Origin of the sequence: Candidatus Enterococcus wittei, from assembly GCF_002140175.1 — a bacterium.
In the GTDB taxonomy this organism is placed as follows: Bacteria; Bacillota; Bacilli; order Lactobacillales; family Enterococcaceae; genus Enterococcus_B; species Enterococcus_B wittei.
In genome coordinates this window covers 197,249-238,918 of sequence record NZ_NGMO01000002.1, presented here as the reverse complement: position 1 = coordinate 238,918, position 41,670 = coordinate 197,249, and the positions used below count along the sequence as shown (strand labels likewise).

34 protein-coding genes and 1 riboswitch are annotated in these 41,670 nt (G+C 37.6%); of the genes, 11 read left to right on the top strand and 23 right to left on the bottom strand.

What is annotated here, in order from left to right; genetic code table 11:
- The 4 genes from A5844_RS14200 to A5844_RS05485 all read right to left on the bottom strand — a co-directional run.
- A partial coding sequence (locus A5844_RS14200; protein WP_218776168.1) for a hypothetical protein occupies window positions 1-343 on the bottom strand: 343 nt, incomplete at its 3' end.
- Between the two features lie 96 nt (window positions 344-439).
- Window positions 440-967, bottom strand: coding sequence for a transcription repressor NadR (locus A5844_RS05495; protein WP_086284264.1), 528 nt, complete (start codon window positions 965-967; stop codon window positions 440-442).
- On the bottom strand, window positions 960-1,811 hold the full coding sequence (locus A5844_RS05490) for a chorismate mutase (RefSeq protein ID WP_086284263.1): 852 nt from the start codon (window positions 1,809-1,811) through the stop codon (window positions 960-962). The genes A5844_RS05495 and A5844_RS05490 overlap by 8 nt, the downstream gene beginning before the upstream one ends.
- Window positions 1,801-2,529 (bottom strand): NAD-dependent protein deacylase, encoded by a 729-nt coding sequence (locus A5844_RS05485; protein WP_086284262.1) that lies wholly within the window; start codon window positions 2,527-2,529, stop codon window positions 1,801-1,803. The genes A5844_RS05490 and A5844_RS05485 overlap by 11 nt, the downstream gene beginning before the upstream one ends.
- Before the next feature lie 185 nt (window positions 2,530-2,714).
- Between A5844_RS05485 and A5844_RS05480 the strand changes: the two genes are divergently transcribed.
- The 5 genes from A5844_RS05480 to brnQ all read left to right on the top strand — a co-directional run bounded on the left by A5844_RS05480 (window position 2,715) and on the right by brnQ (window position 9,560).
- Window positions 2,715-3,011, top strand: coding sequence for a hypothetical protein (locus A5844_RS05480; protein ID WP_086284261.1), 297 nt, complete (start codon window positions 2,715-2,717; stop codon window positions 3,009-3,011).
- 326 nt (window positions 3,012-3,337) lie between these two features.
- Window positions 3,338-3,512: riboswitch (Lysine riboswitch) on the top strand.
- 224 nt (window positions 3,513-3,736) lie between these two features.
- Window positions 3,737-5,332, top strand: coding sequence for an ABC transporter permease subunit (locus tag A5844_RS05475; RefSeq protein WP_086284260.1), 1,596 nt, complete (start codon window positions 3,737-3,739; stop codon window positions 5,330-5,332).
- 12 nt (window positions 5,333-5,344) lie between these two features.
- On the top strand, window positions 5,345-6,085 hold the full coding sequence (locus tag A5844_RS05470) for an amino acid ABC transporter ATP-binding protein (protein ID WP_086284259.1): 741 nt from the start codon (window positions 5,345-5,347) through the stop codon (window positions 6,083-6,085).
- A gap of 689 nt (window positions 6,086-6,774) precedes the next feature.
- Window positions 6,775-8,121, top strand: a complete 1,347-nt coding sequence (locus A5844_RS05465) for an amino acid permease (protein ID WP_086284258.1) — start codon at window positions 6,775-6,777, stop codon at window positions 8,119-8,121.
- An 86-nt stretch (window positions 8,122-8,207) separates the two neighbouring features.
- Window positions 8,208-9,560, top strand: a complete 1,353-nt coding sequence (gene brnQ, locus A5844_RS05460; RefSeq protein ID WP_086284257.1) for a branched-chain amino acid transport system II carrier protein — start codon at window positions 8,208-8,210, stop codon at window positions 9,558-9,560.
- Between the two features lie 269 nt (window positions 9,561-9,829).
- Here brnQ and A5844_RS05455 read toward each other — a convergent pair whose 3' ends face one another.
- The 6 genes from A5844_RS05455 to treP all read right to left on the bottom strand — a co-directional run bounded on the left by A5844_RS05455 (window position 9,830) and on the right by treP (window position 15,245).
- The gene (locus tag A5844_RS05455; RefSeq protein ID WP_086284256.1) at window positions 9,830-10,204 is read right to left on the bottom strand and encodes a hypothetical protein; all 375 of its coding nucleotides are present in this window, start codon (window positions 10,202-10,204) and stop codon (window positions 9,830-9,832) included.
- Window positions 10,205-10,339: 135 nt separating this feature from the next.
- Complete coding sequence (locus A5844_RS05450; RefSeq protein WP_086284255.1) at window positions 10,340-10,804, bottom strand: low molecular weight protein-tyrosine-phosphatase; 465 nt, start codon at window positions 10,802-10,804, stop codon at window positions 10,340-10,342.
- A gap of 51 nt (window positions 10,805-10,855) precedes the next feature.
- Window positions 10,856-11,437, bottom strand: a complete 582-nt coding sequence (locus tag A5844_RS05445; RefSeq protein ID WP_086284254.1) for a TetR/AcrR family transcriptional regulator — start codon at window positions 11,435-11,437, stop codon at window positions 10,856-10,858.
- A gap of 76 nt (window positions 11,438-11,513) precedes the next feature.
- Window positions 11,514-12,512: a Holliday junction branch migration DNA helicase RuvB gene (gene ruvB, locus A5844_RS05440; protein WP_086284253.1), complete on the bottom strand. Its 999-nt coding sequence runs from the start codon at window positions 12,510-12,512 to the stop codon at window positions 11,514-11,516.
- A 12-nt stretch (window positions 12,513-12,524) separates the two neighbouring features.
- Window positions 12,525-13,127 carry a Holliday junction branch migration protein RuvA gene (ruvA, locus tag A5844_RS05435; protein ID WP_086284252.1) on the bottom strand — a complete coding sequence of 201 codons (603 nt, stop codon included), beginning with the start codon at window positions 13,125-13,127 and terminating at the stop codon, window positions 12,525-12,527.
- Window positions 13,128-13,271: 144 nt separating this feature from the next.
- Window positions 13,272-15,245, bottom strand: a complete 1,974-nt coding sequence (gene treP / locus A5844_RS05430; RefSeq protein WP_086284251.1) for a PTS system trehalose-specific EIIBC component — start codon at window positions 15,243-15,245, stop codon at window positions 13,272-13,274.
- Between the two features lie 280 nt (window positions 15,246-15,525).
- Between treP and treR the strand changes: the two genes are divergently transcribed.
- Together treR and msrB are read left to right on the top strand one after the other, a co-directional pair.
- Window positions 15,526-16,239 (top strand): trehalose operon repressor, encoded by a 714-nt coding sequence (treR, locus tag A5844_RS05425; protein WP_086284250.1) that lies wholly within the window; start codon window positions 15,526-15,528, stop codon window positions 16,237-16,239.
- Between the two features lie 77 nt (window positions 16,240-16,316).
- Window positions 16,317-16,763, top strand: a complete 447-nt coding sequence (gene msrB, locus A5844_RS05420) for a peptide-methionine (R)-S-oxide reductase MsrB (protein ID WP_086284249.1) — start codon at window positions 16,317-16,319, stop codon at window positions 16,761-16,763.
- A 939-nt stretch (window positions 16,764-17,702) separates the two neighbouring features.
- Here the strand turns inward: msrB and A5844_RS05410 are convergent.
- The 4 genes from A5844_RS05410 to A5844_RS05400 all read right to left on the bottom strand — a co-directional run bounded on the left by A5844_RS05410 (window position 17,703) and on the right by A5844_RS05400 (window position 26,121).
- On the bottom strand, window positions 17,703-18,497 hold the full coding sequence (locus A5844_RS05410) for a MerR family transcriptional regulator (protein ID WP_086284247.1): 795 nt from the start codon (window positions 18,495-18,497) through the stop codon (window positions 17,703-17,705).
- Between the two features lie 428 nt (window positions 18,498-18,925).
- Window positions 18,926-25,024: a ZmpA/ZmpB/ZmpC family metallo-endopeptidase gene (locus A5844_RS05405; RefSeq protein WP_086284246.1), complete on the bottom strand. Its 6,099-nt coding sequence runs from the start codon at window positions 25,022-25,024 to the stop codon at window positions 18,926-18,928.
- Window positions 25,025-25,648: 624 nt separating this feature from the next.
- Complete coding sequence (locus A5844_RS14195; RefSeq protein ID WP_154670115.1) at window positions 25,649-25,813, bottom strand: hypothetical protein; 165 nt, start codon at window positions 25,811-25,813, stop codon at window positions 25,649-25,651.
- A 50-nt stretch (window positions 25,814-25,863) separates the two neighbouring features.
- Window positions 25,864-26,121: a hypothetical protein gene (locus tag A5844_RS05400; protein ID WP_086284245.1), complete on the bottom strand. Its 258-nt coding sequence runs from the start codon at window positions 26,119-26,121 to the stop codon at window positions 25,864-25,866.
- A 387-nt stretch (window positions 26,122-26,508) separates the two neighbouring features.
- Between A5844_RS05400 and A5844_RS05395 the strand changes: the two genes are divergently transcribed.
- Both A5844_RS05395 and A5844_RS05390 read left to right on the top strand, forming a co-directional pair.
- Window positions 26,509-28,050, top strand: coding sequence for an AcpB/EbpR/MafR family transcriptional regulator (locus tag A5844_RS05395; protein WP_161972790.1), 1,542 nt, complete (start codon window positions 26,509-26,511; stop codon window positions 28,048-28,050).
- Window positions 28,051-28,327: 277 nt separating this feature from the next.
- The gene (locus tag A5844_RS05390) at window positions 28,328-29,545 is read left to right on the top strand and encodes an IS110 family RNA-guided transposase (RefSeq protein ID WP_086284243.1); all 1,218 of its coding nucleotides are present in this window, start codon (window positions 28,328-28,330) and stop codon (window positions 29,543-29,545) included.
- Between the two features lie 577 nt (window positions 29,546-30,122).
- On the opposite strand, the gene mutL is transcribed toward A5844_RS05390, so the two are convergent.
- The 7 genes from mutL to A5844_RS05355 form a co-directional block, all read right to left on the bottom strand.
- Window positions 30,123-32,222, bottom strand: coding sequence for a DNA mismatch repair endonuclease MutL (mutL, locus tag A5844_RS05385; RefSeq protein ID WP_086284242.1), 2,100 nt, complete (start codon window positions 32,220-32,222; stop codon window positions 30,123-30,125).
- 16 nt (window positions 32,223-32,238) lie between these two features.
- The gene (gene mutS / locus A5844_RS05380; protein WP_086284241.1) at window positions 32,239-34,863 is read right to left on the bottom strand and encodes a DNA mismatch repair protein MutS; all 2,625 of its coding nucleotides are present in this window, start codon (window positions 34,861-34,863) and stop codon (window positions 32,239-32,241) included.
- Entirely contained in the window at window positions 34,847-35,221 is a 375-nt protein-coding gene (locus tag A5844_RS05375; RefSeq protein ID WP_086284240.1) for a YlbF family regulator, read from the bottom strand. Before A5844_RS05375 ends, mutS begins: the two co-directional genes overlap by 17 nt.
- Before the next feature lie 9 nt (window positions 35,222-35,230).
- Window positions 35,231-36,028, bottom strand: coding sequence for a TIGR00282 family metallophosphoesterase (locus A5844_RS05370; RefSeq protein WP_086284239.1), 798 nt, complete (start codon window positions 36,026-36,028; stop codon window positions 35,231-35,233).
- Window positions 36,029-36,473: 445 nt separating this feature from the next.
- Window positions 36,474-37,247: a Cof-type HAD-IIB family hydrolase gene (locus tag A5844_RS05365; protein ID WP_086284238.1), complete on the bottom strand. Its 774-nt coding sequence runs from the start codon at window positions 37,245-37,247 to the stop codon at window positions 36,474-36,476.
- Window positions 37,248-37,265: 18 nt separating this feature from the next.
- Window positions 37,266-37,898, bottom strand: coding sequence for a DNA alkylation repair protein (locus A5844_RS05360; RefSeq protein ID WP_086284237.1), 633 nt, complete (start codon window positions 37,896-37,898; stop codon window positions 37,266-37,268).
- A gap of 29 nt (window positions 37,899-37,927) precedes the next feature.
- Entirely contained in the window at window positions 37,928-38,725 is a 798-nt protein-coding gene (locus A5844_RS05355) for a formate/nitrite transporter family protein (RefSeq protein ID WP_086284236.1), read from the bottom strand.
- Window positions 38,726-39,050: 325 nt separating this feature from the next.
- Here A5844_RS05355 and rpsD point away from each other — a divergent pair, with 325 nt between their 5' ends.
- Complete coding sequence (rpsD, locus tag A5844_RS05350; RefSeq protein ID WP_086284235.1) at window positions 39,051-39,662, top strand: 30S ribosomal protein S4; 612 nt, start codon at window positions 39,051-39,053, stop codon at window positions 39,660-39,662.
- 245 nt (window positions 39,663-39,907) lie between these two features.
- Window positions 39,908-40,465 carry a biotin transporter BioY gene (locus A5844_RS05345; protein WP_086284234.1) on the top strand — a complete coding sequence of 186 codons (558 nt, stop codon included), beginning with the start codon at window positions 39,908-39,910 and terminating at the stop codon, window positions 40,463-40,465.
- 276 nt (window positions 40,466-40,741) lie between these two features.
- Here A5844_RS05345 and A5844_RS05340 read toward each other — a convergent pair whose 3' ends face one another.
- Window positions 40,742-41,503: a 3-oxoacyl-ACP reductase gene (locus tag A5844_RS05340; protein WP_086284233.1), complete on the bottom strand. Its 762-nt coding sequence runs from the start codon at window positions 41,501-41,503 to the stop codon at window positions 40,742-40,744.
- The coding region (locus A5844_RS05335; RefSeq protein WP_086284232.1) for a DUF2829 domain-containing protein at window positions 41,500-41,670 on the bottom strand (171 nt) is incomplete at its 5' end. The genes A5844_RS05340 and A5844_RS05335, both read right to left, overlap by 4 nt.

The window sequence follows — 41,670 nt, the reverse complement described above, 5'->3', positions numbered from 1 at the left end:
TGAAAAAATCAGCGTTACCCACTGCATGATCACTAAAATCGAGACTCGTTAAAGCGTTGAAAATGGTTTCCACATATACTTTAGGATCATAAGGGAGAAATTCCTCTCTATACACTAGATTATCTAGCTTTTCTGCTAACTGTTCTTTTGCTTCCCCTTCTCCAAAAATTAAAATTTGTTTTAATTTCTGATTCATTGGTCGTTGGGGTGATCCTTCAAATCCTGGATTCATATTTGATTCTTTCCTTTCTATATTACGTAGCCATTTACTTTTATTTTCTATAAATATATCGAATTCTTGGAAAGAAAATAAAACACTTATTTTTAAATAAATAAAAAACACCCATCCATAACAATGTAGGTGGGTGTAGTGCATAATAAAACGGAAATAAAAATCTAAATCATTGTAAGATTAGTTTGTGTATCTTCCAACATCACTTTATTTTATTCCTTCATATAAAATCCCTGCTCCTGCTAAGCTTTTTTTTATTTGCTTTAACGTGTAATTGTCCGGATAGCGGATCGTATGCAAATGGATGCCTGAAGTCAGCTCAGATAATAACGTAGCTTTACTTTTTTTATAACGTTTGATAAAAGAGTGGATATCTTGTTCTGTCTTGATATGGAGCATCCCAGTTAGCTCTCCATATAGCGGATGCTCGACAATGACATCTAAAACTTCGCCCCCATGTTCAACGATTAATCGCAGTTCTTCTTCAGTCTGCTCTTTTGTGTGTTGGACAGCAATTTTGCTCACTAGACCTTTTTGAGATTCACTTGTTTCCAAAAGATATCCTCTTGCAGTAGCGACAATATTTTCGCCCGCTGCCCGTAGTAATGCAATATCACCAACAATGATTTGACGACTTACCCCAAAATGAGCAGCAAATTTGCTCGCACTGACTGGCTTTTCTTCGTTCACCAACGTTTGCATGATTTCTTTTCTACGTGTTTCTCCTTCAATCATCGTATTGCTCCTTCATCCTATTTTTCTGATATGCTCGAGAATGCTTCATGATATCCAGATAAGTTGATTGAATTGCCTCAGTATAAGCGGGTTGCTTGATCCAATGACCGACTTTTTCTAATATTTGTTCTTCTCTTTTCTCATCATAAACTTCTTGCTCTGTTGTTTCTTTAAGGTGACCGATTTTCGACACTACGGTCATTCTTTTCTCAAGTAATCCTACGATCTGTTGATCCAGTATGTCAATCGTTCCCCTTAATGTTTCTAATGATTCTGTAGCAGAAGGTTCATCAATTGTTTTGATGATGCGGGCTGGATTTCCAGCAATGACTACATTGTCCGGAAAAGACTTCGTGACAACTGAACCAGCACCAACGACGACATTATCTCCTAAGACTACGCCTGGTGTAATGATTACACCACCACCCAGCCAGACATTGTTTCCGATTTTAATCGGCTTGGCATACTCTAACCCACTGTTTCGTTTAACAGGATGTAAAGGGTGGGTAGCTGTATACAATTGGACATTCGGTGCAAACATACAATTATCACCGATTTCAATCGTACTAACATCTAAGAAAGTACAATTAAAATTCGCATAAAAATTCTCCCCAACAAAAATGTTATAACCGTAGTCAAAGTTGATCATCGGTTCCATGTAAATCTTTTCGCCAGTCCGTCCAAATATTTCTTTGATGCATTGCGAGCGCAACTCACTTGTTTCAGCCTGATTGATCATCTTGCTTTGATTGCGTGCAAATTTTCGATCCGCCACTAATTCAGGATCACCAGCAAAATATAATTCCCCAGCAATCATTTTCTCTTTTTCTGATTTAATTGTCATAGTCTGCTCCTAATTCATATATTTTTTTGAATACTTCTGCACCATCTGCTTGAACAAACGTATGCTCATCTGAAAGATAGACGGGTGTTTGATTGATAACTAAAAGTTTAGCATTAGGAGATTTATATTGGATCAAATCGCAAAATGGATGAACCTGAAAACTCGTCCCAATGACGACAATCAATTCTGCTTGACTAACAGCAAATGCTGCTTCATTGATCACTTCTTCCTGAAAACCTTCTCCATACAATACAACATTGGGTCGGATTTGTCCGCCGCACTCTAGATGTTTATCGCTTTTCAAGTAGTCTTTCCAGTCCACTTGCTTATAGCATTTCCGACAATAACAATGATACAAATTCCCATGAAAATTCACCAGTTGTCGGCTTCCAGCTTTTTCATGTAATCCATCAATGTTTTGAGAAACCACCCACACCTCTTTTTTCTTTGCCATTTTCGCCATTTCCAAGTGAATAATGTTAGGTTCGGCTGTGGGATGATAGAGATTTTTGATAAAAGAATAAAATTTTTCTGGCTCATGCACTAATGCTTGCTCACTTAATAAATATTCAGGGCGTTCGATCCCTTGATATACACCCGATAGTGAACGATAATCTGGAATACCAGACGGGGTTGACACCCCAGCTCCTGTTAAAAAAGTGAGTTTTGAACATTGAATGATTTCATTTGCAGCTTCTTCTATTGGGTCTGTATTCATTCAAATCACCTCTCTTCTTTTATCTCTAATTATAATCGAAAATAAGTAAAACGCATATATAATCGAACGTCAAACGATTTTAATTTTTTTGAGAAAATCCTCACAAACATCACTGACAAACGAATGAAAACGTGTTACAATACGAATGATCTGTTGAATCAAAGGGAAAAGTGAGGTGAATCAATATGGTAGCATTCTTGATTTATTGGGGCGTTATTTTAGCATGTATTGCTTGGTTAGCATTAAGTATATATTTTTCAATCTTTTATTTGGCTCGTAAAGAAAATGGGAATCTATGGGCATTTGCATTTTTCAATGTACTTGCAGCAATTGTTTTAGCAATTACTCTAGTCGTTTATCGCACTTGGGGCTGGGGAGTCACTCAGTACTCTAGCTTGATTTACTTGATTTTAGCGATTTATGGAGTCTCGATCATCCTACAAGCCATTTTAGGTCGTGAACCTAAAAAATCGGTAGCATAAATAAATGCTTTCTTACCAAGAAAAATAGATGCAGTGCCCTCAGAAATGTTTTTGAAGGCGCTGTATTCTTTTTTAAGAGAAAAGTAGGAAGAATCGACTTCTCTTTTCATGTTATTTTTCTTTTAAAAACCCCTCGAAAAAATGAATAATTATTCTTTTTTAGGAGAAATAGTTTATTTGATTTTTCTTGTAATAAAAAGGAGATTATCAAAACATTTCTTTATTTGTTCCTATTTCTAATAATAACAATCGTTTCTAATTGACAAAGCAAATTGCTTGACGTATACTACTTTTTGTATAAATAACTGAATACGAGATGCCTCAATCAATGAGGTAGAGGTCGCGAGAATCATTAACCCTGTGGAGTGAAGCAAACATGTCGAAACAGGACTAGGGAGGATCGCCGAAATATGCTCTTTTTTGCTTGAAGAGTATGTTGGGACGCAAGTTAAGAGCTTGCGGACTGTCTTAGCAGTGATGCTAAGTTGCGCTATGTTTTGTGAGAGGTTTATCACTCTATGAAATTTTAGCGGCCCTTTTGTACCCACAAAGCGGTCGTTTTTTATTTCCTCCTGATAAGCAGCTGCAACGCATTATATTCGACCACTCGTGTAAAAACTCTTTGAATGCCTTCAAAGTAGTTGAGCGGACATTAGTTCTGTCAGTCATTTTTCAGCAATTTATAGAACTATCTCGTGCGTGATAAAAAAAAAGGAGAAAGACAGATGAAAAAAAATTCAGTTACACTCACTCTAATCTTAGCATTTATTTTATCAATCTTCAGTGTCGGTAATCTTGTAAATGCAGACGATAAAACACCGAATGATCAATTTCGGGTAGGAATGGAGGCTGGGTATGCTCCCTTCAACTGGTCCCAACAAACAGATGCAAATAATGCATTACCCATTCAAGGACAAAACAGCTATGCTGGTGGGTATGATGTACAAATAGCAAAGAAAGTAGCCGATGGCTTGGGTAAAGATTTAGTCATCGTTCAAACAAAATGGGATGGACTAGCTCCAGCGCTTCAATCTGGAAAGATCGATGCGATTATCGCTGGGATGAGTCCTACGGCTGAGCGAAAAAAAGAAATCGACTTTACCGATCCATACTATGAGTCGCAATTAGTCGTTATTGTCCAAAAAGACGGCAAATTCGCGAATGCTAAAAGTTTGGAAGATCTTTCAGGTGCAAAGATTACTGCTCAATTGAACACCTTCCATTACAATGTGATTGACCAAATCCCTGGTGTCAACAAACAACAAGCAATGGATAATTTTTCTGCGATGCGTACCGCACTTGCTTCTGGCATGATCGACGGCTATGTCAGTGAACGCCCAGAAGGTGTAACTGCAACAAGTGTCAACAAAGACTTGAAAATGCTCGAATTAGATGAAGCAAACGGCTTCCAAACAAATCCTGAAGATGTTCAAATCGCTGTTGGTATGCGTAAAGGCGATCCTGACATTCAAAAAGTAAATCAAATACTAAGTGGTATTTCCGAAGACGAACGTACCGCAATCATGGATCAAGCAATTGAAGATCAACCTGCCTCTACTGGTGGCAGTGAAGAAGATACAGGATTACTTCACGATTTTACAACGATTTGGAAACAATACGGAAATATGTTCTTGCGTGGTGCTGGACTGACTCTATTTATCGCTCTGATTGGTACCGTTGTAGGGACAACTCTAGGATTATTGATTGGTGTCTTCCGTTCCATTCCTGAGTCTGAGAATCCTGTTACCCGTTTCTTCCAAAAACTAGCGAATTTCTTACTTTCCGTTTATATCGAAGTCTTTCGTGGAACACCAATGATGGTTCAAGCCATGGTTGTCTTCTACGGATTAGCATTAGCCTTTGGTATCTCACTTGACCGTACGATTGCTGCTTTATTTATCGTTTCGATCAATACAGGTGCTTACATGACTGAGATCGTTCGTGGTGGGATCTTTGCGGTCGATGAAGGTCAGTTTGAAGCCGCACAAGCCATCGGTATGACTCATGGTCAGACCATGCGTAAAGTCGTTATTCCACAAGTTTTACGTAATATCTTACCAGCGACTGGTAATGAATTTGTCATCAATATCAAAGACACTGCAGTACTGAGTGTTATCGGAGTAGCTGACTTATTCTTCCAAGGGAACTCAGCATCTGGTGCAAACTTCCAGTTCTTCCAAACATTTACGATCGTCGGTCTGATCTACTTAGTCATGACTTTCACGATCACCAGAATCCTACGTATTGTTGAGAAGAAAATCGATGGACCATCCGCTTATACAAAAATCGAAGAAGTCGACAATGCGAACTTACAGGAATAAGGAGGAAGAACGATGAGTGAGAATATCATTGAAATCAAACATTTAAGTAAAAAATTTGGCGAAAACGAAGTCTTAAAAGATATTAGCATGTCAATCAAAAAAGGCGAAGTAGTAACTGTTATCGGTTCTTCTGGTTCCGGCAAATCAACCTTTTTACGTTGTATCAATTTATTAGAGAAACCTTCAGGCGGCGAAATCATCTATAATGACGAAAACGTCCTAGCCCCAAAATACAACTTACCAAAATATCGGACAAACGTAGGAATGGTTTTCCAATCATTTAACCTTTTTAGTAATATGAATGTCTTAGAAAATTGTATGTCTGGACAAACGACAGTTCTAAAACGAAACAAAGAAGAAGCCCGTCGTGTCGCAATCGAAAATTTAGAAAAAGTCGGTATGGAACGTTATATCGAAGCAAAACCTTCTCAATTATCTGGTGGACAAAAACAACGGGTAGCCATTGCTCGCGCTCTATCAATGAATCCTGACGTCATGCTCTTCGATGAACCAACCTCTGCCCTTGACCCTGAAATGGTCGGTGAAGTGTTGAATACGATCAAAGATTTAGCCCACACAGGATTGACGATGATTATCGTCACGCATGAAATGGAATTTGCTAAAGAAGTATCCAATCGCGTAATCTTTATGGACAAAGGCGTAGTAGCCGAAGAAGGAACACCAGAAGACATCTTCGTTCACCCTAAAGAAACACGAACAAAAGAATTCCTATCAAGAATTTTAAATAATTAATCAAGGTTGTGATAACAGCGTCCTGATCCAAGCAGTAAGATTAGAAAATCACAAAATAGCTCTTCATATTTTGTGATTTTCTAGCTTAGTGCCGAGGATCAGCTGGGAGAACACCGTTAATCAAGGTTGTGAAAAAGACGTTCAACTCCAAGTATTAAGACCAACCTCGAGAAAATAGTTTTTCATATTTTTTCGAGGTTTGACTTAATATCGAAGGAGTTGTCTTTTGAACACCGTTTATCCAGGTCGTGACAACAGCGTTCTGATCCGAGTAGTAAGATTAGAAAATCACGAAATAGCTTCTCATATTTTGTGATTTTTTAGCTTAGTGCCGAGGAACAGCTGGGGGAACACCGTTTATCAAGGTTGTGAAAAAGACGTTTAACTCCAAGTATTAAGACCAACCTCGAGAAAATAGTTTTTCATATTTTTTCGAGGTTTGACTTAATATCGAAGGAGTTGTCTTTTGAACACCGTTTATCAAGGTCATGGAAAAAACTTCAAGTAGTATTAACATAACAACCACTTGCTACTTCGAGATAGCCATTTTATTTCGATCAGCAGTGGTTTTTTTATGTTTCTTATTTTTCAGCAATTTAATTGAATATTTTCTGTATCTAAGTTGTATTTTTGCAAAAACTCTCTTAAGATAAGAGATAATTCAAATTTTTTTAGTTAGGATGATTCAAATGAATGAAACGCAAGAATTACAGCGGGGCCTCAAAAATCGCCATGTCCAGCTGATTTCCATTGGCGGAGCAATAGGTACAGGGTTGTTCTTAGGCTCAGGTAAATCGATCCAACTAGCAGGGCCTTCTATTTTATTGGCTTACCTTCTTACTGGTTGTATTTGTTTTTTTATCATGCGTGCACTAGGTGAACTCTTATTATCAAATACAGATAACCATTCGTTTTTAGATTTCATCGCTGAGTATTTAGGAAAAAAGGCAGCATTTGTTACCGGCTGGACTTACTGGTTTTGTTGGATTGCTATTGCAATGGCGGATTTGACAGCTATAGGGATGTATGTCCGTTATTGGGCGCCTGGTGTGCCTCAATGGCTACCCGAGCTGATTGCCTTAGTTTTACTCTTAGGATTGAATATGGTGGCCGTATCGCTGTTTGGTGAATTAGAATTTTGGTTTGCTCTGATCAAAGTGGTAGCTATCCTCGCTTTTATTATTGTTGGTGCTTATATGATTATTACCCATTACAAAACCAGTGCCGGAGTAGCTAGCGTTGCCAATCTATGGTCTCATGGAGGGATTTTCCCAACAGGTGCCAAAGGCTTCATTCTCTCCTTTCAAATGGTGACCTTTGCTTTTGCAGGAATTGAATTAGTAGGTCTAGTAGCAGGGGAAACGAAAAATCCAGAAAAAGTACTCCCAGAAGCTATCAATAATATCCCTATTCGAATCATTCTTTTTTATCTTGGTTCTCTTTTTGTCATTATGGCTATCTACCCATGGAATAGTTTGAACGCGGATCAAAGCCCTTTTGTAGAAGTATTCTCAGAAATCGGTATCACCATCGCAGCTTCATTGATCAATGTAGTGGTCTTAAGTGCCGCTGCTTCGGCTTGTAATAGCGCCATTTACAGTACAGGACGGATGCTACGTTCACTCTCTCAAGAAGGTAGTGCGCCTAAAAAATTTAAAAAATTGACGAAACACCGAGTCCCAGGAAATGCATTGATTTTTTCTACAATCATCATTTTCTTGTCAGTTGTTTTAAATTACTTCATGCCTAGTCAAGTATTTACACTAATCAGTAGCATCGCTACCACTTGTTTCTTATTTATCTGGAGTATGCTAGTTTATACTCACTTGAAGTATCGGAAAAGTATTCTTGGTAAAAAAGCCCATGGATTCAAAATGCCTTTTTATCCTTTTAGTAACTACCTTGTCTTTCTTTATATGGCATTTGTCTGTATCGTTTTATTCTTAGGGAAAGATACTAGAATTGCTTTATTAATGACCCCTTTATGGTTTATTGGTCTTTTGATAATCTATCGTTGGAAGTATGAGAAGAAATAAGTCAGAAATCTATAATTTTCAGAAAATTGTTGCAATTAATAGTATTTTTTGATACTTTTAACAAATAAAAAACAAAGGAGTTTTCTATGTCAAAAAAGCTATCATTTAAAGAAAATATGTTTATTGGTTCCATGTTATTCGGACTATTCTTCGGTGCTGGAAATCTTATTTTCCCAGTACACATGGGACAGGAAGCTGGTTCAGAGGTATTTTGGGCTAATCTTGGATTTTTAGTCACAGGAATCGGCCTACCTTTTCTTGGAGTTATTGCCATTGGGGTTTCTAAAACATCTGGTGTCTATGAATTAGCTCAACGAATAAATAAAAAATATGCATTGATTTTTACCGTTCTGCTCTACTTAGTCATTGGTCCATTTTTTGCTTTACCTCGTTTAGCAACCACTTCTTTTGAGATTGGCTTGGCGCCATTTATTTCAGCTGAGCACCAGACTTTGTTTCTAGCTATTTTTAGTTTTCTATTCTTTTTTACAGCATGGTGGTTATCGAAACGTCCTACTAAAATTCTTGATTATGTAGGAAAATTTTTAAATCCTGTTTTCTTATTATTATTGGGCGCATTACTGTTACTTGCCTTTATAAAACCACTTGGCTCAGTTGCTCAAGCACCTGTACAACCTCATTATCAGGATCAAGCCTTTTTTACAGGATTTACCCAAGGATATAATACGCTAGATGCATTAGCTGCGTTGGCTTTTGGTATCATCATCGTCACTACGATCCGTAATATGGGTGTGACAAAACCTGCTGAGATTGCAAGAGACACCATCAAATCTGGTGCAATCAGTGTCATCTTGATGGGGATCATCTATACGTTACTATCTTATTTAGGAACGATGAGTCTAGGCCGTTTCCCTATGAGTGAGAACGGGGGGATCGCACTTGCACAAATTGCTGATCATTATTTAGGAACTTATGGCAGTATCTTACTCGCATTGATTGTGATTCTTGCTTGTTTAAAAACAGGAATTGGTTTGATCACTGCTTTTGCAGAAACATTTACTGAATTGTTTCCAAAAGGTAGCTATCTCTTCTTCGTAACCGCCACAAGTCTCTTAGCTTGCTTGGTAGCGAATGTTGGACTGACAAACATTATTCAAATTTCCTTGCCTGTATTGATGTTTATTTATCCTCTAGCTATGACTTTGATCTTACTTGTACTTATCGGACCATTGTTTAAGCAAAGAACTTGTGTCTATCGCATGACGACCTACTTCACTTTGTTGGCCTCGATTGTAGATGGATTGAATGCTTGTCCAGATAGCATCAAACAAACAACCTTAGTCCAACACATACTGGATTTTGCCAATGCCTATCTCCCATTCTTTTCTTTAGGTATGGGGTGGATTACTCCAGCTGTGATTGGTTTTGTCATCGGACTTATCTGGAGTTTTGTGAAAAAGGAAAAAGTGACACTTTAATTTTTCACAAAAAAAAATTAACAACTTTCGTAAACTTTCGTCACAAAATATTCACAAGTTCCCTTTAGTATATAAGCATACCAACAAACAACCCTAACAACACTTTTTCATTTTTAACTCCTTTCCTGCTAGCTCCCCGGCTAGCAGGACCTTTTTTTGTCTAAAAAAATTTTTTCGGTTTCTCACATTTTTGAACAGATCAAAAAAGAGAGGGACTTGATGCCCCTCTCTTTTCCTTATAACCGACTGTGACGGTTTGTATTACTTCTTTATCTTGATAATCTTTCTTGTTCTCCTGCAGGTGAAAGACTCGTGATTTTCTCGATCTGTTCAAATGGCACAATTCGAATTTGTTGTTCTTTGTTTTGTAATCGGATCATTACTCGATCTTTTTCGATTGTTTTAGTCGCGATCCAACCAGCAATCGTTTCATGTTTATTACTTTTACGGTTTTCTCGTAATTGTAGAATCACTAAACTATTCTGTGCCGCTGCTTTTTGAAGTTCGAGCAGAAACTCTCCTTGCAAACGTACATTCTCGGCCTTTTCTTCAGTGTCATTTACAAAAGAATCAAAAAGTTGAAACGAGGTGTTAGTCACTAACTTAGTCAGTTTCTTCATCGGTGATACTGTCTCTTCGTCCATCGAATGTACTCCTCCTTTAGCTTAGAAAGCGTTACTTAATTAACACTATTCTACCTAATTCCCATTAAAAAAACAAGCATATAGATTGTTTTTGCTTGTCTAAACTCTTTTGACCAAGTACAAAACAATGTTATTTTAAAACGTTTTTCTCCATATTTCTAACCAATTTTCCAAACCTTGATTAAGCAATTGATAGGTTTCCTCAAAATTATTTGTATAGTAAGGATCAGGTACTTCCTGTTCTTCTTTACCCGCTACACTACTTAGAAATAAATGAATCTTATCTTGAGCATTATCAGGTGCGATTCGCTTCAAATCAGCAACATTGGCTTGGTCCATACCGATAATCCAGTCAAATTCCTGAAAATCTTCTGGACGAACTTGGCGGGCAATCATCTGGCTCGTGTCTACCTGTTCTTTTTCAAGAATCGCTTGAGTACCAGGATGTGGCGAATTTCCCACTTCATAAGTACTTGTAGCAGCAGAATCGATCCTAAACTGATCAGCCAATCCTTGTTGCTCGACCTGCTTTTTTAATAAACCTTCTGCCATTGGCGAGCGACAGATATTTCCCAAACAAACAAATAAAACATTAGTCATAAGATTCTCTCCTTTTCACCATCATAACAAAAGAGCATAGCACACGTATGATTATTGATTTTCCTGTTCCTCTTCCATTGCATATAACCGATAAGAATAGAGTTCTGTATCTTTTGCTAGTCGGAATAGTTGCATTGCGATTTCTAAAGGTGTTTCTGTATAACCTTGGATGATCCAATTCACCAAGACACCACTACAACCATAAGAAAAGAAACGTGCATAAAATAGCTTATCCGATGCAGTCAGCTGTTTTTCTTCATCCATTTGCTCGAATATTTTAATAAAGGAAGGTTGAATAAGGGCAGTAAACTGTTTCTGTAGGATTTCTTGTTCAGAACTAACAGTACTTGCATAAAATTCTTTGTTTTCTGCAATTGCCTTAAGCATCTTTAAAGCTTGTTCTTCCCAGTTATCTAAGGAAAGAGCCTCAGATTCTAAAAAATGTAAAGAATCATCGTAGTAGACCCAATGTAGTAAATCTACTTTATCCGTGAAATGATAATAGAAAGTTTGCCGATTGATTCCTGCTTCCTGTGCAATCTGCTGGACACTAATCTTACGAAAAGAGTGTTGTTCACATAAATTTATCAAAACTTGCTTAATCAATTGTTTCGTATGTGACGTCTCTCCCATATAAAATCCTCCCTTCAACTTAAAAGATACGTATTCAAACTATATCATGATCCGGCCATAAATAACCACCATCACTCTACTGATATTCATAGCCAAAATGTTCATAAGCATAAGCTGTCGCAATCCGTCCACGAGGGGTTCTTTTTAAAAATCCCTTTTGGATCAAAAAAGGTTCATACATATCTTCAACAGTTTCTCGTTCTTCACCAATATTGACCGATAGCGTACTTAATCCTACTGGTCCTCCGCCGTATAGCTCGATCATCGTTTTCAGAAGTTTTTGGTCCACATAATCCAATCCTGCCTGATCAACTTGTAATAAGGTAAGGGCTCGGTCAGCAATCTGTTGATCGATTCTGCCATCACCTTGTACTTGCGCAAAATCTCGGACTCTTTTAAGTAACCGATTGGCAATCCTTGGAGTACCTCGAGAGCGTCTAGCGATTTCTAACGCACCATCTGCAATGATCTCTGTTTGAAAAATATCAGATGAACGTAAGACAATTTCTCGTAAGTCTTTTTCATCATAATACTCCATATGAGAAATGATGCCGAAGCGATCACGTAGAGGCGCTGACAACATACCAGCACGTGTGGTCGCCCCAATCAATGTAAATGGAGGTAAAGGAAAATGAACAGGGTGAGCCGTTGGTCCTTGTCCAACCATGATATCCACATAAAAATCTTCCATCGCTGAGTATAACATTTCCTCCGCTACACGTGGTAATCGGTGGATTTCATCGATAAATAAGACATCCCCTGCTTCAAGTTCATTCAAAATCGCTACTAGATCTCCTGGACGTTCTACAGCTGGTCCACTTGTTGTGCGGATATTCACCTGCATCTCATTGGCAATCACCATTGCCATCGTGGTTTTCCCCAACCCAGGAGGCCCATATAATAATACATGATCCAATGGCTCTTCTCGATTTCGAGCAGCTTCAATATAGATCTGCAGTTCTTGCTTCACTTTATCTTGCCCAATATATTGTGAGAGTAATTGAGGGCGAAGGGATTTTTCCAAACTAAATTCATTTTCGCCTGTTTCAGGGGATAAAAGATGTTCGTCGGTCATATTACGCCCTCCTTATTTTTTCATCATCAATTTCAATGCTTGTCTCAAGTATTCGTCCGTTGTCTGATTTTCGACTTCCTTCAATTGTTTTTCTACCCGTTTGATCTCACGTTCACTATAGCCAAGAGCAGCTAAAGCTTCCATAGCTTCAGATAACGCACTGGTATCTTGAGCGCTCGCTTCATCAAACAAAGTAAATGGCGTGTCGATACTTAATTCGCCAAATTTCCCTTTCAGATCCAAAATCATTTGTTGTGCTGTCTTTTTCCCAACACCAGGAAACTTTGTCAGATAAGTGACATCGCCAGATTCTACCGCTTGAATCAAGCCAGAATGATCCTCACTAGCCATGATCGCCAAGGCACTTTTAGGACCGATCCCCGATACGCTGACTAATCGTAAAAAAAGTTGCTTTTCTTCCAAAGAATCAAAACCGTAAAGTAACTGAGCATCTTCTCGAATCACCTGATGAACATAGATTTTTACTTCCTGATTTAATTTACCACTGTAGCGATAAGGATTGCCTAAAGCAATCTGATACCCGATTCCTTGTGTTTCTAGGACGAGATAATAAGGATTGATAAAAGTCACTATCCCTTTTAGATATTCATACATTAAAAGCTCCTCTTTCTTTTGCACACATACGTTCCCATTTTTCCTATTATTGTAGCATACTTTCTTCTTTTAAAAAAGAGGTGCCCATATTGAAATACGAGCCTAAGATCTGGACACAGATCTAGGCTCGTATGATTTTATGAGTTATTTGATTGTTGCTTGTCCGATAGCTTCTTCGTGATGGACTTCTCCTGATTTTTCCAAGGACAAACCTGCCACTTTTTCACTATTCGTCAGTACAACTAAAACATCAGTTTTTTTACCTGCTTGAACGACTGCTTCAATGTCCATTTCAGCAAGTAACGTGGTCGGAGTGACTTCTTCCCCTTTTTCTACGAAAATCTTAAAAGGTGCTCCTTTTAATTCTACAGTATCTAGCCCCATATGAACGAGTACTTCAAGGCCTTCTCTCGTTAAAATACCGATAGCATGTTTCGTCTCAAAAACATTTGTTACTACTCCCGCTACTGGTGCATAGATTTTTTTGTTTGAAGGAACGATCGCATAACCATCTCCCATCATTTTTTGTGAAAACACGGGATCCTCAACATCGCTGATGGCTTTGATTTGACCATCTGCTACTGCAAATAATTCTTCTGTCACTGTTTGGACAGTAGCTGTATCACCAGCTGCAAATGACTCTGGTTGCACACTGATTCCTTCTGCTGTTTGCAAAACACCTTCATTTGCTGCAACAGGATCGATTTTATTTAAAATCCCTTTACGTCTAAATACTACAGTTAAGCCGAAAGGAACAATAATAGCAATGATCATCGCAATCGTAAATGGTAGCCAAGTTTGGATTTGAATCGCTAAAATCCCTGGTAATCCACCGACTCCAATGGCATTGGCTCTCACATCCATCAAGTTTGCAAACATCCCTGCTAATCCTGATCCGATCATCGCAGCGACAAAAGGATATACATACTTCAAATTGATCCCAAACATCGCTGGTTCTGTTACCCCTAAGTAACAAGAAATCATTGCTGGAATCGAGATCTGTTCTTCTTTTTTATTGCCACGATGTAAGAAAATAATGGCAAGTACCGCAGATCCTTGAGCAATATTTGACAATGCAATCATCGGCCATAAATTCGTAGAGCCAAAATCGGCAATCAACTGCATGTCAATGGCATTGGTCATATGATGCAATCCAGTAATAACAAGTGGTGCGTATAAGAACCCAAAGACAGCACTGAATAGCCAGCTGATTGATGAAGTTAGACCCATATTGACAATGTTTGAAATCCAACTACCAATCGTCCAACCGACTGGACCTAAAATCACGTGAGCAGCTAAAACGGTTGGTAATAAAGAAAATAATGGCACAAAAATCATTGAAATAGATTGTGGAATATACTTACGGAAGAAAATTTCTAGATAGGCCAACATAAATCCGGCAAGCATCGCAGGAATTACTTGTGCCTGATAACCAATCATTTGAACTTGTGCAAAGCCAAAATCCCAAAATGGAATATCCCCGGCAGCCGTTGTGGCTACACTATAAGCATTTAATAATTGCGGTGAAACTAAAGTAATCCCAAGGACAATCCCTAAAATCTGAGTTGTACCCATCTTCTTAGCAATACTCCATGTGATCCCTACTGGAAGGAAATGGAATATCGCTTCACCCGGCAGCCATAAAAACGCATTCACACCATTCCAAAAAGTGGAATGTTCTACTATGGTTCCACCAAGGCTTTCAAATTGAATACCTTCTAATACGTTACGGAAACCTAAAATCAATCCTCCCACGATAATCGCTGGAATTAAAGGTGTAAAGATCTCTGCCAACACGGCAATTGCACGTTGAATAGGATGTAGATTTTGTTTAGCTACCGCCTTGCTCTGTTCTTTGGATACGCCTTCAATACCAGATACAGCAACAAATTCATTATAAAAAGTGGAAACATCATTCCCAATGATCACTTGGAATTGACCCGCATTCGTAAACATTCCTTTGACACTTGGAATATCTTCAATTGCTGATTCGTTTGCTTTTTCCGGATCATTTAAAACAAACCGCATACGTGTCGCACAATGACTGACTGCAGCTATATTCTCTTTACCGCCTACTTCTTTTAATAATTTTTCGGCATCTTGTTGATACTTCCCCATAAAATAAGCTCCTTCCTCTTCAACTTGTGTATACAAGTTGTTTTATAGTCACACTATACTGTTTTTTCAGACAAAATGCAAGCGTTTTATGTTAATGGACAAAATTTTAATGGCGTCGTTTACAAATACGAAACAGCGATTATTAAAATACGGTTTCAATTCTTTGCTATAAAAAACTGAGCGATGATAAAAATAACAATTTTATGAAGATTGAAATCTATCTATAGCTGTAGTATAGTGGATAAACAAAAGATGAAATATTCATTAAAAGGAGTAGAAAATGAATAAATTCAACGAAATATTTTTAGATTTAGAGCAAAAAATCATTGAAAATGAATATCCACCTCATACCTTGTTACCAAGTGAGAATCAATTGATTAAAATCTATGGTGTTTCACGGGAAACAATTCGCAAAGCCCTAAATTTATTGACAACAGAAGGTTATATCCAAAAAAAACAAGGCAAAGGTTCTATTGTCTTAGACAGAAATCGCTTTGATTTTCCCATTGCCGGATTAACTAGTTACAAAGAACTTCAGCAAACACAACATATCCCCAGTGAGACGATCGTCCACACGCTCGAAGAATCTCTGGTAGATCCTGAATTAAGTGAGATTACTGGGTGGAAGGTAGGAACACCTGTCTGGCATTTAGTACGTCAAAGAAAGATCAATGGTGAGGTCGTGATTTTAGACCGAGATTATCTTTTAAAAGAAACCGTCCCCCTTTTAACAAAAGAACAAGCTGAAAATTCTATTTACGAATATTTTGAGAATGAATTACAGTTGTCCATTGCTTACGCCCAAAAAGAGATTACCGTGGAACCAGTCGCCCCTACTATCCAAGCTGCTATGGATCTGCACGATGACCCTTATGTAGTCATCGTTCGTGGACTAGTCTATTTAGAAAATACCCAATGTTTCGAATATACCGAATCGATTCATCGCTTAGATAAATTCCGTTTTGTAGAATTTGCCCGCAGAAGGAAAATTTAAATTTCACGATAAACAAAGCAGATTGTTTGATTCTTCTATCTTTGTCAGTATTATTAGAAGACAAAGGGGGCTTTTTGATGGATAAGCCAATAAACACAAATAAAGAAAAGCTAAAAGAGACCTTGTCACCGATTTCTTATGCTGTCACGCAGGAAAATGCTACCGAACGGCCATTTAGTGGAACCTATGATGATTTTTACGAAAAAGGGATCTATGTAGATATCGTAAGCGGAGAACCATTATTCAGTTCAGCAGAGAAGTATGATGCGGGTTGTGGTTGGCCAGCATTTAGTAAGCCAATCAATAAAAAAGAAGTCAAAGAAAAAGCCGACTTTTCACATGGGATGCACCGTGTGGAAGTCAGAAGTAGTGAAGCAGATTCACACTTAGGACATGTATTTAACGATGGACCTGCTGACAAAGGTGGGTTACGCTATTGTATCAATTCCGCTGCTTTAAAATTCATTCCTTATGAAAAAATGGATGAAGCTGGCTATAGTGAATATAAAACACTTGTAGAATAAATGAACGCAAGAGTAGTAATCGTTTATTCTTAACCAAATATGAATTATAGGTGATATCACTATCGTTTGTCCAAATGATGAACGTATCAAATACCAACAAATAGACTAGAACCTTAGGAATGTTTTTTTATTTCTGAGATTCTAGTCTATTATTTAAGTTTAGATTCTAAATTATTCCTGTTTCTTCACTTTTATTTGTCCAACAAATAAAAGACAAAAAATAGTAGTGGTTTATTTGTTATACCTTTTTTTCCAAAGAGAATAAAAAAAACTAATTTCAACTAAGAAAAAAGTTCCCTTTATCTATTGATTAACCGTAAGTAATAGTTCCTTCTTTTAAACTCTGTTACCATCTTTTTTAAAATTCTTCATTTAAACTCAAATTAGTCATTAAGACAAAGAGGTTCAATCACTTAGACCCAAAAAAACAGATATTCCAGAAGTAACTACTCCCCACTAAGCCGAAGAAATTACTTCTGGAACACTTTCATAGAATATTGGAGTAATTCTTTATGAACTAAGCTAGGTGATTCATCCAGACTACCATCATTTTTTATGACTTTTCTAGTGCCCCGTGACACTTGCTGAACTAACAGTCATCGTATTGTCTGAATTCACTTTGAAAATTCTTGATAGCGTTGCTGTGAACTAAAATTATTCTATCCAGTACAATATCATAATTGAGATAAAAATAATTGATCGGCTGAGCGTTCCCCATGATGCTCAACCATCCCCTCACAGTCGTGTCACTTTTTAAAATTTGATCTGTTTTAGCCCCCACTAAAACCAATTCATTTGCCCCTTTTTTTATATGCTCGAGCAGTAAGTGTTTTACTTAAAGTTATGGTTTTAGATGAAGATGCTATTTATATATTGGTTGTATCAGAAATGGCCCCGTGAAATATTTTAATCATATTAATAATTTCCATGTTGATTAACTTAATTGTTTTTTTCTTGGACATTTAATTCAAGTCGCGTTAAATGAGTGGTCGAATCAGATGACTCATAAAAAGTAACCAAATAAAATTCTAAACAAGTATTCGACACTTCATAACCGTTATGTTCAGCAAATTCTTTCAATCGATTCGCTATTCTTTTTCGATCAAACGGCTCGTTCAATGTCATAGTGACATAGATTCCCTCTGGGATAGTTGCGATACTTCGAGATTTTGTATTGTTTTTATTATCAATCAAAAAGAACGACTGATAATTAAATGAACCATCCTCTTGCCCTACAAAATTACCTGTTAGACCAAATTTATTGATGGGGATTTCTCCACACCATTTTTGAAACAATCTTTTAGAATCCAAAAAAGAATCATCTAGATTGGTTGTCCTATATTTACTTACAACAGCATATCTCTTTTTTATATATATCACGTTGATTTTATTCGTATTTATTTGCTTCGTTTTCTCTAAGTGAGCAACATATTTTTGCAAGATTTCTCGTTTTGTTTCAAGATTTTTTATTTCTGAATGAATGCTCCTTAATTCTTGGGAAAGAGCTTGAATTGTTTGATCGATATTCCTTTCATTTAAAAGGGATTTTATGGTTGATAGAGGTAATCTAAAATATCTAAACAACATGATAGCAGACAATGTTTTAATATCCTTTGATAGATATTCTCTGTAGCCATTATTTTTACGTTTAGGTGTGATCAACCCCAATCTTTCATAATATCTGATACCATGCTTCGTTATTTTATGCAACTTACATAGATTATTGATTTTCATATTAGTTTTCCCTTTTTATTAATATCTAAGTTTACTATAAACTATAGAGCAACTATATAGTCAACACCCAATAATCTATTTATATAATTTATAATAAAATTGTATGTTTTTGCTTGATGCGAAGCCATTCTCCCCTGAAATAATTTCATCTAATCGTTACTTTATGCTTTCACTATACTTGTAAGACTGAGGATAAATTTCTATCTTGTATTTTTTGTCATTTCATTTTTTGTTTATTTTGTACTTCCTCCTCTACATGATCATCTATATTGTTTGCTTGATTCTTTTCTTATCATTTATCTGAAATCCAAAAAATTTGCTATAAAAATACCTATAAAAAAGTTAGTTATTCATCTAACCTTTTTGTAGGTATAAATCTTTATGCTTCTTCTGATATGAATGCCCCTTTGTCTCTCATCAAAAGAAGATCACGGTTGAGGAATGATCACATTCCCATCGCCATCTACGGGCATATCTGAACCATTCGGAGCTAATGGCGTAAATTTCAATGTTAATTCATGCTTGACCGTAGCTGGTGCAACTAATACAGTTGAATCTACCTTTCCTGAAAATTCGAAACTACTGCTAGCAATCCAACCATTGTTTTCCAAAGTTGTATTTGCCTCTGGATCTGTTGGTGTAGTAGATCCTGCACTTAATTCCATTAAGCCACCTGTAACACTGGTTTCCAAACCATTTTCATCTGTGACAGGAATATGCGCTTCATTTCCACCATCTGTCATTAAACCAGGTCCATCAATATACAATTCTTCAATCGTTTCAAAATCTTCTGGAGCTTTCCCCTGATAACCGGTTACTTCTACACGGACTGGTAAAGAAGAGTTATTCTTGATTGTATGAGTTCCAGATATGATGTTTTCATCATTCACTGCCGCAAAACTCACAGAATTAGGCACTGAAACTGAAATCATATAATCTGGATTTACTGGGAAAGTCGGACCGGGTATTTCTGGATCAATATTGTTTCCCAATGTGCCTTTAACTGGAATATCTACAATCGGTCGTTTATAGATATCTTGTGTGCCATCATCACTATCTTGATCAATCTCATCTTGTTGGATCGCAAACAATTGTTCCTTTCCAGAAGAATCAAAAGGTAATATGACTTTACCTCCTTGATAGAATTGTAATTTATTTTCTTGTTGTACATAAGAAACTTTTAGTGAATCACCTTGTTCATATGGTGTTGCATCAAACTGCCGAACCAACTGTTCTGGTTGATCTTCTGCATTGATTGATGTTTGTTTTTTCAGATTGCCATTTTGATCATATAGACTAATTTCTAAATATTTCCCTGAACCACTAGCCATTACTGTAGTAATATCCGTATTTGCAACTAAACGAATCACTTGATTACTCGTTTGTAACCCCACTCGTAGTCTTTCTTCGGTCCCCTCACCACGAAAGACAATCGAGTTATAGTCCTTGATTGTTATTGGTACATTCACTGAACTAGTCATTCCGATCGGGTTTGTCGCAGTAACAGAAACCTCGTATTTCCCTGGCAAACCTAGATTCAACTTGGTAGCATCAATGTCATATGTTAAATTCTCTTCTCCATAACGATCTGTTACACTTTCGATAAACGTTTCTGGTTTAAGATCATATTCGCCCACATGAATCGACAAGTCTTGCTTTATGGTCAAATCCGGTGCAGTTCCTTTCACCTCAAAGGTAGTTTCTTCTTGCTGATCACCAGCTTGTGCCACAAGTTTTACTTGATGTTTCCCTTCCAGTGGCTCGATTGGAATAGCAAATTGCCCATCTGTTTCAGTTTCTGCTTTAGCAATTTGTTTTTCCTCGTCATAAACTGTGATCATTGACTGTGTATTCATTTTCCCTTCAATGCTAGTTGAACGGTCATCAATCGGATCTAACTTCTCAAATACTAATGGTTCTTGGCTTTCATTCCTAATAATCAATTGGTTATTTTTGATGACAAATTCTTCAGTTGTTTGACTATTTGCATAATCTAATTCTAGTTGTCCATCTACATACAAACCAATTTTTTGTCTTGAGCGATGGACTACAGTAATGCGATCCCCATCTGCATATGTTTTTCCAGCTAGACTAGCAATCAACTGACTTGGTCTATCTTCTGCATTGGCTTTCATTTGATATTTTTGTTGACCTTCTTTATCTATTACCGTTATGGTTAAATACTCTCCAGTGCCAGAATCTAATACCGTATCAAGACTCGTGTCCGTTACAAACCGGATGGCTTGACTCGACTCATCTAATCCTAAAATGAACCGTTCTTGTTGTGAGTAAGCCCGAATAGACAAATTATTGTCATATTCATAGGTGAGTTTGACAGGCAATTCTTTGGTAAATAGTTCTCCAGCAGAAACGGATAACGTATTCTTCTGTTCCCCAGTTTTTCCTGGATTAAACGTGTTTTTCAATGTATAACTGACGTCTACATTTTTTAGCCCCTCATTGATAGTTGTTACAAAATCTTCTGATTCGATTGGACTTCCGACTTCTACCGCTAGATCTTTTGTGGTGACCAAATCATCGGTGATACGCACAAGTTCATCGTTTTGAATAATAAACAGTTGTTCTTTTCCAGAAGCAGCAAATGGTAATTCAATTTCTCCCTTTTGGTAAAATTGAAATTTATTACTTTGTTGTGTATATGAAATTTTAAGAAAATCACCTTGTTCATAAGGTGTTTTGTCAAAAGGAGCAAGCAATTGATTCGGCTTGTCTTCTGCATTAAGTGAGAGTTGCTTCTTCACTTTACCCGCTTGATCATATAAACTGATATCCAAATATTTGCCTGCGCCACTATCCAATGCTGATTCAATCGCACTATTTGCTACTAATCGGATACTATGGTCACTTGTTTGTAGAGCAAGTCGAAGTCTTTCCTGTGTGAAATAAGCACGTAATACAATGGAATTATAATCGTTGATCGTAACTGGTACATTCACTGTACTAGACATTCCGATCGGGTTTGTCGCAGTGACCATGACCTCATATTTTCCAGGTAATCCAAAATTCAAATTACTTGTATCAATGTCATAGCTTAAATTCTCTTCCCCATAACGATCCGTTACACTTTCAATAAATGTCTCTGGCTTGAAGCCATATTCTCCTACAGGGATAGTTAAGTCCTCTTTTATGGTTAATTGTGGTGAAGATCCTTTGACCTCCATGTAAAATTCCTTTTGTCTCTCCTCAGTTTCAGCTACAAGTTTAACATGATGTTTTCCAATAAGCTGCTCGATTGGAATAGAAAAATGCCCATCTGTTTCAGTTTCTTTTTTCGCAATTTCCTGTTCTTCATCATAAACTGTGATGATGGATTGTTCACTCACTTTTCCTTCAATGTTCGTCGCTTGATCATCAATGGATTGGACCCATTCAAATAATAATGGATCTTGGACCCCTTCGACATTTCTCGGATCAGAATTTCTAAGATAAGGTAATTCTCCTTGTTGGACCTTCTCAGCATTCCAAATAGCGGTTGTATCCAACCCTAGTTGTTCGTTATAGAAAGCCTTCTCTTTTAAGGTTTCCTCTGTTACTTCATTGACATCCAGTTGCTCCATTGACGTACTGGAAAGTCCAGTCGCAGAATCTAGTTCATAATTATTTTGATAAGTTTTACTATTCTTATCTTCTGTCATAAATTTCAGTTGACCCTCATCCACATTTCCGATAGCAAGGGCGTTTGCTTCAGTAATTGATATGGTATAAGGATAATAGGTGCTTCCAATAAAGCCACGACCATTTTTAACTGTGGCTGAAGTATATAGATTATTTAAATTACCTGTAACAAATCCTCCGGCAAATCCTCCAATACGCAAGCCACTTGAACCATTTCCACTAACAAGGCCACCCTTTACATAAGAATTATTTATATTTGTTTTTTCACCATAGCCAACGATTCCCCCAGCAAATCGCCCACTAATCGTATTTTCTTGTGAAGAGCTTCTAGTGATCGAATTATTTATAGATTCTCCAACAATTCCCCCAGCTACCATTTGTACGCCTTGTTTGATTGAGACAGTACTATTCACACCATGAACATCTTGAATGGAACTATTCTCTGCTTGCCCTGCTAAAATCCCTGTATGTGTTTCCTGATCTTCAATCATAAAATCTTTTAAAACAAGTGAATCAATTGTTGCATTATTCAACCCAGAAAAAAGTTTGATTTTACCGTTAGAGATCGTGTGCCCATTTCCTCTAAGCACACCTTCGAAAGTATCCATAGTTTTTGCATCACTTGGGACGGTAAAATCTTGAAGGATAGAAATCTCTGCTTTTGGATTCGCTGTAACTGCATCATACAATTCATTATAAGAACCTACGTTTACCCTTGATGATGTATTAAAACCAAACGCCTCTTCAGTAAATGAATTGGTTAGTGCAAGATGATTATTATAAAGTTTCTGCTTGCTCGCATAAAAATCATCGATGTTACTTTCAAATTCTTTTTTAAGCTCTGCATAAGTAAGATTTTTCAATCCATACTTTCCAAGCTTTTCCCGATTTTCATGATATTTTTCTTGAGTCAGTGAACGGTAAGTCACAGTAGGATCATTGAGAGCTGTTCTTAGCGCATAGATGGACGGAACTGAGCCATCCTCTTTCCAGTTACCTGTATGGGCATTATTGAACGTCTCAAACCCTTCCCAGCCTTCTTCTGCTATTATTGTGTTAATGATCCGATGACTGTGATTCAAATACTTCCCATTTGCTAAAAAGTAACTCGCATAGGTGAGAGGTGACCCGTAGCCTTGTCCTCCATTTCCCAGTAAATCTTTTTGAGTATCTTTGGGTTCCATGATCACTAATCCGTGAGCAATCAAATCATCGATACTGCGAAGATTCATGGCCTCCAGTTCAGCAACAGTTAATGAAGCTCCTTCAACGTCAGCATCTGTATATTGGTTTTCTGTATCTGTTCTTAATCCGGAATCCACGTCAATTGGCACTTTTTTAATATAGTTTATTTGTTGGGAAAGTGGCATTTCCAAGACTACATCTGCCACTACGGCATCCAATGCATAAAGTAAATCTTCAGAATTTTTAGTCCTTGTCACTAAATCATTCTTATCCTTAATATCGGCCACATTCGCATTAATTGGAAATTTCTTACTAAATTTGACTGCTTCTCCATCTGCATACATATTGACATAGACACCAGGATTTGAAAAAACGTTATCAATATAAGTCGTCAAAAATTCACTACCTGCGTTTAACAATCTATCCATACAATGGCCTAACTCATGGGCAATCGTTCCTGGATGGTAACCATTTCGTTGCAGTCCGATAAACTGATAACTACCGACCGCACCACTCCCACCATGAGAAGTGAAATTTTCACTGGGTAGTAAGAGATTTCTACTATAATCATTATTTTCATCTAATAAATTCTCGTTAGGCGCCCAAAGAATGATTTGACCAATGGCATTATCTACTTCTTCTTTATCCTCATACGTCCGATAAAACAAAGCTTCTTGATTCTTGATGACTCGTATCGCATTCAATATATCGTTTTCTTTATCGGTGCCTGAAACAAACATTAATAGGCGGTAAGATTCGATTAATGTCAGATTACTGCCTGGCTTTTGAGTCAATAAATACGGCAAATTATCTTTTAATGATTTGCTTCTATTCCATATTCCTACATCATCGGTTTCAGTTAATACACTATCAATTTTAACGATTCCATTGAAATAATCATAAAACCAAGCCGAATAATCGGTGCTTCCCGTTTCTTTTTCTACAAACCATTCGATCAAGTCACTGTAGACTTTACCAGTAAAAGAAGAATAAACTTTAGTTTTATTGAAGGTATCCCTAACATTTTTACTTAGCAATGCTTCGTAATTATTCGCTTTCAATTCTTCCGCAAAAGTATAAAGATGCTCCATACTCCATTGCTTTTCTGTGGTCAGTTCACCGCCATAAAAATACATCGCAGTCCACAGTGAATGTTCACCAATTTTTACATCATACCAATTTCCTAAATACGTTGCAGTGAAAATCAGTTCATTGAAATGTTCTTCGATTTGTTCTTGTGTCGCATTTGGAAATGCGGTAAAGAAAGCACCAAAAAAACTTTTCCCTTCTTTTTGTAAACGTTCATACGTTTCACTTAATCTTATTCGATCAAATGACTCACCTGTGTGTTCGTCATATTCTGGAATTATACCTAGCTGTTCATTTCCAAATGAAGACAAAACCACATGAAAATCGGTATCCGTCAATCGCTCAGCCAAAACATCGATTGTTTCTTGATGGTTTTGAACTTGCTGTTCATCAATGTAATTAGCTTCGATCAATGTAGTGAAGTCATTCCCATTTTTGTGTGTCGTGATTTCATTTAATGTTAGATTTTCGGTCGACAAACTATCATTGCTATCCGCCCGAACTTCTTTTTTACTAAAAATGGATTGAATGGCTGTAGAGACTGATTCTGTTGATGCTGCATAAGCCGAAGTACCAAATAATAATAAAATACAACCAGCTAGTAAATATTTTTTCATTGTCACTTACCTTTCTTTGAATCTTTCCGTTCTACTATCTAAATCAGATAAATTCTATTAAGTTCCTTCGCCTTCTTCTCACTCGTCTAACTGCTGTTAGCAATTAGACATGCTAACAGGATATTCAAAAACTTCTACTAAGTATTTATATATATTGTTTACCCGTAAAATACACCGGAAATCCAACATTTCTATCAATAGATCTAACCAACTATTTCGTAGAGTCACGCAAAACTTGTCCTAGCGAATGTCATTCTCAATCATTTCTTGAAAGACGAAAAGATGCACCTTTTGTCGATCATGCACTGGTTCAAATTGATACAAATCCTCTACGCATCTCTAGGCAGAAAAAAGCCAGTCCAAAGAAAATCTCACTTGCAAAAATATCCTACCTTGTATTCTAGTCTCACAAAAAACGAAATCAGTCTGCCAATCAAATAATGGAACGAAAAAGCAAACATCAATCACACAAGTGAATAACCGTTCCTTATTCACTGTACACATTAAAGAAAAAATCCAAAACAGAAAGTTTGTCCTGTCTTGGATTCAATTTATCTTCTCAGTCCTGTCTAATATAGAACTGAAACTCAAAGCAATATTTTTTACTATACTTCATCAATACTTTCAGGTTCTTTTTGATAAACTGTTAGCTTCAGCTTTTTCTCTCAAATTCCATAGGGCAATAAGACAAAGGATGATTCCTCCAATGATCATCAAAAACAAACGAGACTCTCCTAGTTGAGGAAGTTGTTTATCTTTTGATGGATTCTTCGCTGGTGGTTGCGTCATACTTGGTTTTTCAATGGTGGACGGAGGAACTTCTCCTCGATTTTCTTGCCCTAAATATCCTTTGACTGGAATGGTGGATGTAAGACAGAAGGTGTTCCATCTATTCTCGCTAGATAAAGTTTAGCTTTTTCTTCTCCATCGACTGCCGACTGATTCTCTGACAGAAGGGAGATTTCATTTTTACTCAATTGGTAGTCACTCTTGGTATCAAAGGAGATTTCTACTCCTGCGAGCGTTGATTGGTTCTTCACTTGGTACTTATTACTCGTGATCTGCCGGTTTTCCAGTTCGCTTGTATGATAAGACATATTGGTTGGTACCACAATATCAAGGTACTCACTTGCTCTTGTCTTTTCCGTGTCCGCTGGATACAGATAAACAAGAAAACGATCCTAAGAGCGTAATCGCCAACAAAGGGAGCAGTGTTGTTTTATTTTTCTGTTTGTTATAGTGAACTCTTCTTGTCAATAAAAGTTAACTTTCCTTAATGCCGCGTACAACAATTGCCTAACACTTACATAACATTTGAATAGACATATAATAACCAAATCATAAATGCTGTTGGTTTATTTTTTTTTATTTTAGATTTAATTTTTTGGACAGCAACGATTTATTTCTATTCCTTTTCTTACATTTCAAATAATGTTATACTGAGGCTCAACTGAATGCGTTTACTAAAGTTTGGAGGAAATCTTATGTTAGAAGACTTACCGTTAGCATTGAATAGTAGTGAATCCTTTCTTCGTCGAATGAAAATTCTTCAATTACTTAGCTTACATCCGGAAGGTCTTGCCTCAAAAGATTTGGCAGATGCGTGTCAATCAACCAAGCCAACAATCCTCAATGATATCGAAAAACTGAAGCTAGATTTACCTAACGAGTATGTACAACTCAGAAAAACAAGTAGAGGCCCGATTTGCCTGAAATATCTCTTGCCAGTCTCAGTCGAGGTATTGATTACACTATTCATGCAAAAGACTACTGTCTTTCATATTATGGAAGATTGTTTACATCACCGCTTATTTTCTGTTACTAAAATGGAAGAAAGACTGCATATTTCTCGTTCTACATTTTTTGACACGGTCAAACATATGAACCACGTCCTAAAAGATTTTCGCGTACAAATTGGGACAAATCCTGTATCATTTATTGGTAAAGAAGAAGATATCCGCTATGTTTGTTTAATTTTTTTCCGTTATTTCGGTGACAGCACTCTTTTACTTCCTGATAGTGATCAGATGACACAAGCTCTAATTAAGCAATACCACCAATATGTAGAAAAACCACTTCATTTCAATCATTACCAAGTCTCAGTCTTTTTATCGATTGCCATTTTAAGATGGCGAAAAAAGCAATACATTCAACTTTCGCCACAAAAAGAAGTAGAACTGTCTAGTTATGTGGATGGAGACATGCTTAACCAATGGCTTCCATCTTTTTACCAAGCATATGGTGGAACGCTACCTTCAAGAGAAGTTCTTTGGTTTGCGATTGCGATCCTCCAACAAATTTCCTATTCAGATGCTTATGATCATAATGAAGTAAAAACCTCATATGCCTTTCACCGTCAAGAACAATTGACCAAACAACGAGCAGAAATAGATACCTTTTTTAAAAAGGTATTCTCTGAAAAGAAGACAATCAATACTAAGAAAATGGAAGCTTTTCTACTTAACAATATCTGTTTGTCTAAACTATCTGATCATTATCAACAAGTACGTCCCACTATTCGAGATCTTGTGTTAACGACACACCGAAACGTGTATCAGTTGTATCTTGACAATCTTCACCAAGTACCCAAAGGAAGTAGCTTAGATTTTTCACACAAAGAAGATATTGCTGTAACGTTAACTTTCTTGCATCTTGATGCCTTTAGAGCGTTGAATAGTGAGAGAAAAAAGGTGTACGCCTTATTTGCTTTTTGGGGTGGTAATGGATTAGACCAATATTTGACTAATGTTTGTAAAGATGTCCTCCCTAAAGATGTCGTGACGGATTTCTTTTACGATCGGGTAATTACTTATGAAACAGCTCTAAAAAGAAAACCTGATTTAATCGTTTGTAACTATAACTTAGTCGACCTTCATCAAATACGTAGAGATTGCTGTCCAGTTATACGAATATCAACCATCCCTACAATGGTTGATTGGGCGATTGTCAGGGATACTTTGATAAGCTTGCAAAAACCGCAAGAGGATTTGATGAAGTATATGGATATTTTCCCTCTACACTTCTAATTCTCCAGCAAAATAAGCGAAAAAACATACTAAGATTAGTGGGTAAGATATTCGACGGAATATCTTACCCACTATTTCTCTTAGTCGAGTATAGTGAGAGTGAAAGGAAGCTCGCTCATACGCTCATGGACCTTGAGTCCGAATCAAAAAACGAGCTCCCTCACTGTCATTCTAGAATCTGTTTTAAGTATGTTGGGACTTCGAGTCCGTGTAAAGGAAAGTCGAATCGGAATGAATCAGTAAAGGTCTTTCAATCAAATAATAAAGGAGAAGTCACATGTCATTTATTTTTGCTTTTGACGCATCTAAAGGTGAAAGTTACAAAGTACTTTACCATAATCAACACTGTCTATCAGAAGGGAAAGTCTCTCACAATCAAGAAGGGTTCCGTCAGTTACTTGAAGAAATCACCGCACTTCCAGAAACACCTGAAATTGTTTTTGAAGCAACCGGTGTCTACTCTCGTCCATTAGAAAAATTCTGCCAAGATAACCGATTAGCCTACTGTCTTTTAAACCCTTTGGAGGCAAAAAAACAACTGGAAGAGGGGACACTGCGTAGTTGGAAAACAGATAAAATCGACGCACATAAATTGGCGCAAACTCATTGGAAAAATACCCGTTTGCCAAAAATACATCAAGCAGAAGTGTTTCAGGAACTACGGGATCTTGCGCGTTTTTATCAAGAACTCGAAGAGAAAATTTCTCGCGTGCGCATGGATCTTCATCAGGCACTTCAATTAACCTTTCCTGAGTTAGAAAACTTCTTTTCCAGTCGTGTGACTCCTTACGCATTGTCGTTAATCGAGGCGTTCCCTCACCCCATGTTCGTGCTTGCCTCTACTCGAACAAAAATCAAAAATCGCTTGGTAAAAAGCACCCGAAAACATATTTCTGATAACAGAGCGTGGCAGAAGGCGGATCAACTTTTAGCTTATGCACAAACTTCTTATCCTGCGGTAGATTCCTCCAGTATTCATTGTCAGAAAACGTGTTACTATGCGCGTCTCCTTCAAGATTTACTCGAACAAAAAGAACGCTTGATGGCGCAAATGATTCAATCTGCTCAAGCACTTGAAGAATTTGAAATCTATCAGTCCATACCTGGCATTGGTGCGCCCACTGCGGCTCTTTTAATTGGTGAATTGGGCGATATCAGACGGTTTCCTACCGCAAATCAGCTCAATGCATTCGTCGGTATTGATATTCGTCGTTTTCAATCTGGGAACTATGTTGGAAAAGATCACATCAATAAACGAGGCAATCCAAAAGGAAGAAAAATTCTCTATTTCGCGATTCGCAATATGATCCGACAACAACACGCTGCACCGAATCATCTCGTTGATTACTATTACAAACTAAAAAAGCAACCCGTCCCTAAAAAGGAAAAGGTTGCCACAGTCGCCTGTATGAACAAGCTTCTGAAGTGTATGCATTCCATGGTCAGGAATCATACAATGTACGCTTACGCGTATACGGCCTCTAACGACCAATAAGGGATTAACCTTATAGACTCATTATAGCACAGACCAAGTAAAAAAATTTTCTTATTCCTTGGTTTATTTCGTATACCTTCATTTTCTTCTTCTGATTCTAGATCAAAAATAAATCATTTGATTTATAAATTTCTCTTGACTAATCGTAGGAAACGAGCGGGGGGCAAAAGTATGATTTACTCTTGTTTCACGCTCTGAATAGGTATAAAAGGCGGAATCAGAAGCAACTCCTTCGATAATAAGCTGAAATTCACAAAAATTTGAAAAGTACTTTTCGTGAATCCCTTCTTATTTCTCGGAGTCAACCACTTCTGTCCCAGCCTCTTTTTCAGCTACATTATAAAATTAGAATCAGCCTACAGAGATCTGGTACCAATTATATAGGAAGGAATTGTTAATGGTTCTCCATATTTTTTATGTTTGCTCTATATTTTATCCATCCCTACCTATTAATCACCGGCTTCTTCGCTCTTAATGCTAGGTTCCTTCAGATAATTCATTCCATAGAAACACCAAGATAGCTATTCTTTTCTGCTTGGAAATGGAAAACCTTAGAGGTGTTACCTACTCCATGCATTTAATGGGGATCTTGGATTCGTTTAAACATTCTTTCCATATCTGAATTAGTAAAATGGATCAACACAGGTCGACCGTGAGGACAATTGAAAGGATTTTCGCATGATGCTAGATCCTTTAGTAAGACTCTGGCTTGCGCTTCATTCAGATAATGGTTGGCTTTGATGGAACGTTTGCAACTCATCATGATTGCGGTTGCTTCTCTGAATTTTTTCACGCTGACCTCACCAGTTGTTAGTAACATGTCGATCATCCCTCGAATGATCGATTCTTCTTCACCATTCGGATACCAAGTAGGATGCGCCCGTACAATAAAACTATTTTGGCCAAATTCCTCCAAGTAGATCCCTACTTCTTCTAGTAAATGCTTCTGTTCTTTTAGTTTGATCACATCACTATTAGGGTAGTCCAACACAAATGGAACAAGTAATTCTTGTAGATCATCTGAAACTTCACCGATCTTTTCACGAAAATATTCATATTTGATCCGCTCTTGGGCTGCATGTTGATCAATGATATATAATCCTTCATTACTTTGGGCAAATAGATACGTTCCATGCATCTGTCCGAAGTATTCCAATTGTGGAAAACGTTGGTTTGGCTTTTCAACTTCCAGTTTTTTGATGGCTTGTTCAAGTTTTCTTCCATCTTGGAGAGCATCAAATTCTGGGTGGAGTCGTGCTTCTTCTGAATCATCTGTTTCTGTGAATGTTGAGTCCTTTACAACTTCTTCAGCAGGATCTTCGTTGTTATCCACAGGGTCTATATTTTTTTTCTGTGTGTTTTCCACTGTTTTTTCTACAAAGTTATCCACCGTTCCACTAGAGTTATCCACCGTTTTTTTGGTCTTTTCTGGATAATTCACTATTTCTTCAGAAAAACCATCAGAGTTTTCAACATTTTCCACAGAGTTATCCACCGTTTTCTCAAATGGTTGGGGATTTTCCTCTACGTAAAATGTTCCTGTCTTACGATCGAAGTTTAAATTTGTTGACTTTTTAGGTGCTTCTTCTTCAAAAGCATAGGAAAGATCGATCTCGATTTGTTCTGTTTTTGGTTGATCTTTGATTTTTTTCTTAAAACGCAAATTATCTGCCGCACTAGGAATCAGGTTTTCTTGACTCAGTGCTTCTTGGATCGCTTGTGTAATCAATGCGGTCAATTCTTTTTCTTTCGACAGACGAACTTCTTGTTTCGTGGGATGTACATTCACATCTACCAATAAAGGATCCATCTTCACTTCTAAAACTGCAATTGGGAACCGTCCGACCATCAATTTTGAACCATAGCCTGAAATGATAGCTTTATTAAGTGCATAATTTTTGATAAATCGTCCATTGATGATGGTAGACAAATAGTTTCTACTTGCCCGAGTGACTTCTGGCAAAGAAATATAGCCGGTGATCTCAAAATCAAGATCCTTAGCTTGGATTTTCAACATCTTTTTAGCTGTCGCTAAACCATAGATTCCCGCAATTGTTTGCTTTAAATCACCATTGCCAGCAGTCGTCAACATTTTGTTCCCATCGTGGACTAAACGAAAGGCAATCGTCGGGTGGCTCAAAGCTAAACGATTGACGATATCTCCAATATTGGCTAGCTCAGTTTGCAATGATTTGACATATTTCAATCGTGCAGGTGTATTGAAAAACAGATTGCTGACGGTAAGTTTGGTTCCTTGACGTAAAGGCGCAGGCCGCTGAACGATCACTTCGCCACCTTTTAGCTCTAAGTAAGTGCCTTGTGTTTCTTCTTGGCTGGCCGTCTCAATGGTTAGTTCCGATACCGAGGCAATACTAGGCAATGCTTCTCCTCGAAACCCTAATGTACGAATTCGAAAGAGATCATCACGATTGTGGATCTTACTTGTTGCGTGGCGTTTAAAAGCATTTACCACATCCTCCGACAAGATACCATCCCCGTTATCAATAATCTGGATTTTTCGTAAGCCTGCTTCTTCAACTAAAATATCGATTTGCGTACTATGCGCATCAATCGCATTCTCGACTAACTCCTTCACGACAGATGCAGGACGTTCCACTACCTCACCCGCAGCAATCTGATTAGCTAAAGATTCCGATAACTCTTGAATTTGTGCCATCGCTTACGCCCTCTTCCTACAATTGTTTTTGTAATTCGTATAACTTATTCAACGCATCCATTGGTGTCATTTCTAAAAGATTCAATTGTTTCAGCGATTCCAAAATACGACTTTCCGACTCTGATAATTCAGCAAAGAGCGACAACTGTTGAGTATCCTCATTTTCTTTTTGTTCAATTGTTCCTTGAATTGTTTCTACTTCTACGTGTTCAGTTTTTTTCGTCACCGCTTCTTCAAAAGCCGGCATATGGTGACTTACTTCTCCTGATTCTAAAAAATGTAAAATATCTGCAGCCCTTGTCAATAACTCCGATGGCAAACCCGCAATTTTAGCCACATGGATTCCATAACTTTTATCTGCAGGGCCGTCCATCATTTTGTGTAAGAAAACCACTTCGCCATCTTTTTCTACCGCACCAACATGGACATTTTTTAGATGAGGCAGTTCTTTATCTAGTACAGTCAGTTCATGGTAATGGGTCGAAAAGAGCGTTTTTGCTTGAACATGTTGATGGATATACTCAATGATTGCTTGAGCTAATGCCATACCATCATATGTCGCAGTCCCACGTCCTAACTCATCGAATAAAATCAAGCTATTAGGTGTAGCGTGACGTAAGGCTTGATTAGCCTCCATCATTTCCACCATAAACGTACTTTGTCCGGCAATCAAATCATCACTGGCACCAATCCGTGTAAAAATACGGTCAAAGACTGGTAATATCGCTTTTTGTGCTGGTACAAAACAACCCATCTGTGCCATTAGTACCGTTAATGCTAATTGACGCATATACGTACTTTTACCAGACATGTTTGGTCCCGTGATCAATAGAATCATTTCTTCTTCAGACATAGCGACACTGTTAGGGATATATTCTTGGTGTCCTAAAACTTTCTCCACCACCGGATGTCGTCCTTCTTCGATCAATAGGGTATGCTGATTTGTTAGTTCCGGTCGTACATATTGATATCGTTCACTGATGGTTGCAAAACTTTGCAATACATCCACTGTACTAAGTGATTTTGCTAATGATTGGAGTGGCTGGATTGCTTTTTTTACTTCATCTCGTACCGCTAAAAATAATTGATATTCAAGATCAACCGATTTTTCTTCTGCTTCTAAAATTTGTGTTTCAAGTTCCTTTAGTTCGGGTGTAATGAATCGTTCAGCATTTGCTAACGTTTGTTTTCGTTCATATTTTTCTAATTCAGCATTGGCCAGATTGGCTTTCGTGATTTCAATATAGTACCCAAATACTCGATTGAAACCAACTTTCAAATTCTTGATGCCTGTACTTTTACGTTCGCGTGCCTCAAGTTCTGCCAACCACTGCTTTCCATTTTTCATGGCAGAACGATAAGTATCTAATTGTTCGTTGAACCCATCTTTGATCACATTTCCTTCGGTAATCTGTAAAGGGGGGTCATCTTGAATGGCTTGATCGATCAAGGCGACCAATGTGTCCATTGGCTGCATTTTTTCTAACAATTCGGTCCATTGCCCTTGATTGATCCCTGTAATCAGTTCTCGGATCATAGGGACTTGTTGTAAGGATGTTTTCAGCTGAATCAAATCTCGGCCATTCACATTACCAAAAGCAACTCTTCCAGCTAATCGCTCCAAGTCGTATACTTTTGTCAAAGCACCTTGTAAATCCACACGTTCAAAGTAACTTTCTATTAGCGAGGCCACCATTTCCTGTCGGGCATTGATTTGATTAGTTTGGATCAACGGACGGTCTAACCATTGTTTCAATAAACGCCCACCCATGGCCGTTTTTGTTTCATCTAGTAGCCATAAAAGCGTGCCATGCTTTTTCCCTGTCCGAATCGATTGACTCAATTCTAAATTGAATTTTGAGTAATAATCCATTTTCAAAAAATGATCGGGTTGGTACTCGACTGCTTTTTGGATATGTGCCAAACTTCTTTTTTGTGTCACTGCTAAGTAGGTGAGTAATTTGCCAGATGCTTCTTTTTGTAGCGGATCTGTAAGATCACTTGTCAGAAAATTGAATTCTGCATTTTCCTCTAGTGTTTCTTGCTTAGAAAAAACAAGACCTAACCGAGTACTTAATTGCTCGGATAACTTTTCACTGATTTCTGTACCTAAAATAAGCTCTTTCGTTTGTAATGCAGAAGTTTCATTTAATACCGCTTCTTCATCTTGTAAACGGGCAGTTTTTAACTCTCCCGTACTCAAATCAGTATAAGCAAACCCGAATACCGATCCTTGACTAACGACTGCCGTTAAAAAGTTATTGTCTTTGGCAGATAAGCCTTTGCTGTCCATAACTGTTCCTGGTGTCACTAGTTGGACGACTTCTCGTTTGACCATTCCTTTGGTGGTCTTTGGGTCTTCTACTTGTTCACAAATGGCAACTTTATAGCCTTTTTCAATCAAACTATCAATATAACCTTGAGCCGAATGATGAGGTACTCCACACATTGGGATAGGTTCATCTGCATTGCGGTTCCTACTTGTTAAGGTTAATTCTAAAATTTGAGCGGCTTTGATTGCATCTTCATAAAATAATTCATAAAAATCACCAAGACGATAGAACAAAAAAGCATCTTGGTACTGTGCCTTGATGCTTAAGTATTGCTCCATCATGGGGGTGTTCTTAGTCTTTTGAGGCATTGTCTTCCTCCTCTATATAATGATTGATTTCAGTTTGAATCAACTGTGTTAAATGTTGCAGCAACTCATTGGCTTGTACCAGCTGTGCACGATAAGCGACGACCAAAGGATGCGTATCAATTTCCTGTGTCAATGTTTCGATACGCCGGATCGCCTCTTTTTCGGCTTCTTTCTTTCCGTAATGCGCAAAATTTACCGCATCTTTTTGTGCTTGTTTTAGTGCTTCTGTTTGCTGCTTCAGATAAGGACTTTTCTTTACTTTTTTTTCTAGTTCTTTATAGCGTAAAATTGTTTCATGTGTGGTTAAAAGCTCAATCAATTTATCTACTTCTAGTTGGATGGACGTTTCCACTCGCACACTCGCTTTCTACTCCATAAATGGGTGGTCTTCATTGATTTGGATCAATTGGATCGTTTTTGCCCGACCAGTTTGATCATCTACTTCCAAAAGGCAACCACTTAAAATTCCTCGACCTTGTTCGACCACTTCAAAACGTTTAGGTAAGGCCGTTAAAAATTTCTCGATCACCGGTTCACGTCGCATTCCTAAAATTCCATCGTAAGGTCCTGTCATTCCCACATCGGTCAAATAAGCTGTGCCTTGTGGTAAAATACGTGCATCATTCGTTTGGACGTGCGTATGAGTTCCAACAACAGCGGAAACTTGACCGTCTAAAAACCAGCCCATTGCTTGTTTTTCGCTCGTCGTTTCTCCATGAAAATCAACAAAAATAATTGGCGTTCTCTTTCTAGCTTCTTCCACTAGCTCGTTCATTTTTCGAAACGGATCGTCTAAATCAGTCATAAATGAACGTGCTTGCATATTGATCACTGCAAGCTCAAGTTGGTTCACTTTGACAAAGACCATCCCTTGTCCAGGAGTTCCTTCTGGAAAATTTGCTGGACGTACCAGTTTTTTCGCCTGATCAATGAATTCAAAAATATCACGGTTGTCCCATGTATGATTGCCAAGAGTCACTACATCGACACCGTCTTGTAAAAATTTCTTATAGATCTTTTCTGTGATCCCACGACCAGAAGCTGCATTTTCTCCATTGACAATCGTCACTTGTGGACGATATTTTTTCTTCAATCGAGGCAGATATTCTGTAATCATGTCTCTGCCCATCGCACCTACTACATCACCAATAAACAATACCCGCACACTATTTCCTCTTCTCTTTTAACATCTACTTTATTATAAGTGTTTTAAACAAGAAAGAAAAGGTTAAAAAAATGACCAAAAGAAATCAAAAACTTTAGATTATACCTATTCCTGCAAATAAAAACCTTCATAAATGAGAGGGGATTTATAAAAAGAATCATCGAAGCGTGGATCTTCCTTCTACTCTTAATTTAGATTCACAATCATGAGAAGCAAAAGTGTAAAAAGTTTCACTGCACCTAGAAAGTAAAAAACAAAGAATTTCGAAAATAGTTTTTTCTATTTTCGGAATTCTTTGCTCTATTTCTCAAGAATAGGCAACATCTTTTTCACCTATTCCCATCAACTTTTTAAAAGGACTCTTAGCAATCTGTCAAAAACATCTATAGGGATAGCTATTGTAAAGTTCTATCTACTTACTCATGTCAAACTCATGGTTTTCAAGTTAAACTAATGCTAATTCTTTCAATGCTTTCCAAATACCATCTTGATCATTCGTGTCTGTCACCATTTTTGCTTCTGCCTGTACGTCTGGTGTTGCATTACCCATTGCTACACCAACTCCTGACATTCTCAGCATTTCACGATCATTTTGTCCATCCCCAAAACTGATAATATCTTCTTGATCGATCCCTACTTGGTGGGCTAAGTTCAAGATTGTTGCTGCTTTTGAACCGTTGTGAGGCACCACATCTACACTATTTTCGTGCCAACGGACAAAACGAATTTTATCATATGAAGTAAATTGTTGATCGTATCTTTGATCGAAAAAGGCTAATGCTTGATATACGTCTTGCTTTTCCACAAAGTATTCGTCTAATTCCGGTACGTCTGCCCCAAAAGAATGCATGGCTTCTTCCATTACTTCTACATCATTGGAAGAAAAACGTTTGATTGAGTCTAAACTAACAAAAGCTGTATCAATATTTTTTCCTTGAGCCTCTTCGATAAATCGCCCTAATTGTTCTTGATCCAGTAGATTCTTATATACTTGCTCATGATCTAAAAAGCCAGCTGCTCCATTACAAAGAATGTAATTTGAAAACGCCAAATCACGAATCACTTCTTGCGCATGAAAACGACTACGTCCTGTTGCGATAGTCACTAAATGTCCATCTCTCCGTAATTTATCCAAAGCTTCTCTCGTACTATCTAATGCCTGTTTATTCGAATCTAACAACGTACCATCTATATCAAAAGCAATTAATTTGCGTGTCATCCTGCTTATTTCGCTCCCTTATAAATATTTACTGGCTTCTCTTACTACTAGTTTGCTCCACTCACCTTGTAACTGTTTTTTTACCCAAAGCGGATTTGTCTTACTATAGTCCCGCAACGCCCAACCAATGGCTTTTTGGATAAAAAATTCAGCCGTCAAACGATCTTCTTCTATCGCTTGTGACAGTAAAACAACATCCGTTTCTTCTTTAAATCCTAATTGCAACGTGATCGCAATCCGTCTCAACCAAAAATCCTCTTGCTTTTCAAACAATTGAAATACGGCTTTTGTTTCTTGTTGTCGTTTCGCCCACGTACTGTAAACTTTTCGCCATGAATCAATACTATCCCACCATTCTTTTTGTGAGACAAGAGGCAGTAATCCTGTCAATTCTTCAAAAGAAAGACGGTTGACATTTTTTTGTACTAGGTCGATAGCTAAATACTGATACTCTCGTTCCTGTTGTCCATAATAAGTAACAACTAGTTCAAGCAAGTCAGACACAGGTAATGCAAGACTTTGGTCTAACAGTGGTTTTTGGAGGGTGAATCGTTCAGGTTTAGGAACACCTGCAAATAGAAAATGGTTTTTCATGTACTTTTCCATTTGTTGCGCTTTTTCTCTATTTTTTGGAAATACAATATTTTGCAATCAACTTCCTCCTTCTTTAAGGAAACAGATTAATCCACATAAGAAGAATTAGATTGGTTCAACCAAGCATAACCTAATCCCATCACAAGTCCACCACCGATGTAATTTCCGATCAATGCAAATGACAAGTTATGGATAACATTACCCACCGTCATCGCATCCATATGTCCGCCTGAAGCAAAGTAAGCCAATGTAAAGGCAGGGAAATTCGCAATCACGTGTTCATAACCTAAAAATGCAAAAATGAAAATAATGAACACAATCGCAAGTACTTTACCTGCATCATCTTTCATACGCATACTGATCAAAACTGCAGTATTCACCACAATGTTTGCAAACATGGCCTCAATCAAAATCGTCATGGTCGGTTTTGTCAATTTCACAGCGATCGATTCCAACATATAATTATCCATTGGCAGATCCTGAAAAGGTGTCGTAGCAGAAACTAAGAAACCAAACAATATACCACCGATCAGATTAAATAAAATACATGTAAATAAAATTTTTGCTGCCAGTCCAATTTTTATTTTTTTTCGTTGCACACCGACAGTCATGTAAAGCATATTAGAAGTTCCTAGTTCAGCATTCATATACAAAATCATCACTAGCGACCAACTAAACATAAATGCATAAAGCATTTTTCCTAATCCATGAGCAATATGCTCACCTTTTATCGCAATCGCAAAGGCAATCGCTGTTCCAAGGGTCAAAAACAATGTAGCAAACATCGCTCGCACTGCGTAACGAGCAAAACTGGTGCCAATCAAATCCACTTTCTTTTCGATCGACGCCTCAATTTTTTCAAACAATGGTGATACTGGGTTCATCTCTTTTCTCCTTTAAGATTTGTTCATTTATTTTCATATTTTGGCATATCCCCCCCTTATTCTATAGAGAGGAACATTGTTTGTAAAGCGTTTTTAAATACTTATTATCTTGACTTTGATAGGGGATATCGATTATACTGTAATTTGTGTAAAATAATGCAGCAGAAAAATAATAACTCGCCCCTAGTTTGTTGCCCCGATTTGGGTTCAATTGCGTAACCGCGGCTGCAAAGGTGAAGATTGAAGAACAAACTATACGATTATGAATTTTTCATCGGATTATTTTACTCCAAAACTAAATTGATATTTATTGGAGGAAATCTTAATGTCTCGTTATACAGGACCATCATGGAAAATTTCTCGTCGCTTAGGTATTTCATTATCTGGCACAGGGAAAGAATTAGCACGTCGCCCTTACGCTCCAGGTCAACATGGACCAAACAGCCGTGGCAAAAAATCAGAATACGGTATGCAATTAACTGAAAAACAAAAACTACGTCATATGTATGGAATGAACGAACGTCAATTCCGTAACTTGTTCGTTAAAGCAAGCAAAATCAAAGAAGGTAAACACGGGGTTAACTTCATGATCTTACTAGAACAACGTTTAGACAATGTTGTTTATCGTCTAGGTCTTGCAACTACTCGTCGTCAAGCTCGTCAATTAGTAAACCATGGTCATATCATGGTTGATGGCAAACGTGTGGATATCCCTTCTTACCATGTAGAAGTTGGTCAAGTGATCTCTGTTCGTGAAAAATCACAAAACATCTCAACAGTGAAAGAAGCTGTTGAAGCAACTGTTGGACGTCCAGCATTTGTAAGCTTTGATACTGAAAAATTAGAAGGTTCATTAACTCGTTTACCAGAACGTGATGAATTGTACCCAGAAATCGACGAAGCTCTAGTCGTTGAATACTACAACCAAAGCCTATAATTCAAACAACTTTGGTGCAAAAGCCCACTATCTTTTTGATAGTTGGGCTTTTTTTTATTTGTTGAAAAGGAGCTCAAATAGGAATTAGGGTTCTCATTTCTCAATCATACTTTTTTCTTGCTCTAAAATTTCCAATTTCCCAGTTACAATCAAGTAATTTAGTGGCTAGACTTTACAACCCTTTCTTCTTAGTTTATAATTTCGTTAACCGTTGTATTGAAATGGGTTAACGGAAGGAGCACCATATGACAAAATCCCTTAAAGAACTGATACTTGCTGCTGAATTTGCTGCCATTATTGCCGTACTATCTCAATTTACGATCCCATTAGGTTTGATTCCGCTTACTGGACAAACATTTGCGATCGGTTTAACTGCCACCTTTTTGGGCAAACGTACAGGGACCATCGCTGTATTCATTTATCTATTGCTTGGATTGATCGGGCTTCCTGTTTTTTCAGGAATGACTGGGGGAATTGGGGTATTATTTGGCCCATCAGGAGGATATTTACTAGGATTTCTTTTACAATCTCTTGCCATTGGCTGGATCATTGAAAAAACTAGTCCTCGTTTTCCTAAAGCTTGGTTTGCTAATATGGTAGGTGCTTTGCTTGCTTTGATCACAGGTACTTCATGGTTAGCAATCAGTAGTAGTCTTCCCCTTCAAACAGCCATATTAAGCGGCTTTGTTCCCTTTTTATTTCCTGAATTACTGAAAAGCACCGGAGCCGCATATCTAGGGATATTATTACGAAAAAGATTACACTTCAACACAGATACAATATTTTCTACAAAAAAACAGTAAATCTATCGCACTTACCTCTCAAAAAAAGAGGCTGGAACAGAAGTGTTTAACTTCGAGAAATAAGCTAAAATTCACGAAAATTACTTTTTAAATTTTTGTGAATTTTAGCTTTTTTTTCGAAGGAGTTGCTTTTTGATTCCGCCGTTTATACGTATTTAGAGCGTGAAACAAAAGTAAACACTTTTATTTCACGCTCTTTTCATACTTAAGGTGTTGTTTTTTTCATGATTTATTCTATTTTAGCAACCTATATAGAATCTACTTCGATACAGTTTTTTACTTCAAAAGCCAACCACCATCAATGGGAATGATTGCACCTTGAAGATAACTTGCTTGAGGAGTCGCAAGAAATAAAGTCAATTCAGCTACTTCTTCAGGTTGTGCCCAGCGTTTCACTGGTGTTTCATTCGCTACCCATTCCGCCATCTCACCAGTACCAACAAAGTCGGCAGCATTCATCGGTGTTTGGATCGCTCCTGGTGCAATGGCTTTGACACGAATACCTTGTGGTGCATAATCTAAGGCTAATTGTTTCGTAAAACCAATAATCGCATGTTTTGCACTAGTATAAGCAATCCCACCACCTCCAGCAACGAACCCCGCAATCGATGCCATATTGATAATCGTTCCCTTGTTTTTAGCAAGCATTTCAGGAAGTAGGAGCTTCGTTAAGCGAAACATGCTTTTTACATTCACTTCGTAGATTTGATCCCAAAGCCTTTCATCGGTTTCCAGTAAAGGTTTATACGCATCTAAAATTCCAGCTGTATTCAATAAGATAGACACTGGGCCAAATTTTGTATGGCAAGCACGTACTGCTGCTTCAAGCGTTTCTTTCTGACAAACGTCTCCTGTGTAAGCAAAAAATTGTTCTGGATAAGCTTCTAGTAGATCTACCATTTTTCCCATTTGCAGATCAAAACCAAAGACAAACGCTTTTTGCTCTAAAAAAGCTACTGCTTGCGCTGCACCGATCCCAGAAGCTGCGCCTGTTACAAACACCACTTGTCCAGCTAAATCAGTGTATTGGTTTTTCATTCGACGATCTCCCAGTCATCCGCTAAAATATCACAGACAGTTGGCGCAAAACTAGAAAATCCTTCGTCACTCGTTTTGATCAAAAAATATGGAGTCACAGGGCAACCATCGAATACTTCTCCAGAAACAAGCGTTACATATAACTCAAACCCACTCCAGCCTTTACG

Bases quoted from the DNA above. Each gene is read 5' to 3' on its own strand.
- A5844_RS05445 (WP_086284254.1), bottom strand. From the start codon at position 11,437: ATGGGAGAGACGTCACATACGAAACAATTGATTAAGCAAGTTTTGATA.
- ruvA (WP_086284252.1), bottom strand. From the start codon at position 13,127: ATGTATGAATATCTAAAAGGGATAGTGACTTTTATCAATCCTTATTAT.
- A5844_RS05480 (WP_086284261.1), top strand. From the start codon at position 2,715: ATGGTAGCATTCTTGATTTATTGGGGCGTTATTTTAGCATGTATTGCT.
- A5844_RS05475 (WP_086284260.1), top strand. From the start codon at position 3,737: ATGAAAAAAAATTCAGTTACACTCACTCTAATCTTAGCATTTATTTTA.
- A5844_RS05355 (WP_086284236.1), bottom strand. From the start codon at position 38,725: ATGAACCCAGTATCACCATTGTTTGAAAAAATTGAGGCGTCGATCGAA.
- A5844_RS05395 (WP_161972790.1), top strand. From the start codon at position 26,509: ATGTTAGAAGACTTACCGTTAGCATTGAATAGTAGTGAATCCTTTCTT.
- A5844_RS05345 (WP_086284234.1), top strand. From the start codon at position 39,908: ATGACAAAATCCCTTAAAGAACTGATACTTGCTGCTGAATTTGCTGCC.
- treP (WP_086284251.1), bottom strand. From the start codon at position 15,245: ATGGGGAAGTATCAACAAGATGCCGAAAAATTATTAAAAGAAGTAGGC.
- rpsD (WP_086284235.1), top strand. From the start codon at position 39,051: ATGTCTCGTTATACAGGACCATCATGGAAAATTTCTCGTCGCTTAGGT.
- A5844_RS05495 (WP_086284264.1), bottom strand. From the start codon at position 967: ATGATTGAAGGAGAAACACGTAGAAAAGAAATCATGCAAACGTTGGTG.
- treR (WP_086284250.1), top strand. From the start codon at position 15,526: ATGAATAAATTCAACGAAATATTTTTAGATTTAGAGCAAAAAATCATT.
- mutL (WP_086284242.1), bottom strand. From the start codon at position 32,222: ATGGCACAAATTCAAGAGTTATCGGAATCTTTAGCTAATCAGATTGCT.
- A5844_RS05365 (WP_086284238.1), bottom strand. From the start codon at position 37,247: ATGACACGCAAATTAATTGCTTTTGATATAGATGGTACGTTGTTAGAT.
- A5844_RS05410 (WP_086284247.1), bottom strand. From the start codon at position 18,497: ATGAAAATCAATAATCTATGTAAGTTGCATAAAATAACGAAGCATGGT.
- A5844_RS05490 (WP_086284263.1), bottom strand. From the start codon at position 1,811: ATGACAATTAAATCAGAAAAAGAGAAAATGATTGCTGGGGAATTATAT.
- A5844_RS14195 (WP_154670115.1), bottom strand. From the start codon at position 25,813: ATGACGCAACCACCAGCGAAGAATCCATCAAAAGATAAACAACTTCCT.
- msrB (WP_086284249.1), top strand. From the start codon at position 16,317: ATGGATAAGCCAATAAACACAAATAAAGAAAAGCTAAAAGAGACCTTG.
- A5844_RS05455 (WP_086284256.1), bottom strand. From the start codon at position 10,204: ATGGACGAAGAGACAGTATCACCGATGAAGAAACTGACTAAGTTAGTG.
- ruvB (WP_086284253.1), bottom strand. From the start codon at position 12,512: ATGACCGACGAACATCTTTTATCCCCTGAAACAGGCGAAAATGAATTT.
- A5844_RS05340 (WP_086284233.1), bottom strand. From the start codon at position 41,503: ATGAAAAACCAATACACTGATTTAGCTGGACAAGTGGTGTTTGTAACA.
- A5844_RS05405 (WP_086284246.1), bottom strand. From the start codon at position 25,024: ATGAAAAAATATTTACTAGCTGGTTGTATTTTATTATTATTTGGTACT.
- A5844_RS05400 (WP_086284245.1), bottom strand. From the start codon at position 26,121: ATGTCTTATCATACAAGCGAACTGGAAAACCGGCAGATCACGAGTAAT.
- A5844_RS05485 (WP_086284262.1), bottom strand. From the start codon at position 2,529: ATGAATACAGACCCAATAGAAGAAGCTGCAAATGAAATCATTCAATGT.
- A5844_RS05390 (WP_086284243.1), top strand. From the start codon at position 28,328: ATGTCATTTATTTTTGCTTTTGACGCATCTAAAGGTGAAAGTTACAAA.
- A5844_RS05465 (WP_086284258.1), top strand. From the start codon at position 6,775: ATGAATGAAACGCAAGAATTACAGCGGGGCCTCAAAAATCGCCATGTC.
- brnQ (WP_086284257.1), top strand. From the start codon at position 8,208: ATGTCAAAAAAGCTATCATTTAAAGAAAATATGTTTATTGGTTCCATG.
- mutS (WP_086284241.1), bottom strand. From the start codon at position 34,863: ATGCCTCAAAAGACTAAGAACACCCCCATGATGGAGCAATACTTAAGC.
- A5844_RS05470 (WP_086284259.1), top strand. From the start codon at position 5,345: ATGAGTGAGAATATCATTGAAATCAAACATTTAAGTAAAAAATTTGGC.
- A5844_RS05450 (WP_086284255.1), bottom strand. From the start codon at position 10,804: ATGACTAATGTTTTATTTGTTTGTTTGGGAAATATCTGTCGCTCGCCA.